We start from the raw sequence: 57,671 nt of genomic DNA on the forward strand, positions 1-57,671 counted from the left end.
AATAATCATAGAAGAAAGTTAATTCTATAATTATTAAATTAAAAAGCCAATGACCTCTCTAATTAAATTTTAGAAAGCAAAATAAGTTAGAGAGTGAGGCTTTCTTTTGTCTCGTAATTTTTAAAACCATAAATATGAAATTCGAAAAAACCATATTATATATCATTTTAGGAATCGTTTTAATGAATTTTTTTAACCGACAGTGTAGTACTGCACCACAAAAGGAATCACCTAAAATATCCATCGTTAAAGACACGGTTTGGCAAACTAAAACAGACACGTTTAAAATTCAGATCACGAGCTATAAAACAGTTTATGTAGATACCACAGATGTTTCTAAAATTTTCAAAAACACAAACAAGAACATTATTCAAAACCGTTACACCGAAGCAAAAGCGTATAGAGATACCTTAAGTAATGATGATATCGATGTGTTTAGTTATAGTTTGGTTAAGGGTAAGCTTTTAGACAGTGAAATCTCATACAAGCTCAAAGTCCCTCGAGAGATTACAACAACCAAAACCATTGAACACCCAAAAACCTATCGAAGTGGTCTATACCTATTCTCTGAAGTAGGAGGAAACATAACCCAGTTTAACAATATTAGTCTTGGTCTTCAGTACAATCAAAAAAGTAAGTGGTTTGTGAGCTATAGATTAAATCTCAACACCATACAGCAGCCAACACACAATGTAGGTGTGGGCTATAGGCTATTCAAGTGACAAAAATCATATTTTAACCTTTTTATTTAGAGTATCTTACAAAGACTAACCAAATTTCAGATTTGTAATTATGGGACGTTTAGATATAAGACAACTTAAAAGCCCTAAAGAAAAAGCATTATACATTCATCATCTTATAAAAGATCTTGAGACCTTAGATATAATGCTTAAAGAGGATTTGATTGAAAAAGAGCCCATAAGAATTGGCGCAGAACAAGAGTTTTGTGTAACAACCAATCAGTTTTTTCCAAATAATAATAACATTGAGGTTTTAGAAGCTATTAATGATAGTCATTTTACTACTGAAATCGGAAAATATAACTTAGAAATTAATTCAGATCCTTTAACCTTAGAAGGAGACTGTTTTTCTTTATTATATCAACAACTTAAAGAGTTATTTAAAAAAGCAGGAAAAGTAGCAAAAACAAAGGATTCTAAAGTTGTATTAACAGGAATTTTACCAACCTTAAGGCTAAAGCATATTGCAGAAAATTATTTAACAGATAGATCTAGATATCATGTCTTAAATAATTCTTTAAAATCATCGCGTAGAGAACATTTTAATATTCACATAAAAGGAGTAGATGAACTAAACTTAATTCACGATTGTGTAATGCTAGAGGCTTGTAATACTAGCTTTCAAATGCATTTGCAGATACATCCAAATGAATTTGTAGATAAGTATAATTGGGCACAAGCAATTTCGGGTCCTGTATTAAGCGTATGTGCTAATTCACCAATTTTATTTGGTAGAGAGTTATGGGCAGAAACAAGAATTGCAGTATTTACGCAAAGTATAGATACGAGAAGAAATTCATTTATTCATAAAGAAAAACAATCGCGAGTAAGCTTTGGAGCAGATTGGGAAAAAGGAACTGTAACAGATATTTTTAGAGATCATATTTCTAGGTTTAGAAGCTTGTTAACCTCTACTGAACATGATGATAGTTTAGAAAAATTAAACAAAGGAGAAATTCCAAAACTTAGAGCATTACAATTACATAATGGTACTGTTTATAAATGGAATCGTGTATGTTATGGTGTTGGAGGAGGAAAGCCACATTTAAGGATAGAATGTCGTTACATTCCTGCAGGACCAACATTAACCGATGAGATTGCTAATATGGTATTTTGGGTAGGTTTAATGTTAGGTCAGCCAGAATATTATAAAAACATTCATGATAAAATGGACTTTAAGGATATTAAAAAAAATTTCTTTAAAGCAGCACGTTATGGTATGGAAACCCAGTTTAGGTGGAATAATGAATTACTATCTGCTAAGGATTTAATTTTAAATGAATTTATACCAATAGCAAGAGAGGGTCTAAAAAAAGCTAACATTAGCACTAAGGATATTACAAAGTATTTAACCATTATTAAAAAACGAGTTCTATCTAATAATGGGTCGCAATGGATGGTGAATAATTATAGAAATCTTCAAAAGACCAAAACAAATTTTGAAGCGCTTCAAAACATAACAGCTTACATGTATAAGCATCAATTAGAAGAAAAAACCGTTGATGAATGGGATATTTTTAATCCAGACGATAATTTAAAGATAGATGTTAGTCGTATTGTAAAACATAATATGAACACCAAAATATTATTGGTAAATCAAAGTGACAGTTTAGAATTGGTAAGCAGTATAATGAAATGGAAAAATATACATCACCTACCAGTTATAAATAACAAAAAAGAGCTTACAGGTTTATTAACCTGGACAGATCTTATAAAACTTGGTAATAAAGATCTTCACCTTTGTGTTAAAGATGTTATGACCAAAGACTTAATTACAACATCTCAAGAAACACCTTTAAAAGAAGCTAAAAGTCTTATGGAATTAAACAACATAAATTGTCTACCTGTGGTTAGAAATAAAGAATTGTTGGGTATTTTAACTTCAAGTGATTTTTAAACTATGAAGATGAATTTACAAGAACATATAAAAACCTTAGAAGCCACAAATAGAATTTTTCACCATATAAAAGGAAAACATAATGGAGCAACAGTTGTTTTCTTTGCTGGTATACATGGCAATGAATTTGCTGGTGTAAAAGCCTTAAATACTATTTTACCTCAACTCAGTAAAGATGATATTAATGGAGAAGTTTTTGGCGTATATGGCAATATTAATGCACTTAAAGAAAATAAGCGCTATATAGATACAGATTTAAATCGTTTATGGACTTCACAACAATTAGAAGAATTACAAAAGGATAAAAGTTTTAATAACGAAGAGTTAGAGCAAAAAGAGTTGTTTAGCTTTATAAAAGGCCTATTAGTCTCTACAGACAACCCAATCTATTTTATAGATCTACACACTACATCGAGTAAAACACTGCCTTTTATCACCATTAATGATGCAATGATTAACCGTAAGTTTTCGGCTTGTTTTAATATTCCTGTGATTTTAGGTATTGAAGAATATTTAGAAGGCCCTCTTTTAAGCTATTTAAACACCTTGGGTTATGTGTCTCTTGGTTTTGAATCTGGCCAGCATACAGATCCTCAAGCCGTCAAAAGTTGTGAGGCTTTCGTTTATTTAGCTCTAAATCACACAAGAAATTTAAAAAATCCAAATTATGAAGTATCTGAACGTTATAATAATGAATTAACAACCGCTTCAAAATCTGTGAATTCAATTTTTGAAGTTGTATACAAGCATCATATAAAACCTAATGAAGATTTTAAAATGTCTGAAGGTTTTGTAAGTTTTCAATCTATAGAAAAAGGTACTTTACTTGCTCATTCTAACGGAAATCCAATTTATTCAAAATATGCTGCAAAATTGTTTATGCCGCTGTATCAAAAATCTGGTAGAGATGGATATTTTATTATAAAACACATTCCAAGATTCTTTTTAAAGCTTTCAGAACTACTAAGAAAAGCAAAGGCAGATCATTTATTAACTTTTTTACCAGGTATTACATGGCATAATAAAGCAGAAGGTATTTTAAAAGCCAACTTAACCGTAGCCCGATTTTTAACAAAGTCTATATTTCATTTATTTGGCTACAGAAATAAGCAAATAGACCAAACACATTTATTGCTTTATAATAGAGAACGTGTAGCTAAAAAAACGATGTATAAGAACGAAAAATGGTATTAAAACCCTATATTCTAATATTCTACCCAATAAATATCATAAAGGTGAATTAAGGTTTTTACAAAATAAAAAAATAGCCATATTGAAAGAACAAGTGTTTACACTTAACCCTATATTTGTTCATTATAAATCTTAAAGATGAGTTTAGAAAAATCACTTCAACAAAGAAGTAATAATACTTGTGAATTATGTGGAAATGAAGATAACCTTTCCATTTACAAAGTCCCAGAGGTAAAAGATTTAGCACTATATGCTTGTAATGTTTGTACAACGCAAATGGAAGATAGCGATAGCATTGATATAAATCACTGGAGATGCCTTAATGATAGTATGTGGAGTGAGCATAATGCTGTAAAAATAATGGCGTGGAGAATGTTACACAGGATTGATGCAGACTGGACACAAGATTTATTAGGTATGATGTATATTGAAGATGATGTGTTAGAACTTGCAAAAGTTTCAGGAGATGGTGATGACGATGAGAATAAGATTATACATCGTGATGTTAATGGAGTAATATTAGAACATGGTGATGCTGTTGTACTTATTAAAGATTTAAAAGTAAAAGGATCTAGTATGGTAGCAAAGCAAGGTACAGCAGTAAGAAATATACGATTAGACCATGAAAATGCAGAATATATTGAAGGTAAGGTAGATGGTCAACAAATTGTAATTATAACACAGTATGTAAAGAAAATATAGCTTGCTATAAATTAATTAAAAAAATATCGAGGACTTAAATCCTCGATATTTTTTTAATTAATTTTAAATTTCAATCACAATACATAAGTAAGCTATATTGAGTTTTTATTTGAATTCTTTTTATTAAAGATATTAATCATAAAATTCTTTTAAGAGCTCAGATGTTTTAGCAGTACTGTCTTTAACCATTCCTTTTGGTGTTTTTTGCATCTTTAACTCATCTTCATCGTACACGCCTATATAACGTTTATAGTTGTCGTTTTTTAATATGTCATCTAAACAAATATCAATTTTGGAATAAACCTTATTTTTTTCTTTATCACTTAGCTTTCTTAGGTTCCAAGCTTCAAGAAGGATAAGTATTTTATCACCTTTTATTCTATAAAAATAGCCTACATCTTCTTTACCTAATTTTAATGTTTCAGGATCTAAACATTGATACAAAGCATAACTTATAGGCTCATTCTCTTCAGTAGGATATAATTCAGAATTTAGAAGATCTTTTTTAAGTGCTTTAACCCATCTTGGTTTTGGTATTTCGGGTTCGTAATAATAATCACTATTACTATCTTCACTAGATTCTCCCATAGTTTCATCTTGTTGATAATCATAATCGTTATAGGAATCCTCATATGTTTTAGCATAGATAATACCATAGATTGTAAGACAAACAAATAAAATTGTTACAGCAACTAAAACAAAACAGCCTAGGTTTAGCCATCTGGCTTTTTTAGGAGGATTTTCTACAAAAACGTTTTGAATAGCCATTTGGTTTTCAGAGGATAGATCTTGTAAGTGATACGTTTTTTTACAATGAGCACACTCTACAACAATGGCTTTTCCTGTTGAAACAATAGGAATCCAAAACACATGAAAATAGTTACCGTATAGACTAGCAATAAATGTGTTTTCATTATTGCAATGCTCGCAAGTTGTATTAGCATTTACTTTACGAGATTCTATACGAGCAGATCTTAACCCGAAAAAAACAATCATAAGTTTATTCTACAGTATAAATATTATTTTCTCGTTTTACATCTGCCATCTTTTTTGAAGCATCAATTTCTACAGATTTTACGTCTTTTTTAGTATTAAAAGTATAAGTTGGCATTGCCCAAGCCCAATCTCCAATAATAGTAGCTGAGGTTGGCTTTTCGCCACGCATCATTTGTAGTGGAATATAAAACGCTTCTGTAGTTCCGTCGGTATAAGTAACTGAAAGATCTATAGGCATTGGCATTAATCCTACACGCTCTAAGGTTATAGTTTTACCTTCAACAGATTTAACACCATAATCAATAGTATTTGTAGTTTGTGCAAAGTCTATAAAATACCAATCGAGTTCAAAATCTGTAATTCGTTCAGCAGTTCTAATAATATCCATAGGCTTAGGATGTTTAAATGCAAAATCTTCAAAATATTTTTTAATAGTTTTTTTAAGATTTTCTTCACCAATAACATAGCTTAATTGCGCTATAAAAACAGCACCTTTATTATAAGCTGCTGCTCCGTAAACTTGATTGTATGTGTAACGATCTGCATGCGTTGTTAATGGTTGCTCGTAACCAGAATTAGCTAAACCAATGTAGCCTTTGTAGAGATAAGAAAGTGGATTATCATTTTTACTGCTACCAAACTCATTTTCAGCTAATGTAGAGATGTAAGTTGTAAATCCTTCATCTACCCATTCGTGTTTAGCTTCATTTGTTGCTAATAAAAACTGAAACCAAGTGTGAGCCAATTCGTGTGCAGTTACACCTAATAGGCTTCCGTATTTGCGTTGTCCTGTAATTAAAGTACACATGGCATATTCCATACCGCCATCACCACCTTGTATTACAGAGTATTGGTCGTATGGATACTCACCAATATTTTCATTAAAATAAGTGATTAATTTTGCAGTATCTGGTTGCAATTTCTTCCAGTTTTCTAGGTATTTAGGTTCTAGATCTTTTTTGTAATAGAAATGTAGGGTTGGTCCATTAGGCATTTCTAAAGTATCATGAATAAAGTCTGGATCAGCTGCCCAAGTAAAGTCATGTACATTTGGTGCTTTAAAGTGTAGGGTTTTCTTCCCTTTTTTTGCTTTAGTTTCACTTTGCACATAACCAGTACCACCAACAACATAATCTTTATCTATAGTTAGTTTTACATCAAAATCTCCCCAAACACCATGAAATTCTCTAGCAATATATGGGTCTGCATGCCAACCTTCATCATCGTATTCGGCTAATTTAGGATACCATTGTGTCATAGATAGCGCAACACCTTCTTTATTATTTCTACCAGATCTACGAATTTGAACTGGAACCTGAGCATCAAAATCCATATCAAAAGTGACACTTTCACCTGGTTGAATAGGACTATCTAGCTTTACTTCTAAAACAGTACCAACAGTCTCATGAGAAATAGTTGTGCCATTTTGTTTTAAAGAATTCACCTTTATATAACCAATTTCATTAGGTTGAAGCTTGCTAATGCGATCACCAATTTTAGGACTTGGATCTGCTATGGTTCTAGAACGTACATCCATTTCACTTCCAGGTTGAAAAGCATTAAAATACAAATGATAATAAACTCGATTAAGGACATCTGGTGAGTTGTTGGTATATATCAATTTCTGTTTTCCTTTGTACTGAAATGTATTAACATCCATGTCAATCTCCATAGTATAATTAACATGTTGCTGCCAATAACCTGATGTGTGTGTGTATTGAGGATTTGTTTTGTTTTCTGATGGTTTTTCAGTTGCCTTACACGATAGGGTAATAATAAAAACCGTAAGGTAAAAAAGTGTTTTTTTCATTTAAGAATGTATTTTAAAAGTAAAAAGGTAACTATTCTGTATGAAATAATGAATAGTTACCTTATGATAATAAAAAACCGTTAAGGCTTATTTTATTTTTGAAGCCATGATTAATGCATTGAAAGCATTGACAATTTTTCCAGATTTAGATAAATCTGAAAAAGGCTTTACGTTGTTAGCATCTCCACCTACAACTACTTTAGTAGTTAAAGGTAAACCAGATTCAACGATAACTTGCTTAACTTGAGCAGCTGTTAATTTAGGGTATTGTGAACGCACTAAAGCAGCAACACCAGCAACACCAGGAGCAGCCATAGAGGTACCACTAATCGCTTGGTATTCATTTTCTGGGAATGTAGAGTATATCTGAGATCCAGGTGCAAAAACATCAACGTTTTTATTTCCGTAGTTAGAAAAACCAGACACCATTTTAGAGCCGTATTTAGAGGTTAAAGAACCTACTCTGATGTAAGTATTAGAAACTTCAACAAAATTTACATTATCATCTGGGAAATTTGGTTCAACATCAATATTGTTGCTATCGTTTCCTGCTGCATGTACAAATACCACATCGTTATCTGAAGCGTATTTTATAGCATCTCTTACCCAATCAGAATGTGGTGAAAATGATTTACCAAAACTTCCATTAATAACTTTTGCTCCATTATCTACTGCATAACGAATAGATAGTGCCACATCTTTATCGTACTCATCTCCATTAGGTACTACACGTATTGCCATAATCTCTACATTATTAGCAACACCATTTGCACCTAAACCATTATTACGTTCTGCTGCAATAATACCAGCAACGTGTGTACCATGAGATTCAGATTTTTTAACGTGTTTTACATTACCATTTCCGTAGCCAGTATCAGATAAGTCATTGATATCATCCTTAGTAGTTCTACCAGAAAAATTAATATTGTAATAATAGTTTAAACGTTCGTTGATAGACTCTAAAGCATTATTGATTTCTTTTTTCGCTTCTGTCATAGATGTAATGCCATTACCATACATATATTGAGCTACTCCAACAGCTTCTTTTACGGCTTCGTCTTCAGATTTTATAGCATTAACATCTTCTTTTGTGTAATCTTTTTTACCTGTAGCCTTTGCTAAGGTTTCATCAGCTGAAACAACACGTTGATAAATTTGATCGTATTGTGTTTTACGACCCATCCATTTTTTGTGTTCCTCTGCTTGTAAATCTACTGCTTCTTGATATCTAGGGTTTGAGGTATCTTTTGCAGCAATCATACGTACATATTCTAACTGCTCATCGTAAGCATCGCCTAAGAAATTCCAACCATGAATATCATCTATGTAACCATTTTTATCATCATCTATACCATTGTTTGGTATTTCGTCTTTATTGGTCCAGATGACGTCGTCTAAATCTTCGTGGTCAATATCAATACCACTATCAATAACGGCAACAATTACTTTGGTTCCTTTTTTTCCTTTAATAATTTCAGAATAAGCTCTATCTACTGCCATTCCTGGAATTGTATCTCTTTCTAAATCTAAATGACCCCAATTTTTCTTCTCTGCCTCCGTCAATTCAGAAACTTTTAAAGGTGAGGTGTCAATATTTTCTGCAGGAGTAGATATAATATCTGCAGTACTTCCACAGCCTACAAATAAGCTAGCTGTTAGTCCTAAATAAACAAGGGGTTTATAATTCATTTTCATCATATAAAGTATTCAATAGTTTTTAATTAAATATATCGTTACACGAAAAGGTTTCATTTAAACGAACACCTTTTTCGGTATGTTTTACGGTTATAATCTCATTATGCGCATCGTGCTCTAAAAAGAGATAAAAGTTATTGTCTGCTGCCATATTTAAAAACAATTCTTTCTCGTCTAAGGTTAATAAAGGTCTTGTATCATAACCCATAACAAAAGGTAATGGTAAATGGCCAGCTGTTGGTAATAAATCTGCCATAAAACAAATGGTTTTACCATTATAATTTATCATTGGAACCATTTGTTTGTCGGTGTGTCCATCAGCATAAAATATATCAAATCCTAACTTAGAGTTTTTTAAAATTTTATTTTCTGGAAGTGCTGTAAACTTTAAATGTCCACTTTCTTCCATAGGTAAAATGTTTTCTTTTAAAAACGAAGCTTTCTCTCTTCGGTTTGGCTCTGTTGCCCATTTCCAATGCGCTTCATTACTCCAAAAGTTAGCATTCTTAAAAGCAGGCTCGTAACCTGTTTTGTCTTTATTCCATTGAATGCTACCACCACAATGATCAAAATGTAAATGTGTCATAAACACATCGGTTATATCATCTCTATAAAAGCCATGCATCGCTAGTGATTTATCTATAGTATCATCTCCCCAAAGAAAATAATAGCCATAAAATTTATCACTTTGTTTATCTCCCATTCCTGTATCGACTAAAATTAATCGATTACCATCTTCAATAAGCAAACAACGTGCCGCAATATCAATCATATTATTGTTGTCTGCAGGATTAGTGCGTTGCCACAATGATTTTGGTACAACACCAAACATTGCTCCACCATCTAGCTTAAAGTTTCCAGCATTTATAGGATATAATTTCACACGTTTAAATTTAGGTTAACTACTCTTGATATTTAATCATTTTATTTCTTGTAGGTGATTATATTGGTCTTACCAAACCTTTAATAAGAGGTTCACCTATTTAATTTTTGCAAGATATGATAATTTAATAGATATAGACTATTGTTCACCTAACCTGTTTCTTTATAAAGAAGTATTTATTAGTTTTTTATGCCATAATACTTACAGTAGAAAATTGAGAAATAACATTCTTTAAGCGTTTGCCAAAATCTAAAAGAACTTTAATTTCTTTAGTACTAGCCAAACGTTCTTTACTAAACACAATAAGAGAAGTTCCATTAGATTCTATGTGATAGTATGGGTTGCTTTCTAAAAAGTGAATAATATCACTGTTAAAAAAAGCACTTATCTCAGCTTCATTTTCTCCTAATAAATAAAAGCGTTTATTAAAATCTGAATGTTCTTGTAAAGGAATGTCCTTAAAACCAGCAAAAGCATACATTTTTTCTAAAAACCCTTCTTTGTCTAATGTAAATTCTGGAATTTGATCTTGAAGCGTTATATGCATCATCGTATTTCTTACGGTTTCTTTTGCAATAAACTCACCTTCAGAAAACTCAATATCAAAAATTGAAAGGGTATTGTTTTTTGAAGATAATTTGTTATAAATATGATGAATAGATTTGGTTCTAAAGAAATGAAACTTATCTAAAAAATGAGTTTCTTTTTCTTTTTTAAAATCATAATTTAAATCATAATTTCTAGCTAATTCTTCAATGTTATTTTGGCGTTTTGTGAGTCCGTTTTTAATGATATTTGGAACAGGAAGCATACGTCTTAAAGCAAAAGGATGCTCAGATTTAGTATCGTGTAAATCTAAACCTACCACATCAAAATGGCCATCTCTTTTAGTAAAAAGCTCTGTGTAATTGTTTAGATTTTCCATTACAGTATGATCTACAAATTCGCACATTGAAAAATCAACAACAACATCACTGTTTTCTGGAATTGCATTAAGCTTCTCTTTAAGTTTATAGTAGTTTAAAAAGCTACAAAAATGTTTTACACTTACATAGTAAACTCCATTATCTTGCTCTCTAAACATAAGCACATTAGGCTTTAGTACATTTCTTAAAAATAGAGCTGCATTTTTAGTAATAATGATGTGCAATAAAAAGGTAGTTAAAACACCCGAAACAATACCTGTTATTAACCCAACTTTGAGTGTTACAAAAAGCGTTACAAAAAAGATAATTATCTGTTCTTTACCTATGGATAATATTTTCTTTATAGTTACAGGCGATGCAAGTCTGTATCCTGTAAATACTAAAATAGCCATTAAGGCTGGCAACGGAATTCTGGTTAGTTGCGAGCTAAAAAGCACAATAAAAATTACCAAAAAAGTAGCATGAAAAAAATTAGAAGATCTGTTACTACCATTGTTATTAACATTTACAGAGCTTCTGGCAATTACAGTAACTACATTCAGACCTCCTAAGAAACCACTTCCTACGGTTGCTAAACCAAGTGCCTTTAAATCTAAATTTACGTTAGATCGTCTTTTTTTTGGATCTAATTTATCTACTGCTTTAATGCTTAACAACGATTCTATACTGGCAATTAAAGTTAACGCTAATACACTAGACCAAAACGGAAACGAGCCTGTTTTACTAAAATCTACAGTTGGTAATTGCGCAATGATATCATTAAACTCTGGAATACCAGAAATCATGTATAGCTTATCTATAGGATTAGCTTCATGAGCCACTAACTCAAAATAATAACTAAAAGCTATCGATAGAATTACAATCCACATAGGTGCTGGTATAAACTGTAAATATTTATTCCTGATTTTTGGATAAAATATCATAATTGCTAAGCTTAAAACACCTGCGCCAGCAGCATAAATTAACCCTTCGTTGTTGTAATGAATAGCATCATTAATAGTGTATGGAATTTCTATAAGGTAATCTAAGGTGTCTTCGCGTTTTATCTTATGAGCCAACATAATATGAAACTGTTTTCCGAGTATTATAAGCCCAATAGCAGCTAACATACCTTGTATAGCCGAAGATGGAAAAAAGTCTGCTAATTTTCCTAATCGTAAAAACCCTAAAATAGCTAATAAAACACCAGAGCATATAATTGCTGCATATGCACTTTCTAAACCTAGTGTGGTAATGGCAACTAATAACACGCCAACCAATCCGTTTCCAGGTCCTGCTATAGTTACATGGCTACCTCCAAAAATAGAAACAACAATACCACCAACAACAGCAGCAATAATTCCAGCAATTGGAGGAGCTTCACTTGCCATAGCAAGCCCTAATCCTAAAGGCAAAGCAATAAGACTTACTACAAAACCAGAAAATATATTTTGTGGTAAAGCTTTAAAAAAGGTTTTTATGTTGCTATTTGTAGAACTCATTGAATAATTAAAACATCGGTTGGTAATTCTGTAAGTATATGTTCAATATCATGAGGAAAAAGGCGATCCCAAAATGTCATTTTGCTTGGCGCATTCATTACCAAAAGGTCTGCTCTTACAATTTGTGCATAATGCCCAATAGAATACCCTTTTTTACCAAAAATAGCCTGAGATTTAATGGCGACATCATTAGTGTATTGTTTCGGAATATTTTCTATAATATTTTTTACTCTCGAGTTTTCTCGTAAACGAATACGCTCTTTAGCAATATTAGCCTTTCTTAAAGATTTATCATCATCAATTTTTACAGCAAGTTCTTCTTGTGTAATTTCTTCTACTATAGTTATTTTATCAGAGCTTATGGCTTTGGCTACATAAAATGCTGAAGCAATTGTTTGTTCAGTTTTAGGATCTTTTAAGCCATTTACAACAATATGCTCACATGGTACTTGGTCTACAGATGGCTTAATGAGAAGCAGAACAGAACATTCAGCTTTACGAGTAATTTTTCGAGCAATAGACCCAACATAGTATTTTACAAAGTTTTCTCTTTGAAGTGCACCTAGTATTAAAAGATCTATTTGTTTTTCTTTTGAAATAGAAAGAATAACATCTACCGGATTTCCAGATTTAAATACAATTTCAAAATCCAGATTATCATTTATAAATGGTTCTAGAATAGTGTGAAATTTATCTTGTTTTTCTACAGAATTTTCACCTACATGTATTAAAACTAATTTTGCCTTAAAAGCAATAGATAATCTTGCAGCTTCATAGATATTAGCTCGTAGATTTGGAGAAAAAGTAACACCAATTCCTATGGTGCTGAAAGGCTTCAAAGACAATTTGTATGCTATTAGTTTAATTGTGAGCCGCGAAAGATAGTACTTTTTTAAAAATTTGATGTGTAATAAAGTTAAGACACGTTTAAAATCCTTAATATTTAGTATTTTCACAAAAAAAGAGAGCCAATGTTAGAGTTGTCAGGTATTATTATACTCGGAATATTAGCGCAATGGGTTGCTTGGAAATTTAAGATTCCAGCAATTTTACCATTAATACTTATAGGATTATTAGTTGGGCCAATTGCTGCAGAATTTTTAAGCGAAGATGGTACTAAGTGGATAGAACCCGTTTGGAACGAAGCACAAGGTAAAGGACTTTTTCCAGGAGAAGGTTTGTACTATTTTGTTTCACTTGCTATAAGTATCATTCTTTTTGAAGGTGGATTAACACTTAAAATGAGTGAAATAAAGAATGTAGGACCTGTGATTACAAAGTTAATTACACTTGGTTCTTTAGTTACTTTTTTTGCTGCAGCATTTGCTGTAAACTATTGTTTTGGTTTAGAGTGGGAATTAGCATTTTTGTTTTCTGCGCTTATCATTGTTACAGGACCTACTGTAATTACGCCAATTTTAAGAAATATTCCATTGAAACGCGATGTGTCGGCAGTTTTAAAATGGGAAGGGATTCTTATAGATCCTATAGGTGCTTTAGTGGCTGTATTGGTATTTGAATTTATTTTTGTTGGAGGTGGAGGCGGATTTACCAAAACCGCTTTAGTAGAGTTTGGTAAAATTATTCTTTTCGGTTCAACTTTTGGATTTGCATTTGCACATGCTTTAGATTTTTTGATTAACAAAAAATTGATTCCTCATTATTTAATGAATGTTTTTGCACTTGCTGCTGTACTTGGTGTTTTTGTACTATCAGATAGTTTTGCTCACGAATCGGGTTTGTTATCTGTAGTAATTATGGGTATGGTATTAGGTAATAAAAATGCGCCTTACCTTAAAGAGTTGCTTTATTTTAAAGAGTCTCTAAGCGTTTTACTAATCTCTGTACTGTTCATTTTGTTGTCAGCTAACATAGATATGGATAATTTAATGCTTCTGGCAAATTGGAAAACTTTGGCTTTATTTTCAATAGTTGTATTTATTATTAGACCATTGGGTGTTTTTTTAAGTACCTATAAGTCTTCTTTAAAACTTAATGAAAAATTATTTATTAGTTGGGTAGGACCAAGAGGTATTGTAGCTGCAGGTATTGCTTCATTATTTGGAAGTAAACTAATGGCTGAAAATGTGGTTGGTGCTGAGTACATAACACCATTAGTGTTTATGATTGTATTAGGTACAGTATTGCTTAATGCAACTACAGCAAGATTGTTTGCAAAAATTTCAGGTGTATTTTTAACAAAGTCAGAAGGTATTTTAATTATTGGAGCATCTAAAGTATCTCGTTTGGTTGCGCAATACCTTATAGATAATGGTAGGCATGTAGTTTTGGTAGACAGTAACCCAGATAATGTTAAAGCAGCGCAACTAGAGGGTATAGAGGCGCATACAGAAAATATATATTCTGATACACTTAAAGATAATGTTGAGTTTAACGACATAGGTTATTTAATAGCACTTACAGGAAATGCCGAAATTAATCGTTATGCTGTAGAAAAATTTAGTACTCAATTTGGTGAAAACGGATCGTTTAGATTGGCGTCTAAGTCTGAATTAGAAAATGGAGCATTATCTAACGAAAACGGCTTTTTTACCATGTCAGACGATTTTAATAACCTTATGGATGTTATAGAGGATTATCCTGATATACAAGAGATTTCCGTAAAAGATTTAGAATCTTATAATACCGCATTAGATAACATAAAAGCTAATAAAGCACAGGTTCCATTGTTTTTAAAAACAAGTAAAAATGTTATACATGTTATTCCTTCTTTAGATGACGATGTAGAAAAGGAAATTGATGCTAAGAGTAAATTGGTGTATTTAGGGCAGAAACTAGAAGTTGTTAACTAGTTGTATTTTTTTTGTTACAGCATTTGTAAATAGCTATGTTAGAAAACCTAAATTTAGACAAGGAAGCAAAGTCTCTAGAAAGTAAGCGCAAAAGACTTTACATTTTACACAAAGCCTATAAGATTTTTATTTTGCCTATTTTTCATATAGCAAAAGCATCTAGTGTTGTAATGCTTTTTGTGATATTAATTTTCCCTCCACTTTTAGTCTATCTTATCGTTTCGGGATCAGTCTGTATTTTAACAGGTATTATTCCGGCACCAAAGAAAATATATAGAAGTAATGTGAAGCAAAATGTTATGCAAAGCATTTTTGAATCCATAAACTCAAACTTAAAATATAGCCTCTACGATTTAAATATTGAAACGATAAAACAAAGTGGTTTATTTAATAAAAAGTTTATAAGAGATGCTAAATACATTGTGGGTGAAGATACCGTTTCGGGTTCAATAGATGATATTTCAATAACATTTACCGAAATAAAATTTTACAAAGATGTAATTAATTACTCAAAAACTGTGGGAGGTTGTTTGTTATCTATACTATTACTACCATTATTTATAATAAGAGGAATAATGACGACAACACAAGAGGATGATGACCTTCCTATTTTTGGCATTATAAGAGACGAAATTATTTTTTACAAAGGGCTTTTTATGTGTGCTGAATTTAAAAGTGAATTTAAAGGAAATTTTCTAATAATTCCTAATGAATACCTGAGTAAAATTAATAGATTTTCAAAAGAATCATTTGGCAATCCAATAAGTGAAGTTAAAGCAGCAAAAGCAGGATTAGCAAACAATTATAAGCTTTTTTGCACGGATGAAAGGCTTGAAAAGCAATTGTTAGATTCATCTATTATTTCAACATTAAACTCTATATACTTAAAAGGAAACATGAAGTCAGTGGTATCATTTATTGATGGAAAAATGCACATTACAGTTCCTAACAAAACAACCAATTTAAGTTTTACAATTGATAATAAAGTTACCGATTCTCGTTTTTTTATGCCTTACTTAAAAGCCTTTAATGCATTTGAAAACACTATAAAAGCAATTCAACAGCAAATTTAATAATGAATCACAGAATAGCTTAATCGTTTAGCTTTAAAACAGCCATAAATGCCTGTTGTGGAATTTCTACATTACCAACTTGGCGCATACGTTTTTTACCTTTTTTCTGCTTTTCAAGAAGTTTACGTTTACGCGAAATATCACCACCATAACACTTGGCTGTAACATCTTTACGAAGCGCTTTAATGGTTTCTCTAGCAATAATCTTTGCTCCAATAGCAGCTTGTACAGGAATATCAAACTGTTGTCTTGGTATAAGCTCTTTTAATTTTTCGGTCATCTTTTTACCAATAGTATAAGCATTATCTGTATGTACTAAAGCAGAAAGCGCATCTACAGTTTGAGCATTCAGTAAAATATCAACACGAACTAATTTAGAAGCTCGCATACCAATTGGCGAATAATCAAACGATGCATAACCTTTAGAAACGGTCTTTAATCTGTCATAAAAATCAAATACTATTTCAGCAAGAGGCATATCAAAACTAAGCTCAACACGTTCTGTGGTTAAATAGGTTTGATTGGTAATTTGACCACGTTTTTCTATACAAAGACTCATTACTGGTCCAACAAAATCAGATTTTGTAATGATTGTGGCTTTAATGTAAGGTTCTTCAACTCGGTTTAAAGTGGATGGCTCTGGTAAATCTGATGGATTGTTTACGATAACAATTTCATCTGGATTTTTATTGGTAAAGGCATGATAGCTAACGTTAGGTACTGTTGTAATAACAGTCATATCAAACTCACGTTCTAATCGCTCCTGAATAATTTCTAAATGTAACATTCCTAAGAATCCACAACGGAAACCAAATCCTAAAGCAGCAGAGCTCTCTGGTGCAAAAACTAATGATGCATCATTAAGTTGAAGCTTTTCCATAGAAGCACGAAGCTCTTCGTAATCTTCAGTATCAACAGGGTAAATACCAGCAAATACCATAGGTTTTACGTCTTCAAAACCATCGATTGCATTTGTAGTTGGTGTTTTAGCATCTGTAATGGTGTCACCAACTTTTACTTCGCGAGCGTCTTTAATTCCTGTAATTAAATAACCCACATCACCAGCTTTAATTTCTTGCTTTTTTACTTGAGTAAGTTTTAAAGTACCTACTTCATCAGCAAAATAGGTTTTACCAGTAGCAATAAACTTAATGTTTTGCCCTTTTTTAATAGAGCCATTGATTACTCTAAAGTAAGTTTCAACACCTCTAAAAGGATTGTAAACAGAGTCGAAAATTAAGGCTTGTAAAGGCTCGTCTAGATTACCTTCTGGCGCAGGAACACGTTCTATAATTGCAGATAAAATATCTTCAACACCTAAACCAGTTTTTCCACTGGCAGGAATAACTTCAGAAGGATCACACCCTAACAAGTCAACAATATCGTCTGTAACTTCTTCTGGATTAGCACTTGGTAAATCAATTTTGTTTAACACAGGAATTATTTCCAAGTCATTATCTAATGCCAGATATAGATTTGAAATAGTTTGTGCTTGTATACTTTGCGCAGCATCAACAATTAATAAAGCACCTTCACAAGCTGCAATAGAGCGAGAAACCTCATAAGAAAAATCTACGTGACCAGGAGTATCAATAAGGTTTAGAATATATTGTTCACCTTTATAGGTATATTCCATCTGTATAGCATGAGATTTAATGGTAATACCACGCTCACGCTCCAAATCCATATTGTCTAGAAGCTGGTCTTGTTTTTCTCTATCAGTAACAGAACCTGTAAAATCTAACAATCGGTCAGCGAGTGTACTCTTTCCGTGATCTATATGTGCAATAATGCAAAAATTGCGAATGTTCTTCATCTCTCTTTTTCTAAGGCAACATTAAGTATGCAAAAGTACATGAATTTTTAAGTTAATAAAACCATGTTATTTACACGCTGTTAGAAGATAGGTAATTGCTATTTGTTTTATTTGATCTTAAACGAGATTACTTAAAATATAGGTGTTAATTGTGATGTATAGAGTTAAGGAATATTTTTCTTTTTTTGATTTTGCAATTTATTTAATAAAAAAGGGTTGATTTATAGTGCTTTAACTTTTAATAAACTGTGGAAAAACCGCAACATAAATTAAAAAACTATTTTTATATTGCCGATTAAACCAAGCTTAAATGACTATTAACTTACGTTCTTGTATGAGCGCAATTCTTTTTGTGCTATCTCTAAATGCTTTTGCTCAGAATTTTTCCATTTTAGGTAAAGTGGTAGATGCTGGAAACACTCCTATAGAATTAGCCAATGTAATTCTTTTACAAGGTGAAGAAAAAAACTTTTTAATAGGAACTTCTACAGATGATAACGGATATTTTAACTTGGTTAATTTACCTGAAGACACGTATTTTATTAAAATAAGCTTTGTAGGCTTAGAAGACTTTGAACAGAAAATTATCCTTAACGGAAATCTAGATTTAAAAACCATAATATTAAAAGAAACATCAGAAAATTTAGATGAAGTTACTGTTGTTGCCAAAAAACCGACAATAACTCGTAAGCCAGACCGATTGGTGTTTAATGTTGAAAATACCGCTTTAGTAGAAGGTAGTACACTTGGAGTTTTAAAAAGCACACCAGGAGTTATAGTGAGCGAAGGCGCAATTAATATTAAAAGTGCACCGGCAGCAGTTTATATTAATAACCGCAAAGTTCAGTTAACATCAGAAGAGCTAATGCAACTTTTAGAAAGTGCGCCAGCCAATAGTATAAAATCTGTTGAGGTAATTACTAATCCACCAGCAAGTTTTGATGCAGATAGTGGTTCTGTTATTAATATTATAATGAGTAAAAACATTATAACAGGTTACAGAGGCACAGTATTTACAAATTACACGCAAGGCGTGTTTCCTAGATATAATGCAGGAACAAGTCATTATTTTAAAAATGATAAAATCAATATAAACTTAAATTATAGTTACACAAATAAGAAGATTAATAGAGACCAAGATGATGTGGTTAATTTTTTAGACAGTAATAATGAAATAGATCAAATATGGAAATCTAATGTTAACAGAAACACATGGTCTACTACGCACAACCTTAATCTTAATTTTGATTATTATATTGATGATAAAACTACATTAAGCTTTACCAGTACAGGCTTATTAATGCCTTATTTTAAATACAAAATAAAAAACCAAACAGATATTTTTGATGCTAATCAAAATTATGATTCAAGCTTTACTGCTGATAATTTATCTAGAGATGATAAGTTTAATCTTGGTACAGATATATTATTAAGACACGAATTTAGAAATAAGTCTAGCCTTACATTTAACACGCATTATACAGTTTACGACTATAAGCGCGACCAAAGTGTGTTTCAGGACGAGGTGTTAGATGCTGATGATTCAGAGTTTAATACTTTAGCTAATCAAGATACAAGAATCATTACAAGCAAAATTGATTACAGTATGCCAATTGATGATTATTCTGGCTTTGATGCAGGTATAAAATACTCTAATGTAAATACCGAAAGCGATATTACACGAGTAGATATTATAAATGATGAAGAAATCATAAATAGTGATAACTCAGATGCCTTTAATTATGATGAAAACGTATTAGCTGCTTATGCAAACTATAATTTGTCTTTGGGTAATTGGGATTTTAATTTAGGTGTAAGAGCCGAACAAACTAATATAAAAGGGGAATCTATCTCGCTAAATGAAGTAAATAAGCAAGATTATTTAAAATGGTTTCCTAACGCAAGTTTGTCTCATGAAATTTCTGATGATTTAGATGTTTATGGAAGTTATAAAAGAAGTATTGCTAGGCCAAGCTATACAGATTTAAATCCTTTTACATTTTTTCTAAATGAGAATACTCAAGTGCTTGGTAACCCTAACTTGGTTCCAACTTACAGAGACCATTACAAAATAGGTGTTAGTTTTTTAAAGCATTTTACAATAGAAGCTTATTATATAAATTATGATGGTGATATCGTAGAATTGCCAAGGCAAGATAATGAAACAAACATTATCGCTTTTACACCAACTAACTTAGATAAAAAAGTAGATTATGGCTTTGATTTTACTTTTGATTATTACCCTCTAGATAATTGGAATCTTAATTTCATTACTTCATTTTATAACTTTAAAGAGGAGGTTAATTTTGGAAACGATTTTGTAGAGTTAAACCAATGGTCTAACTATAGTGTTTTACAAAATAATGTTTCGTTCCTTGAAGATAAAAGTTTAAATGTAAACCTAACGCTTACTTGGGTTGGTAAAAACATACAGCAATTACAAACTGTAGAAAATCGATTGTTTTCAGAGTTAAGTATTACTAAATCTATTTTAAATAAAAGAGGAGTTATCTCTTTAGCAATAGATGATATATTTAATTTCCAAGATACAGATTCTTCTCTTAGATATTTAAATCAGTCAAGTTCTAGTTTTGTAGATAGTGATAACCGTTTTGTTAAAATAGGTTTCCGTTACAAATTTGGAAACACTAGGCTAAATACTAACGAACGCACAACAAGCGAAGAAAGTAGAGATAGATTAAAAGATTTAGATTAGATTTTAAATATGCTGAATATCTTTCTATATAAGGCGTTCAGCATATTAAATTATTAATCTTGCCATTCTGCAATAAATAAATTGGTGTCTCTTGTACCTCCATTATGTCGATTAGATGAAAAAATCAAGTGTTTACCATCATTAGAAAATACAGGGAAAGCTTCAAAAGTATTACCATGTGTTACTCGTTTCACATTTTTACCATCGATATCAATCATATAAAGGTTAAAAGGGAAGCCAATTTCACTTTCAAAATTTGAAGAAAATAAGACCTTTTCACCACTTGGGTGAAAAAACGGACTCCAATTGGCCTTACCTAAATGTGTTAACTGTCTCATATCGCTACCATCCGCATTACAAATAAATAATTCCATATCACTAGGTTCTACCAAACCTCGCGCTAATAAATCTTTGTATTCTTTTATTTCTTTTTCTGTTTTTGGACGAGAAGATCTAAAAATTAACTTAGTTCCATCTGGCGAAAAGAATGCTCCACCATCATAACCTAATTCATCAGTAATTTGTTTTACGTCAGTACCATCAAGATTCATGGTGTAAAGCTCTAGGTCACCACTTCTGGTAGAGGTAAAGACTATTTTATCACCTTTAGGAGAAACTGTAGGTTCTGCATCGTAACCATCCTCATGTGTTAATTGCTTTACAATATTACCTTCTAAATCAGCTATAAAAATGTCATAACTATCATAAATAGGCCAAATGTATTTTCCGTTTTCTTTAAGAGGAACTTCAGGGCATTTGTCATCGCTTAAATGTGTAGAGGCATAAATAACATGCTTATTGTCTGGTAGAAAATAAGAGCAGGTTGTACGTCCTTTCCCTGTACTTACCATAGGTGGTGCAATACTATCATTTAGTGTTTCATCAGCATTCATTAAAAACATCTGATCACAATTTACTCCCCATTTTTTGTTGTTAGATTGAAAAACAAGTTGTTTATCATCAAAACTCCAATATGCTTCAGCATTATCGCCACCAAAAGTAACTTGTCGTAAAGATTTAAAATTGGTTTCTTCAGGATAGATTAAAGAATCTGACATTTTTGTTGCACCTGAATATGCATCTGTGGTTGTAGAATCATTCTTTTCATTTTTACATGAAAAAATTGTAAGACAAATAGTAAAGATAACTGCTAATCTGTTCATAATAAATGGTTATTAATACCTAATTTTGCAAAAATAGTATTTAGTAATGAAAAAATTAGCGTTTTTATCTCTTTTAGTAAGTGTATTAGCTTGCAAAAATGAACCTACAAAATCAGGAAGCATAACAAAGGAAGATGCTACTTATAAAAATCAACCTACAACGACCATAAATAAAATAAAGGAAGATGTTGCTTATTTAGCAGATGATAAATTAGAAGGTCGCCAAACCGGAACTGATGGTGAAAAAAAAGCTTCAGAATATTTAGTAAAACGATTTAAAGAAATGGGCATTGAGCCAAAAGGAACAGAAGGCTATTTACAACCGTTTTCATTTAAACCCAAAACAGATCCGCATAAAGAAGTAGAGTTTACTACCAATGCAGATAGTACAATTACTGGAAATAACGTTATTGGATATATAAATAATAATGCCAAAACAACGATTGTAATTGGTGCACATTACGACCACTTAGGTTATGGAGGCGAAGGTTCTTTATACCGAGGAGAAGAAAAAGCAATTCACAATGGTGCAGATGATAATGCAAGTGGAGTTGCTATTATGCTTAACCTTGCTAGTCGTCTTAAAGTGAGAAATAATAATGCTGAAGTAAAAGACAAAAACAACTATTTGTTTATGTCTTTTTCTGGTGAAGAAATGGGCTTGTTAGGGTCTAATTACTTCTCAAAGAACCCAACGATAGACGCTGAATCTATTAATTATATGATTAATATGGACATGGTAGGTAGAATGAAGGCTGACAGTACACTTGCGGTTTATGGTGTTGGTACTTCACCTTTATTTAAGCAAACTATTAAGTCTAATAATGAAAAATTTAAACTTATAGAAAATGAAAGTGGAGTGGGACCAAGCGACCATACTTCTTTTTACCTTATTGATGTTCCGGTTTTACACTTTTTTACAGGGCAACACGAAGATTATCATAAGCCAAGCGATGATTTTGAAAAGTTGAATTATGAAGGTATGGATTTAATCTCTGATTACATTTATAATATTATCACAGACTTAGATGATAATGGTGAATTAGCTTTTAGAAAAACAAAAAACGAAAGTGAGGAAACACCACGTTTTAAAGTAGGTTTAGGAGTAGTACCAGATTATTTATATGATGGAAAGGGTATGCGAATAGATGGTACTAGAGAAGAAACACCAGCTTTTAATGCAGGATTACAAAAAGGGGATGTTGTTGTAAAATTAGGAGATAGTACCGTTACGGATATGATGAGTTACATGCGTGCTTTGTCTGTATTTAACAAAGGAGATAAAGCAGATATTACTGTAAAACGTGGAGAGGAAACTATTGAAACTAAAGTAAAGTTTTAGTGAGGATACAATATTTTCTAGTAGTTGTTTTAAGTTTTATTACAAACTATACTATTTCGCAATCTAGTATTGGGCACACAACGCTTAATATTGTAGACAGTTCTCGAAGCCGAACCATTATTACAGAAGTGTATTATCCTTCAGAAACTGTTGGCGATGATGTAGCAGTAGCAATTGGAAGTTATCCTGTTTTGGTTTTTGGACATGGTTTTGCGATGACTTGGCAAGCTTACGATAATTTTATCAATCAATTAGTGCCACAAGGTTATATTATTTGCTTCCCTATAACAGAAATGTCATTATCACCCAATCATCAAGATTTTGGTTTAGATTTAAAATTCGTCGCTACAGAAATGCAAGCTTTAAATTTAAATAATAACTCAATCTTTTATAATGCAATTGCACCAAAAACAGCATTAATGGGGCATTCTATGGGAGGTGGCGCAAGTTTTTTGGCTGCTGAAAATAATACTAACATACAAGCTGTTGTAAATTTTGCAGCTGCAGAAACTAATCCTTCAGCAATAGCAGCAGCTATAAATGTAACTGTACCAACATTGTTGTTTTCGGGTAGTGACGATTGTGTAACTCCACAAGATCAGAATCAGAATCTTATGTTTAGTAATGCTGCATCAGTATGTAAAACACTAATTAGCATTAATGAAGGAATACACTGTTATTTTGCTAATAATAATTTTAATTGTGAGTTTGGTGAAGGGTTTTGTAATTCATCAATAAATATTGATAGAGAAACCCAACAAAGTATTACATTTAGTTTTCTAACACCTTGGCTTAACTATATTTTAAAAGATAACGAAACGGATGGAGAAACCTTTACAAATGCTTTAGAAACTTCAGCAAGTGTAAACTATACTCAAACCTGTGAAGAGTTATCTGTAGAGAATATTGCATTTAATGTTGGAATAGAAATTTTTCCAAATCCAACACAAGGTTTTTTGAATTATAATATAGCTTCAAATATTTCTGATGGTATAATTAAAATATACAATGTTAGAGGAGAGCTTCTTAATCAGTATTCTATTAATCAAACAAGAGGAGTGTTAGATTTGAAGCAATACGATAAAGGTATTTATGTACTCACTTATACAAATAGATTTACTACATACAATTCTAAAATAGTTAAGTATTAATGCTTTAGATTGTCAGGTGTTTTATACTTATATTCGTTTTTAGTGTATATGTGTCTAATTTAATCTAGGGAATAAAAAAATGAAAATCTCGTCAGTAGCAACCATAACCAAGATACACCTTATCATTTCGGTTGTAGTTGTTTTTCCTGCTGCTTTTATTTATGGTTTTAATCTAGGTGAGTTTTTAAATCTTAACCTTAATACTATTGATGAGTATAATTTTAATAAAGCCATAATGGGCTTATACATTGCTTTTTCAATGTTATGGGTTTCAGGAATTTTAAGAAGAAACCATCTAAAAGCAGCTCTTATTTCTAATATGCTATTTATGCTAGGTTTAGGATTTGGAAGAATTATTAGCATAACATTAGATGGCGTGCCTTCTGTGGCATATGTGGTAGCTACAGTTGGCGAATTGTGTTTAGGATTATATGGCTTATGGGTATTAAATAGTAAATACCTTAAAAAGTCTTAGCTTTGCTCCAAAATTAAAGACTTGGTTAAAATAGGCGATATAGAATTAGGAGAGTTTCCTTTGCTTTTAGCACCAATGGAAGATGTTAGCGATCCTCCTTTCCGTGCATTATGTAAAGAGCAAGGTGCAGATGTGGTTTATACAGAGTTTGTTTCAAGTGAAGGGCTGATTCGTAATGCTGCAAAAAGCGTTATGAAACTAGATATCTATGAAAAAGAGCGACCTGTTGGTATTCAAATTTTTGGTGCCAATATGGAAAGTATGCTTCAAACTATTGATATTGTAGAAAAATCCAATCCAGATATTATTGATATTAATTTTGGTTGCCCTGTAAAGAAAGTGGTATCTAAAGGAGCAGGAGCAGGAATCTTAAAAGATGTCTGTCTCATGGAAAAATTGACTGCTGAAATGGTAAAACGCACCAAGCTTCCTGTTACTGTAAAAACCCGATTGGGTTGGGATCATGATTCTATAAAAATTGTAGAAGTTGCTGAGCGTCTTCAAGATGTAGGTATAAAATCTATAGCTATACATGGAAGAACCAGAGCCCAAATGTATAAAGGTAATGCAGATTGGAAACCGATAGCAGAAGTGAAAAACAATCCACGAATGCATATTCCTGTGTTTGGCAATGGAGATGTTAATACACCAGAGCGTGCTGCCGAAATGCGAGACAATTATGGGCTAGATGGTGCTATGATTGGTAGAGCTACTATTGGTAATCCTTGGTTCTTTAAACAGATAAAACATTATTTTAAAACAGGAAAACATTTAGATCCAATAACGATGCCAGAACGCGTTGAAGCAGCGAGACGACACTTACAAATGGCTATAGACTGGAAAGGTGAAAAACTAGGTGTTTTTGAAACTAGAAGGCATTATACTAACTATTTTAAGGGAATTCCGAACTTTAAGGAATATAGAATGAGAATGGTAACCAGTGATGATTCTAAAGATGTGTTTGATACTTTTGACGAGGTTTTAGAAAAATTTTCAGATTACCAATTCGTCTAAGATTTTATCAATTTTTTTGTAATGCGTTGAGATGCAATGCGAGATGCTACAATTCCTAAAGCAAAGATGGTTGCCAATACCAAGAATACATTATAGATATTTATACGCACAGGGTAAGCCAGCTCTGGTGTAAGCATTATTAAGTTGAAAGATTGTTGTAATAAAACAACTAATAACCCAATAGTTACACCAATTAAGCCACTAACCATAGTCATTAGACTGCCTTGCCAAAAGAATATAGATTTAATGATTTTTGGCTCTGTACCTAGGTTAAATAAGGTGTTTAAGGATTTCTTTTTATCTAAAATCATCATAATGATAGCTCCAATAACATTAAATAATGCAATGACTATAACTAAAGTAAAGATGAGGTAAATAGCTAAGTTTTCTGTATTTAGCATTTTAAACAAAGCGTCGTTAAGTTGCTCTCTGTTCTTAATAAGAAATGTATTATTAAAAGTAGAATTAATAGCCTCTCTTACTAGTTCTTCATCAGCTTCAGGATTTAATTTTAATTCTAAAGCGGAAATTTGATGGTTTTTGTAATTTAATAACTGTTTGGCCAATGTAATATCCGAAAAGATATATTCATCATTAAGTTCTTCATTAATATCAAATAAACCAACATTATTTACATATACGGTATTATAAGCTCCTTTAATAGAGCTGAGTTGCCCTTTTCCAGGTTTAGGAACGTAAAGTGAAAGCGCTTTTCTAAAATCTAGAATTCCAAACGAAAGTTTATTAGAAATTCCCCAACCTGAAACAACATCATTACTTTCAGGAGAAATCCAATTTCCTTTGGTTACCATAGAGTCAATATTGGTCACTTTTAAAAAGTTGGTGTCCACACCTTTTAAAGTCGCAAGAAGATTTTTATTTTCTGATTTTATAATAATGCGCTCTTCAATAATTTTAGAAAAAGAAGCAATGCCTTGTATTGATTTTAGCTTTAATTGATCGTCATCAGAGAAAATAAATGATTTACCTTGAGCAGGTGTGAGTTCTAAATCTGGATCTACAAAGGATGAAAACTGAAGGCTATAGTCTTTTAAGCCTGCAAAAACAGAAAGCACAATAAATAATGCGGCAGAAGCAATTATAACTCCGCCAGACGCAATAAGTGTCATAATATTTATAGCATTACTGCTGCTTTTAGAAAACAGATAACGTTTTGCTATATATAAAGGAAAATTCACTTAAGACTTTTTGCGCTTACCTAATAAATCTGGGTTTTCAAGAGGGTTGTCTTCGCCTTTTAAAGAACGTTCTATCCCGTCTATATATTCTAATGAGTCATCAATAAAAAATTCTAATTGTGGCATTCGTCTTAATTGATGTCGTGTGCGCTGAGATAATTCATGTCTTATTAAAGAAGTATTTGATCGTATACCTTCAAGTAATCCTTTTGCTTCTTTATTAGGGAAAATACTAAGATAAACTTTAGCAATAGATAAATCTACCGTAACGCTAACTTTAGAAACAGAAATAATAACACCTTTTAGTCCGCCAGAAGATGCTGCATGTTGTAATACCTCTGCTAAATCTTGTTGTAAGATACCAGCTATTTTTTTTTGTCTATTACTTTCCATAATGCAAAAGTAGGGATATTTAAAGATTATGTTATTTTTATATAACAAAAATCATAGTTTGCTTTTAAAGGAATTGATTTCTTTGTGTGATTTAATAAATAATTAATTAAGTTTTTACACTAGTAGAAACTGCAATAAAAGATTCTCGCTTTCTCGAGAAATTGATATGAAAAAAATAGAACATATAGGTATTGCTGTAAAAGATATAGAACAATCTAATAATTTGTTTAAAGCATTATTTGGTAAAGCTCATTATAAAATTGAAGAGGTTGAAAGTGAAGGGGTAAAAACTTCTTTTTTTGAATGTGGACCTAATAAGATAGAGCTGCTTCAGGCAACTAATAAAAATAGTCCAATAGCTAAATTTATAGAAAAGAAAGGAGAAGGTATTCACCATATTGCTTTTGCTGTTGATGATATTGAGGAAGAAATTAAGCGATTAACAGATGAAGGGTTTGAGATGATTCACAAAGTGCCAAAGAAAGGAGCAGATAATAAATTGATAGCATTTTTACATCCAAAGTCCTCAAATAGTGTTTTAATAGAATTATGTCAAGACATTAGAGATTAAAATTCTTGTAGAGTTTTAAAATAAGTATTAATATTGCAAACTCTTTAGAAATAAAGAAATTGGTAATTACCAATAGGTCCTATAACTCAGTTGGTTAGAGTATCTGACTCATAATCAGAAAGTCCCTGGTTCGAGCCCAGGTGGGACCACAAACTAAAAAGGCTTTAGTATTTACGCTAAAGTCTTTTTTTATGCAATATAGTTTTTGTGACAATAGCAGATTTGAATTTATAGATTAATAGTCTTTATTGCTTAAGTAATCTTTTTGAGGTACTTACATACAAGCTTTTTTATCATAATTTAACATTTAAGCTTTAAAAGCTTTTTTATGAATAGGAATTAATACTATATTTGCGTTAATTGTTATGATATTTTGTGCGTATCTTCCCTAACCATAGCACATTTTATGCATTTCATCGGTAATATATACCGTTAAAAGACGTTTTTAGATTAGATTTATTTTGTTAGATAGGTTTTTTTCTTACATTTACGACCCCTCAATTGATAACATGAATAATAGAAATAATATTATCCTAGTCTTATTATTATCCGTGGGTTTTGATTCAGCTGCGCAAGGATCTGCGCCTCCTCCTCCTATGCCTCCTCCTCCTCCTGGTCTTCCTATAGATGGAGGAATAGTACTATTATTTGTAATTGCTTTAGGTATCGGAATTTATAAAGCGTATAGTATATCTAATAAAACAGCTTAATGTCTTAAGTCATTAAGGCGTTTTACGTATTTACCAATAACATCAAATTCAAGATTTACTTTATCACCAACCTTAAGTGTTTTAAATGTGGTATGTTGATAAGTATATGGTATTATAGCTACAGAAAATTGATTAGCTTTAGAATTTACCACGGTTAAGCTAACGCCATTTACAGTAATAGAACCTTTTTCAATGGTAATGTTGCTTAGTCTTTTGTCGTATTGAAAAGTAAATACCCAACTCCCGTTTTCTTCTTCAATAGAAATGCATTCAGCAGTTTGATCTACATGTCCTTGAACAATATGACCATCTAAACGGTCACCCAATTTCATTGCACGTTCTATGTTTACTATGTTTCCTTTTTTAAGTAAACCTAAATTAGATTTATCTAAAGTTTCTTTTATAGCGGTAACTATATAATTATCACTTTCAATTGCAACAACAGTTAAACAAACACCATTATGGGCTACACTTTGGTCAATTTTTAATTCAGAAGTGATAGAAGTACTAATTGTAAGATGAAGGTTATCTCCTTCGTTCTTAAGATGCTTAACTGTTCCTAATTCTTCAATAATACCTGTAAACATAGTATCCGCTTTATTTGGTTAAATTTGTATTTGCAAAGTTAAGTACACAATTTAACTCATTAGCAGATTTTAATAAAAAAAAAGGATAATAATTATATATGAAGAAAGAAGAAAAAGTTATTGTAGGTATCTCAGTAGGAGATCTTAATGGCATAGGACCAGAAATTATCATCAAAGCATACGAAGATAGTAGGTCATTAGAGTTAAGCACGCCTGTTATTTTTGCTTCTGGAAAGACAATGCAGTTTTATAAAAATCATTTTAAAAGTAAAATCAACTTTTTTAATATAGATAAACCAGAAAACTTAGCTCATGGAAAAGTTAACGTGGTAAATGTTTGGAAAGAACCTGTTAAGATTGCATTTGGCAAAGCAGATAAAAAAATAGGTGGATATGCCGTTAAATCGTTAGAAGCTGCAACAAATGCATTAAAACAAGGAACAATAGATGTTTTAGTTACTGCGCCAATTAATAAGCACAATATACAATCAGACACCTTTAAGTTTCCAGGACATACCGATTATTTAGCTAAAGCTTTAAATGGAAAAAGTTTAATGTTTATGGTAGCGGACGATTTGCGTGTGGGGCTTTTAACAGATCACGTACCACTTAAAGATGCAGCAAACCATATTACTGAAAAGTTAATAATAGAAAAAATTGAAACAGTTACTAAATCCTTAAAACAAGATTTTGGCATTCGCAAACCAAGAATAGCTGTTTTGGCAATTAACCCTCATGCTGGAGATAATGGTGTTATTGGCAAAGAAGATGATGCTGTTTTGCGACCAACGTTAGAAAAAATCAGAAAAGATGGAACCTTAGCATACGGGCCATACTCTGCTGATAGTTTTTTTGGATCTAATAATTATAAAAGTTTTGATGCAGTAATTGCGTCTTACCACGACCAAGGTTTAATACCTTTTAAAACCATTGCCTTTGGAGGTGGAGTTAACTATACGGCTGGCCTAAGCAAGGTAAGGACTTCACCAGATCATGGTACAGCATATGAAATAGCAGGTAAGGGCACTGCAGATGAGAATTCTTTTGTACAAGCAATTTATACTGCAATCAATATATATAAGAACAGATTAGAATATAATCATTACAGTAAAAACCCTTTAAAGAAAGCTTTAAAATAGATATTAACAAAATTTGTTGATATCTGGTTTTTAAATAATTAAAAATTTGTATATTTGCGGGCTCAAAATGAGTGTGGTAATGAAGGTATTAAAAGAATATACAATCCAATTCATTGGTTTAAAAGAAGGAGAACACAGTTTTGAGTATAATATTAATAATACGTTCTTTCAAATTTTTGAGTATGATGAGTTTAATGAAATTGATGTAAAAATCAATTTAAAACTCATTAAGAAATCTACTTTGCTTGAGCTTTATTTTAATGCATCTGGTTATGTTAATGTTAATTGTGACCTCACAAATGAGCCTTATAATCAGAAAATTAAAGATGAGTTTAAGTTAGTTGTAAAATTTGGTGCTGAGTATAATGATGATAATGAAGATATTTTAATTATACCACATGGCGAATATGAAATTAATATTGCTCAATACATTTATGAGCTAATCATATTGGCAGTGCCAGCAAAGCGAGTACATCCTGGAATAGAAGATGGAACTCTTAACTCTGACATACTTTCAAAATTAGAAGAATTGAGCCCAAAACAGGGTACTGATAAAAAAACATCTGAGGAAATTGATCCTCGTTGGAATAATTTAAAAAAACTATTAACGGATAAATAACATTTAAAATGGCACATCCTAAACGTAAAATATCTAGAACAAGAAGAGATAAAAGAAGAACGCATTATAAAGCTTCTGTACCTCAAATAGCTACTTGCCCAACAACAGGTGAGCCACACTTATATCATAGAGCGCACTGGCATGAAGGTAAGCTTTATTATAGAGGTCAGGTTTTAATAGATAACTCGGTAGAAGAAGAAAATTTAGCATAACTATTATGCGCGCATATAATAAAACGCTCACATGTGAGCGTTTTTTTTATTTTAATTTTCTGAATAAGTGAAAAACCACTTACTTTGCATAATTAACTGCCGAAAAATGACAAAAATCCATTAATAAGTATTGGTTTTTGTCATTTTTCAATACTTTTAATTAATATAAAAGCTAATAATGAGTAAAATCACAGCGGCAATTACGGCTGTCGGAGGTTATCTTCCTGACTTTGTACTTTCTAACAAAGTTTTAGAAACTATGGTAGATACCAATGACGAGTGGATTACAACACGAACAGGTATTAAAGAGCGTAGAATTCTTAAAGAAGAAGGTAAAGGAACATCATTTTTAGCCATCAAAGCAGCTGAAGATTTAATCCAAAAAACAGGTTTAAATCCAGAAGAAATAGATTTGGTCATTGTTTCTACAGCAACACCAGATATGAAAGCTGCTTCTACAGCAGCCTATACAGCTACTAAAATTGGTGCTATAAATGCCTTTTCTTACGATTTAGAAGCTGCTTGTTCTAGTTTCTTATTCGGAATGTCAACAGCAGCCGCTTATATTGAGTCTGGTCGTTATAAAAAAGTTCTATTAATAGGTGCAGATAAGAACTCGTCATTTATTAACTACGAGGACAGAGCAACTTGTATTATTTTTGGTGATGGAGGCGGAGCTGTGTTGTTTGAGCCTAATGAGGAAGGATTAGGATTACAAGACGAATTGTTAAGAAGCAACGGAGAAGGGAGAGAGTTTTTACGTGCTCAATACGGAGGGTCTTCATACCCAATAAATGAAAATACTTTTAATGAAGGAAATCATTATGTGTTTCAAGATGGAAGAACAGTATTTAAAAATGCTGTTTTCAATATGGCAGATGTTGCAGAACGTATATTAAAAAGAAACAATCTTACCAATGATGATATTTCTTGGCTAGTTGCCCATCAGGCAAATAAAAGAATTATAGATGCTACTGCACAGCGCATTAATTTGGAAGATGAAAAAGTGATGATGAACATACAAAAATATGGAAACACCACTTCTGCAACTTTACCGTTATTACTTAATGATTACGAATCTCAATTAAAGAAAGGAGATAATTTAATCTTTGCTGCCTTCGGAGGAGGCTTTACTTGGGGATCAATCTATTTTAAATGGGCATACAACCCTAACTAAAAATCTAACTAACAAAAATATCTAAATATTATGGATTTAAAAGAAATTCAGAACTTAATAAAGTTTGTAGCCAAGTCTGGTGCGAGTGAAGTTAAGTTAGAAATGGATGATGTTAAAATTACTATTAGAACAGGTTCTGATAGTGACACTACAATTGTTCAGCAAGTGCCTGTACAGGCTGCTCCTGTTGTACAACAAGCACCTGTTCCTGTAGCTGCACCAGCTCCAGAAGCTCCTGCTGCTGCACCAGCTCCTGCTGATGATTCTAAATACATTACTGTTAAATCTCCTATTATAGGAACATTTTATCGTAAACCATCTCCAGACAAACCTGTTTTTGTTGAAGTAGGAACAAATATTAAAGAAGGAGATGTACTTTGTGTTATTGAAGCCATGAAACTTTTTAACGAGATAGAATCTGAAGTATCAGGTAAGATTGTAAAAGTTTTAGTAGACGACGCTACTCCTGTAGAGTTTGATCAACCTTTATTTTTGGTAGATCCATCATAATATAAATCCCAATTTTCAATTTCCAAATTCCAAGCAATAGAGATTTGGAATTTAGTTTTTGAATATTGAAAATTTGAAGAATTTATGTTTAAAAAGATACTAATTGCAAATAGAGGTGAAATAGCACTACGTGTTATTAGAACCTGCAAGGAAATGGGTATTAAAACTGTTGCAGTATACTCAACTGCAGATGCAGACAGTCTTCATGTTAAATTTGCAGATGAAGCTGTTTGTATTGGTCCTGCACCCAGTAATGAATCCTATTTAAAAATATCAAATATTATAGCAGCTGCAGAAATTACTAATGCAGATGCCATACATCCTGGATATGGATTTTTATCTGAAAATGCTAAATTTTCTAAGATATGTGAAGAGCACGGAATTAAGTTTATTGGTGCTTCAGAAGAAATGATTTCCAAAATGGGTGACAAAGCTACTGCAAAAGCCACTATGAAAGCTGCAGGTGTGCCTTGTGTTCCAGGAAGTGAAGGTATTATTAAAGATTTTGAAGAGTGCGAAAAACTCGCTGAAGAAGTAGGTTATCCTGTAATGTTAAAAGCAACAGCAGGTGGTGGAGGTAAGGGAATGCGTGCTGTATGGAAAAAAGAAGATTTAAAAGCAGCTTGGGATTCTGCAAGACAAGAGTCTAAAGCAGCCTTCGGAAATAATGATATGTATATGGAGAAACTCATAGAAGAGCCAAGACATATTGAAATTCAGATAGTAGGTGATTCTCATGGTAAAGCTTGTCATTTATCAGAAAGAGATTGTTCTGTACAGCGTAGACATCAAAAGCTTACCGAAGAGGTTCCTTCTCCTTTTATGACCAATAGTTTGAGAAATAAAATGGGGAAAGCTGCAGTAAAAGCTGCAGAATATATTAAATATGAAGGAGCTGGTACTGTAGAGTTTCTAGTAGATAAACATAGAAATTTCTACTTTATGGAGATGAATACTCGTATTCAAGTAGAACACCCAATTACAGAGCAAGTTATAGATTTTGATTTAATAAGAGAACAAATCTTAGTTGCTGCAGGTGTGCCTATTTCTGGTAAGCATTACACACCAAATTTACATTCTATTGAGTGTAGAATAAATGCAGAAGATCCGTTTAATGATTTTAGACCTTCACCTGGAAAAATAACTACACTTCATGCTCCTGGAGGTCATGGAGTACGCTTAGATACTCATGTTTATGCTGGTTACAGTATTCCGCCAAATTACGATTCTATGATTGCGAAGTTAATTACAACTGCGCAAACACGAGAAGAAGCTATAAATAAAATGAAACGAGCTTTAGATGAGTTTGTAATAGAAGGTATAAAAACCACAATTCCTTTCCATAGACAATTAATGGAACATCCAGATTATTTAGCTGGTAATTATACCACTAAATTTATGGAGGATTTTAAGATAAAAGCTGAAAATGAAGATTAAAAAAAAGCAACCTATTTGGGTTGCTTTTTTTTTAATATATCTTTAAAAACTTTTTTAAAATGATGTAGAATATATTAAAGAAATTGTTGTTTTTTGTAAAATATTAATATAACCACTACCTTTATTGAAAAATTAAATATGTGATGAAAAATAATTACCAAAATCTTTTATTAAGCGTTTTAGCAGCTTTGTTTTTTGTATCGTTAGCTAATGCGCAGAAAACAAAAAATCCATGGTCAATAAATCATGGAGACCAAATTAAAAATGAAGATGTCATTTTTTATAAGTCAATACCTAAAAAATCTATTTTAATAGATATTAACATTGATGTTTTAAAACAACAGCTGGCCAATGTTCCGCAACGTGATTTTTCGTCTAAAGATCAAGGTGTTGTTATGCAATTACCTAATCAAAATGGAAAACCAGAATCTTTTTTAGTTCAAGAAGCTTCTGTAATGGAATATGAACTTCAAGTACAATATCCAGAGATAAGATCTTTTGTTGGTAAGGGAATTGATAATCCATCTGCTCTTTTGAGATTCAGTATTTCCCCACAGAAAGGTTTTAGTGGTATGGTATTATCTGATGGAAAAACGGTTTTTATTGAGCCTTATACATCAGATTTAAGAACATATATTTCCTTTATCAATTCAAATGAAGACGAGTCAATAGGAAATTTTGTTTGTGAAACAGAATATGATCCAGAAGATTTTAAAAAGTCTAGTGAAGACATTACTGCGCTAAGGAACGCTAATGATGGAACTTTAAGGACTTATCGCTTAGCCCTTGCTTGTACAGGAGAATATGCACAATATCATGGCGGTACAGTTGCAGGAGCACTAGCAGCAATGAATGTTACAATGGCGAGAGTAAATGGTGTTTTTGAAAGAGATTTAGGGTTAACTATGGTTATAGTAGGTAATAATTCTAATGTTATATTTTTAAATGCAGCAACTGATCCATACACTAATAATAATGGTGGAGTAATGCTTGGTCAAAATCAAACGGCATGCGATGCTAATATTGGACCAGCAAATTATGATATAGGTCATGTGTTTAGCACAGGAGGTGGAGGTATAGCAGCCTTAAGGTCTCCATGTACATCTAATAAAGCGCAAGGAGTTACAGGTTCGCCTGCACCAACTGGTGATGCTTTTGATATTGATTACGTTGCTCATGAGATGGGTCATCAGTATGGAGGTAATCATACACAAAACAATAATTGTCAAAGATCGAGTGTGTCTGTAGAACCAGGAAGTGCTTCTTCAATTATGGGTTATGCAGGTATTTGTGCACCTAATGTGCAAAATAACAGTGATGATTACTTTAATGGACAAAACATTCTGGAAATGTGGAATAATATTTCTACAGGTAATAGTAGTTCTTGTTTTGTAGGAACTGTAACCAATAATGTAGCACCTGTTGCAAATGCAGGGGCAAATTATAGTATTCCTAGATCAACAGCATTTGTTTTAAGAGGTTCTGCAACTGATGCTGATACAGCAACAGGATTAACATACTGTTGGGAACAAATTGATGCAGATCCAGCGACAATGCCTCCAGTAGCAACAAGTAATCTAGGACCTCTTTTTAGATCATTAGACCCTACAGCATCTCCTAATCGTTACATGCCACCGTTAAGTACAGTAATGTCAGGTTCTTTAGCTACTACATGGCAAGTTGTACCATCTGTAGCTAGAACCATGAATTTTTCTTTAACAGTAAGAGATAATGAAACAGGTGGGGCAGCTACAGATTCTGATAATATGGTTGTTGATGTACAAGGAGGGACACCTTTTACAGTTAATACTCCTCCTACATGGGCTGGAGGTTCTAGCCAACAAGTAACATGGGTTGTAGGTCAAACTAATTCAAGTCCTATAAATTGTCAAGCAGTTAATATTCTTTTCACTAATAATAATGGTGGATCTTTTACAACATTAGCAACTGGTGTTCCTAATACTGGTTCTGCTACAATTACAGTTCCTGGAGGTAATACTAATAACGCAAAAATTCTTGTAGAAGCTGCTGATAACATTTTTTATGCAGTATCTAATACATTTTCTATTTCTAGTGCGCAAGATTTTAGTATAAACTCTACAACTGGAGATGTAAATGTTTGTAATCAAGACACAGCTACAATGGAATTTAGTTATGTTACATCTAACGGCTTTTCTGAGACAACATCGTTTAGTGTTTCTGGCATACCTGCAGGTGCAGGATCTAGTTTAAGTCCTATGTCTTTAAGTGCAGATGGTACTGTAACTTTAAGTTTAACAGGCTTAAATGCCGTTGCAAGTAATACTTATACAATTACACTTACAGCAAGTTCTCCATCAATAAACAAGCAAACCACAGCAAATTTAACTATTACTGATGGTGCATGCCCTTCAAACGGTAGTCTTCAATATCAGACTAGAACAACAGGTGTAATTTTTAATACTATAAATAACCTTGATGCTGGTCCTAAAACATCTCCTTACTCTGATTTTACAGCAATTTCTACAGATGTTGAAGCAGGGATGAATTATGATTTATCTGTAAGAGCAAATTCTGATGGAAATTTTCAAATAATAACAAGAGTTTGGATAGATTGGAATCAAAATTGTTCTTTTGATGATGCTGGCGAAGAATATGATTTAGGTCTTTCTGCAAATATTGCAGATGCATTAACTGCAAATTCACCATTAAGTATTACTGTACCAAATGATGCCGTTGCAGGTAGCACTACAATGAGAGTTAGTACAAAGTATACTAATCCTGGTGCAAATGATGTTCCTACATCATGTGAGACTGGTTTTGATGGTGAAGTAGAAGATTATTCTCTTAACGTTATTAATAACTTAAGTATTGAGGATAATGAATTAGAAAATCTATCTATCTATCCTAATCCAAATAACGGTACATTTAATATTGGTTTTAATCCAAAATCGGGCGAAAATATTTATATTGAAGTTTATGACATAAGAGGAAGAGCAATTTTCACAAACTCTTATAATAGTGTTAGTAGATTTGATGAAGTCATTAGCTTAGATAATGCACAGTCTGGTGTATATTTATTAAATATTTCAGACGGTTCTAATAAAATAACTAAGAAAATTATAGTTGACTAATTTTTAATACATAATATAAAAGCTCCTAAATTTAGGAGCTTTTTTTTGCTATGAATTTATCTTATTGGGAAATAAAAACTTGGCTATCTAACGTTGATTTTACAATAGTTGGAAGCGGAATAGTCGGTCTTAATTGTGCACTGCAACTAAGAAAAAGGTTTCCTAAATCTAAGATCCTTATATTAGAAAAAGGATTTTTACCGCAAGGAGCAAGCACTAAAAATGCCGGATTTGCTTGTTTTGGTAGTTTAAGTGAAATCATAGATGATTTAAAATCACATTCTGAACAAGAAATCGTAAACCTTGTAAAAAAAAGGGTAGATGGACTACAATTACTTCGTAATACACTAGGAGATAAGGCAATTGACTACCAAAATTTTGGTGGTTATGAACTATTCACTAATGATAATGAAGCGCTTTATAATTCTTGTGCTGAAAAGCAGCAATTCATTAACGAACTTTTAGAACCGCTTTTTAACGACAAGGTTTTTACATTTTGTGATAATCGTTTCAGTTTTCAACATATAAAGCCGAATTATAGCTTTAATAAATTTGAAGGGCAGATAGATACCGGAAAAATGATGGAAGCCTTACTTTTCAAGGTTAAATCATTTGGAATACAAATATTAAATAACTGTACTGTTGAAAGCTTTTCAGGTGAATTAAATAAAGTAAAAATCAAAACCAATTCTTTTGAGTTTTCAACTTCAAAACTATGTATTGCAACAAATGGTTTTGCGTCTCAACTTATAGACCAAGAAGTTAAACCAGCTAGAGCACAAGTTTTAATTACAAAACCCATTGAAAACCTTCATATTAAAGGAACATTTCACTTAGATAGAGGATATTATTACTTCAGGAATATTGATAATAGAATCTTATTTGGTGGAGGTAGAAATTTAGATTTTAAAACAGAAGAGACTGATGAATTTGGCGAAACTAAGATCATTCAAAACAAGCTTGAAGAGTTGCTAAAAACAACAATATTACCAAACATTAATTTTGAAATAGATTATCGCTGGTCTGGAATTATGGGTGTTGGCGAACAAAAAAAAGCCATAGTTAAACAATTGAGTAACAATATATATTGTGGAGTGCGCTTAGGAGGAATGGGAGTTGCCATTGGCAGTACAGTGGGTTTAGAACTAGCAGATTTAATATAAATGGATATCAAGGAACAGCTTTATAACGAGTGCAAAGAGAATTTAGAGAATCGCTTACAGGTTATTCAAAACAATATTTTAGATATAGAAACTGCACTACAATCCGAGACTAAAAGTAGTGCTGGTGATAAGCACGAAACAGGTCGAGCTATGCTGCAGTTAGAGCGCGAAAAGTTAGGGCAACGTTTAGCAGAAATTCAAAAATTGCAAGATTTACTTCAAAAAACAGATTATAAAGCAACGCATACTAAAGTAGCTCTCGGAAGTATTGTGTTTACCTCAAATTTAAATTATTACATAGCCATTAGTACTGGTGAACTTAAAATTAACGAAACCTGTTTTTATGCTATTTCACCAGCAACACCAATAGCTCAAGTGTTGTTGGGTAAAGAAGAGGGAGATGTTGTTAGCTTTAGAAATAGTACATTTACAGTATTAAAAGTGATGTAAATATTCTATCGTGTTTTTCAATATTTTCTATTAATGAAAAATCTTAAGACAATTGTTAAAACCATAATTAAGTTTAGAGTTGTTATTATAATACTTCTAACGGTTTTAATGGCCTTGGCGAACTACCAAACTATCAATAAGCTTAAGATTGATAATTCGTTAACGATATGGTTTTTAGAAGATGATCCCAGTTATAAAGCATATATAGATTTTCAGGAAAAATTTGGTTCAGATGAAATATACATTGCTATGTTTCCTTTGGAAAATGCACTATCAAAAGATAAAATCAACAAACTAAAAGAACTTACTAATGCAGTTGAAGCTTTTCCATATGTAAAGACATCGTATAGTTTAGCAAAGGCTAAATACCCTTTATATACCAATAATAGTGTTCGTTTTCTTGATTTGTATAACTCTGAACGAAGTGAAAAAGGATTAAAGAGTTTATTTTCTAAGCTTCCTAATGTTACTACTCAATTAGTTTCGGAAGATTACAAAAACTTATTTTTTTACATTCAGCTAAATCCTACACCTACTATTGAAGCACAACGAAAAGATATTTTAGGTGAAATAACTAAAACAATAGCGCATTATTTTGAAGAATATCATTTAACAGGACCACCAGTTTTAAATGAGGCCTACAGCAAAGGTATTTATAAGGAAAGCTTAATGTTTGGCATACTAACGGTTTTGGTAATAACTGTAATGCTTTTGTTCTTGTTGCCAAGCAAGCGTTATCTTATTGTGGCACTATTATCAGTAGCTGTACCTGTGAGTTTGCTATTTGGTATTATTACTGCTATGGGATTTTCGTTGAATATGATTTCTATGCTTATTCCAACCATATTAATGGTTTATAGTGTTAGTGATGCTGTACACATTATTAATATTTACCATAAAGAAGGTCTTAAAAACCAGTCGCTTTCAAAAGTCGATTTATTAGCAATTGCCATTAGAAAAAGCTTCACACCTTGTTTCTATACTACATTAACCACCTTTGTGGGCTACTTTGCGTTGTACTTATCACCTTTGCCAGCGTTTAAAAATATGGGTGTTTTTACCTGTATAGGCTTATTGTTGAGTTTTACATTAGTTTATGTAATTACTATAATAGGCTTTAGTTTTATGACGCTTAATTTTAAGAAAGCACAACCTATTTTATCATTTAAAGAATTAAGCCAAACACAATTTATAGATTGGTTAAATGGATTTACAACTCAATATAAAACAAGCATTATTGTAGGTTTTACTGCATTGTTAATCTTTGGTTTATATGCAGTAACACAGGTTAAAATAGACACACGCTCTATAGATTTATTGGCAGAAGGTGAAGCCAAAGAAGATTTAAGAATTGTAGAAGAACAACTAAAAGGGAGTTCTAGATTACAACTTAATGTTTCTACCATAAGTGGTAATGCCATTTTGAATAGAGAAGCAATGAAACAGCTAGAGGTGTTTCAAAACAAGTTAGAGGACAATCCATTGATTATTGCACCAGTTTCTGTGGTTAATATTAAATCATTTTTAGAAAAACGTTCACCAGTTTTATTTCAGAGTAATGTTTCTGAAGAGCGAGTTAAAAAGATTTTATCTACTGTAGATAATACCGATAACAATTTCTTTAAATTATTTTCTGAAGATTTTTCTACCGCAGGAATTACCTTGAGTTTGCCAGAAATGACAACTTCGGAATTAGAACAAATCCTTGTAGACATTGAGCAGAACTTTCAAGAAACATTTAATAACAATGCGTTTAAGCTTAAAATAAACGGTTTTGCTGTTGTTTTTGCACAGCTTAATAACTTTATACTAGAGACACAGTTTAAGTCGTTTTTTGCTGCGTTTTTTGTAGCATTCTTGTGTCTTTTAATTTTTATAAAAAGTATTAGAACTACATTATTGGTTTTAATTCCTAATGTTTTACCATTAGCTATTTTAGCAATTGTAATGAGTTTATTAGACATTCCGTTAGATGTGTCAACAGCAATGATAACACCTATAATGCTAGGCATAGCTATGGATGATACCATTCACTTAGTTTATAAATACCGAAAAAGTAAAACCATTTCTGGTTCACCAAATGAACGTATGGATAGTGCTATGCATTATACAGGAAGTGCTTTGTTTTCAACCACAATTGCCTTGGTAGGTGGTTTTTTAATAATAGCGTCTAGTGCTACACCATCGGTTAGTGATTTCGGAATTTTATGTGCTGTAACCGTTGCTATTGCTTTAATTACAGATATTTTTTATTTACCAGCTTTATTAAAAAAGTTTGATAAATAACTGAAATTATTTTGAAATTTTAAATGAAATAAGAGTGTCTGTACTTAACGATTCTCTATGAGAAATATATATGAGTTTCTTATTAAATTCAGCTTCGATTAGCCAATTTTGCCCATTAAAATAAGATTGTTTAACTCTAGCTTTTAGGTCTGAACTTTCAACAATTCTTAATTGATGCGCGTAATATATTTTATCATTTATGATATTGAATTCCTCAAAGAAGGAAGCAATTAATGGGAGCTTCGGGTTTTTATAAAGGTTTTGAGGTGTGTCTTCAGCTATGATTTTCTTATCATCGAGCACAATCATTTTATCAGCAAAGCCCAACACATCATTTTTATCGTGAGTAGCAACAATACAAGATATATTTTGTTGCTTTAGATACTTAAAAACATTCCTCCGTAGAGACTGTTTTTTAAAATTATCGATATGGCTAAAAGGCTCGTCTAACAATAAAATTTCAGGTTCTTTAGCTAAAGCTCTTGCAATGGCTACACGTTGTTTCTGTCCACCACTTAGGTTTTTAACTTTAGTTTTAGCAAATGGTTCTAATTCAACAATTTTGATAAGCTCTTGGGTTCGTTTTTCTTTTTCCTTAGGATAAAAACGCGATAGATGCTTACCTATATTATCTTCAACTGAAGTAAAAGGCATTAAATCAAATTCTTGAGAAACATATTTTATAAAATCATAACCAACAACTAAGTTGAACTTAGGACCAAGAATTTCGGTATCCTTCCATAAAATTTGCCCTTGGTCTAAATCATATTCTCCAAAAATTAAATTAAGAAGTGTACTCTTGCCAGAACCACTTTCACCTATAATTGCTAGATTTTCTCCACTATTTACTATAAAATCAATGTGACTTAACACATTGGTTTTTGTATAGCCGAAAGAGATATGTTTTACTTGAAGCATGCACAAAAATACCATAAAAAAGCCGCTTGAATTTTCAAGCGGCTTTTTAGTTTTAAACTAAATATGCATTACTTTTTTATAAACTTTTTTCTAATGCTTTTTCCATTAGATTCAATTCTTAAAAAGTATACACCTCCTTGAAGGCTTGAAACATTAATTTCATTATTAGTTAACTTTTGATTATAAACTTTTTTACCAGTAACATCAAAAACTGTAGCAATTTTTTCTGTTAAAGTAGCTGGTGTTTTAATTTTTAATACATCATTAACTGGGTTTGGATAAATAGAAATATCTACAAGTGTTTCATCTTCTATACTTAAAGGATGGGTTCCTTCTACTATTGTATGTGTACTGTTGATGCTTGGGTTAGGTACAACATCGATAACACCAGATGGCCAATACACTCTTATTTCGGTAATTGCAGTACTAGAACCAATACCAAAATGAGTATTTAGAGAGCTCATAAACTCAAACCCTTCTCCACTTCTTACATCTCTGATTTGTGTGCCAAAATCGGTAACCAATTCTACACGTGCTCCAATTCCGTTTCTGTTACTGTAATTTGGTGTAACGTGAGCCATACCCACAGTATTTATTTTCACCCAATTATTACTATTACCTAAGTTATAATATCTCATGCCACTGTAATAAAGATCAATAAATCCGTCATTATTTAAATCTCCAAAACTTCCGTTTTTATAATTAATTTGTTGGTCATCAGCATCTTCAAAAGTCATGTCGCCTTTTCCATACATTATAGAACCATTACTAACGATATCTAAATATCCATCATTATCTATATCATAAACAGAACTCTCCCAGCCTGTAGGTGCAGAAATTCCAGCACCAGCAGTAACATCAGTAAAAATATAGTCGTTATTTGGGTTTCCATCGTCTGAGAAACCACTATTTTCCATTAATTTATGAGTGCCAGAACTTGCACCAACAAACACATCCATGTCTCCGTCGTTATCAAAATCTCCCCAAGCAGAAGACCAAGTTTGCATTGGGTCATTTAGCCCTATAGCAGCAGCATTTTCTGTAAAAGTGCCATCTCCATTATTAGTGTACATAATATTGGTTCTTCTAGCCTCTGCACCACCACATTTAGCAACAAATAGATCTATATTTCTATCGTTGTTATAATCTATCCAAATAGATCCATAATCACCACCTGAAGGGTAATTACCAAGTTCGTAAGGTGCGCCAGGAGTAACATCAGACTGGTAGTATGTTAGATTACCTGTGCCATCATTTATAAAATATACATTTGGTTGAACATCATGGCAAACAAAAGCATCGAGGTTACCATCGTTATCTATATCTACAAAGTTAGAACGTTGAGAGAATACATACTCTGTTGTGGATTGTTCTGTAAAACTAGTACCATCATTACTGGCTTGCATAAAAGTTACACCACTTCCTGCTCCGTATAATAAATCTGTTTTTCCGTTAGCATCAAAATCAGCAGCAGCAATACTCCAACTTGGCAAATAGTCTGCACTAGGTGTTGTAATATTAATGCTTGTAAATGAACCATCTGCATTTTGTTGTTGAATATTTACGTTAGTAGCAGAAACACCTACAATATCATCTAAAAAGTCACCATTCATATCAACCACAGCTAAATCCTGACCACTTACACTTATTGGTACTTGATTAAAGTTAATTCTAGAAGGAACTTGTGTAGTAAATGTATAAGGACCTGAATAACTTGAAGTTTCTCCTGTACATATAGATTGAACATAAAAATCGTAACTAGTACCAGGTGTTAAATTACTTAAATTGTAAGTGGTGCTTGTAACACCATTAACAGCATTTCCTGATCCTAAAGAAAACCCAGAAGGCCCCCATTCTATATTCCATTGTGTTGCAATACCATTTTCAGTCCATGTTAAATTAGCAGCATTTATGATAATACCTGTAGCGTCTAAATTAATTGGATCAGGACAGCTTGCTCCTTCTTCAATACACACATCTGCCATTCCATTTTGTTGATCTCTCCAAAGAACTGCATAATAAGTAGCGCCAGGTGTTAAACCATTAATTAGCTCCGAGGAATCACCAGCGTCAAACCCATTATTGTTACATGAAGAAACTGCAGTGCCATCACAAGCATCATAAACTTCTAATCCGATACTATCAGCAGCTCCACTAAAGTTAAAAGTTACTGATCCAATTGCAGGAGCAGTAAAACTAACAAAATAACCATAGTTACCTACAGCATCACAATTTGGATTTTCATCAGAGTTGTCAATGTCTATTGCTGTACTAAAGTCAAAAACTGTTGGTGTTGCTGTACTGCAATCTTGTTCTACATTCATACTAATAGCAGACGCACATGCAGAAGGAGAAGGAATTCCAAAACCTATTGGGCCAATAAAACTAGACAGGTTTCCACCACCACAATCAGATTGTATGTAAAATTCATAGTCTGTTCCAGGTGTTAAACCAACAAGAGTGTAAGGGTTTGATGCGCTTGAGACAAAATTTCCAGTTCCAGGTGTAAACCCAACAGGACCCCATTCAATATTCCATGTTGTTGCAACACCTATTTCTGTCCAGATTAAATCGGCAGTTGTTTCACTTATATTTACTACATCTAGATTAATAGGGTCTAAACATGTAGTAGAAGGATCTAAAGATGTAATTGTTGGCGATTGAAAACAAAATCCATAACCCCAAGAACCATTGTCTTGGTAGGAAATTCTATATCTAAATCCAGATAATTGATTGCTAGAAAAACCAGAAATATTTAATAAAGGTTGACTTAAACTATAAAACGTAGCATTACAATAATTAGAAGTTGGAGCTCCGGTTGTGTCAGTATCATATGAACTTCCCCAAACGACCCATTGAGAGTTATCAGCATCCCAATATTCAATTGTAATGGTTTCAGTTTGGTATACGTTAAAAACATAATTTGCTTGTAAAGAAATATATGTTTCACCAGCATTGAATGCTGTAGATAAATCTATTACAGGTGATTCTGCGGCTAAATTACTATCAGTTCCACTTCCAGCGTCGTCATCGTCATAAGAGAAATTAGCTGAGGTAGAGGTGGGGTTTTCATAGAGGTATGTTACATCGTAAGTTCCAGTAATTGTCCAGTTGTTATTTGGCCAATTAGCATTTTGGTTTAGGATTTGGGCATTACCTAAACAAAATGCAAAAACGGCAACAAGTAATAATGTAATTTTTTTCATGTTTTTTGGTTTTAATCGCAGTTAGTTAAAGAGTTTATCCATTCTTCAATAAGTTGAATTCCTTCTTCGTGGTTAATAGTTCTTCCTAATAAAGGCATTCTAAAAGATTCATCAGTGGTGCTTAATCTATAGTAAAGAATCGATAAATCAGTATCATTTGGCTTTACAATATATGAATTTGGAATGAATTGAGTTTCAGGCTCTACGCATACGCCAATATTTTCAGAATTTTCGGTTAAAGGATAGGCAAATCGCATAGGTCTATAATTACAATGGCCTAAGTCAGAGTGGCAATGAGCACAATTAATGTCTAAATAAGATCGTACTCTAGCTTCAAGGGGTTGAGTATTATCATTCCAATCCACAACCGTATTTATATTATTAGGTAAATCAGCATTTAAATAACCTAACTCGCTAAGTTTGCGTAATTGATTTGCAGCACCTTCTGTATAATTGTATTCTTTATTTAAATTTTGAGGTCTTAAACCAATAGGAGTTGGATCATCTAGTTGGTTATGACAAGTAAAACATTCTGCTCTAGACGGAATTCTATAATCTGTGGTTTTAATAGTTTCCCCTTCTATCCAAGTTAAATTAACAGTACTACCAGAATTAGTGAAAAAAGCTTCGGTTTGTTCTTCATTCCAAACATAATTAGCGAAATCCCATTCTGTCTCTTTTTTGTACATAATTCTAGTTTCAATAATTTTTGTAGAATTATCTGGTTGTACATTGTAGTAAAAGAAATTTTTAATAACGACACTACCTGTAGGGAAATCTATTGGTGAATAATCATCTACATAATTAGCATTAACACCATTTGGCATCCAAATAAAACGTTTTTTCTTAGCGTAATCTGTAAACAATGGTGTTATTAATTCATAAGGAATAACACCAAAAGTAGGACTTAGATTATTTAAATCTTCTTCAAAAAAATTATAGGCTGATAATGTTTGGTGTGGAGTGTTACCTTCAAACATATTTACTACAGATAAAGAGTTTATTGAGATTGAAATATTTTCTGTTGAACAATTATTAGAATCATCACAGATAGTATATTGAAACGAATCTTCACCTACAGTATTTGGGTTAGCGTAGTAAACTATATAGTCATCGCTTATGTTTTCTGGAGTAGCATTATCTTGTATTTCTACAGAACCTAATGTTGGCGCGTTTAGTGTTAGGTTTCCGCTTATTGGAATGTTTAAGTCGTTATTAAATATATAGATTTCAACTTCGGAGTTTTGATCTAATTGTGCTTCGTCGGGATTAGTTTCAATAGATAAAGGAGTTGTATTATCATCTGAGCCACTACAAGAAAATAATGACAAAAGAAATAGTAAAAACAAGTTAAAAATGAACTTTTTTTTCATGTAATTATAAATCCACATTTATAGAACAATTTAATATGAAAAACCCCTACCTTTTGTTAAGGTAGGGGTGAATATAATATTTTTTTATTAAATCGTTTATTATCAATAAAGAAGGATGAAGTCACTTCTTTAGAGAAAGAATTTATAAAATAGAGTTTATCCTTTTACTTTCTCTTTGGTCTTGCTTGGCAATACATCAAATCCCATATTATATAGTGTAAAGCCATAGATGTCTGCATATTGTTCTATGGTCTTACTTACAGGTGTACCAGCACCATGTCCAGCATCTGTTTCTATTCTTATTAAGGTTGGATTATCTCCTGTTTGTTTGCTTTGTAATTCGGCAGCAAACTTAAAACTATGTGCTGGCACAACTCTATCATCATGATCTCCAGTTGTTACCATAGTTGCAGGATATTCAACACCTGCTTTTACATTATGTACAGGAGAATATCCTTTTAGGTACTCAAACATTTCTTTATTATCTTCTGCCGTACCATAATCATAAGCCCAACCTGCTCCAGCAGTAAATGTATGATAACGTAACATATCTAAAACACCAACAGCTGGTAAAGCAACTTTTATTAAATCTGGTCTTTGTGTCATGGTAGCACCAACTAATAAACCACCATTAGACCCTCCTCTAATAGCCAAATAATCTGATGATGTATACTTATTATTAATTAAGTATTCGCCAGCGGCAATAAAGTCATCAAAAACATTTTGCTTTTTCATTTTAGTGCCAGCATCGTGCCAAGCTTTTCCGTATTCTCCACCACCTCTAAGGTTGGCAACAGCATAAATTCCGCCTTGCTCCATCCATACAGCATTAGCAATACTAAAGCTAGGAGTAAGAGGAATGTTAAACCCTCCATAGCCATAGAGTATGGTTGGATTTTTACCATTTAGTTTTAATCCTTTTTTGTGCGTTATAATCATTGGTACTTTTGTACCGTCTTTTGAAGTATAAAATATTTGCTTGCTTTCGTAATCATCTGTATTGAAATCGATATTAGGCTTTCTGTATAGCTCGGATGTGCCTTTTTCTATATCGTATTTGTAGATGCTTCCTGGAGTAATATAATTTGTAAAAGAATAGTAAAGTTCTTTTTCTTCTTTTTTAGCACCAAAACCATTAGCACTACCAACACCTGGTAGTTTTACTTCTCTAACTAATTTACCATCATAATCATACTGTAAAACTTTTGAAACAGCATCTACCATATATTCTGCAAAGAAATAACCTCCACCAGTTGATGGACTTAGAACATTCTCTGTTTCTGGTATAAAATCTTCCCAATTTTCAGGTGCAGGATTAGAAGCGTCAACAGTAACAACTCTTCGGTTTGGAGCACCTAGATTTGTCATTATATATAACTTAGAACCTACATTTTCTATAATGTTAGAGTCTGAATCTGTGTGGTCTAAAATTTCAACTAAAGGAGAGTTAGGTACAGATAAATCTTTAATGTATAATTTGTTTCCAGATGTAGATACTCTAGGTGTTATAATTAAATAACGATCATCTTCTGTAACACCTCCATAGATGTAGCGATGCTTTTCGTCTGCTGTACCTCCGTAAATCAATTCATCATCAGATTGTTTAGTGCCTAATTTATGATAGTACACTTTATGCTGATCTGTTTTTGCAGATAACTCGCTTCCTTTTGGTTTGTCGTAACTTGAATAGTAAAATCCTTCGTTTTTGTACCAAGACATTCCACTAAACTTAATGTCTACCAAAGTGTCTTCAATGATTTCTTTGGTTTCAACATTCATAATTAGGATTTTTCTCCAATCACTTCCTCCTTCAGAAATAGAATATGCTAATGTTTTCCCATCTTTAGAGAAACTTGTACCACCTAATGAAATTGTACCATCTTCTTTAAATGTATTAGGATCTAAAAACACTTCTGCAGTTTTTGGATCTGCATCATTTTTATATCTATAGATAACATACTGATTTTGAAGGCCATCATTTTTATAAAAATAGGTGTAATCGCCTTCTTTAAAAGGAGATCCTATTTTCTCGTAATTCCAAAGTTTGGTAAGTCTGTCTTTTAATTCTTCTCTATATGGTATGTTATCTAGGTAACCAAAGGTAGTTTCGTTTTGAGATTTTACCCAAGCTTCAGTTTCGCTACTTCGGTCATCTTCTAACCAACGATAAGGATCTTTAACGTTTTCACCGAAATAAGTATCTACGGTATCTACTTTTTTTGTTTCGGGATATTTTACAGTAATTGATTTCACGCTTTCACTTTCGTTTTTACAAGAAGCAAAAATACTCAGAAGTAAAGCAATGAGAAGTATTTTTTTCATAATAGGTTTTAGTGTTAAACATTGTTTAACTCAAAAATACGTGAATTTTTTCACTTAAAAGTGCAGTTTTACCTTGATGAAAAATACGATGCTTTAAACCAAATTGTTTTGTACAAGGTATTCAGCAATTTGAATGGTGTTTGTTGCAGCTCCTTTTCTAAGGTTATCACTAACAATCCACATATTTAGTGTGTTTGGTTGCGATTCATCTCTTCGTATTCTTCCAACAAAAACATCGTCTTTACCATTGGCATACATGGGCATAGGATATACATTAACGTCTAAATTATCTTGAACCGTAACACCATCTGTTTTGCTTAAAAGTTTACGAACTTCAGATAAATCAAAATCATTTTCAAATTCTACATTTACAGCTTCACTATGTCCTCCTGCAGTTGGTATTCTTACTGCTGTTGCTGTAACTGCGATAGTTCTGTCATCGAGGATTTTTTGTGTTTCTCTAACGAGTTTCATTTCCTCTTTAGTGTACCCATTTTCTTCAAAAATATCGCAATGTGGAATCGCGTTTTTATGAATAGGATAGTGATAAGCCATGTCTCCTTTTTTACCAGCAATCTCATTCTCTAATTGCTCAACAGCTTTTACTCCTGTACCAGAAACGGATTGATACGTAGAGACAACAATGCGCTTTATTTTATATTTTTTATGAAGTGGAGCTAAAGCCATTACCATTTGTATGGTTGAGCAGTTTGGATTAGCTATAATTTTGTCTTCTTTAGAAAGTTGCGAAGCATTAATTTCTGGGACAACAAGTTTTTTAGATAAATCCATTCGCCAAGCAGAAGAATTATCAATAACTGTAGTGCCAACTTCAGCAAATTTAGGTGCCCATTCTAATGAGGTGCTACCACCTGCTGAAAAAAGTGCAATATCTGGTCGTTTTTCAATAGCGGTAGTGATACTAATAACTTCAATGTCATTTCCTTTGAAGTTCATTTTTTTACCAACAGATCTTTCTGAAGCTACTAATAATAATTCGTCAGCTGGGAAATTACGATCTTCTAATAATTTGAGCATTACATTTCCTACTAAACCTGTTGCACCAACTATTGCTACTTTCATTTTTAACTTAATTAGATATAACAAAAGTAGTCAATTCTAAGAGCTAAATATTAAATTATATCATAAAAAGAACCGCTTCAATATTGAAGCGGTTTAGTTAATAAATATGTAGTATAGCGGTAGCTATATGTTTAATTTATTTTTTTAAAGAATCTCTGATTTCGGTTAATAAATCAATCTCAGATGGACCAGCTGGTGCTTCAGGTGCAGGCTCTTCTTTTTTCTTCATTTTATTAACGCCTTTTACTACCATAAACATTACAAATGCAACAATAATAAAGTCAATAACATTAGTTAAAAATGTTCCATATTCTAACCAAACTTCTCCTACCATTTCATTAGCATCATTTAAAGTGCCATCTTTTAACTTAAGTCTAAGAGCTTTAAAATCAGAGTCAAATATCATACCGATTAGCGGTGAAACAATTCCTCCTGTAAATGCAGTTACTACTTCTTTAAAAGCAGCACCCATTACAAAACCAACTGCAATGTCAACAAGATTGCCTTTCATTGCAAATTCCTTAAATTCTTTTAACATAGTTTAGTGTTTTAATAGTTTAGTATGTGTTAGATAAGATACTAAAATAGTTAAAAAGTCACAATTATGTTGAATAGTACAATTATTTTATAAAAACACGTTTTACACGTTGAGAAATTGAAGTAATAATCTCGTAAGAAATTGTGCCTGAGTCTTCTGCAAGCATTGAGGCTTTGTTGTAAGCATTAAAAATAATAACCTCATCTCCTTCATTACAGTCAATATTAGTGATATTCACCATAATCATGTCCATACAGACGTTACCTACAATAGGTGCTTTTTTACCATTAATGAAAACATAACCTTTTCCGTTACCATATAATCTACTAATACCATCGGCATGACCAATGGGAATAGTTGCTGTTTTTTCAAATCCATTGGCTTTGTAAGCTCTATTATAGCCAACAGTTTCTCCTTTTTCAATTTTATGAATTTGGGATATTACAGATTTTAAACTTGCAATTGGTTTTAGGCTTTTATCTTCTTTTGCAGAGTTTCCAAAACCATAAAGTCCAATGCCACTACGAATCATATTAAAATGAGCTTGAGGATAATTAAGTACACCAGAAGTATTACATAAGTGCAATAAAGGTTTGTGTCTTAAATTTGATTCAAATTCCTCTGAAATAGTTTTAAATATAGCTATTTGCTTTTCTGTAAATACTCTTTCATTAGGATCTTCACTAGCTGCTAGATGAGAAAAAATAGATTTTACCTTTACTGAAGATGTGTCTTTAAGTTTTGAAACAATATCATTTACATCACTTTCCCAAAAACCTAAACGATTTAAGCCTGTATTAAATTTAATATGAACAGGGTAGTGTTTTTGGGATAGAGTTTCAGTAACTTTAACAAATTCATTCAAAATTCTATCATTGTAGATACTAGGCTCTAAACAACGTTCAATAATCGTTTTAAAATTTATGGGTTGTGGATGTAAAACCAGAATTGGAGTTGTTACACCAGCATCTCTTAAGGCAACACCTTCATTGGTATAAGCAACTGCAAAATAATCGACTTTTAATTCTTCTAAATGTTTTGCAATTTCTACAGAATCACTTCCGTAGGCAAAAGCTTTAACAACAGCCAAAAATTTAGTGTTTGGTTGTAATTTAGATTTTAAATAATTGAAGTTGTGGGTTAAGGCACTTAAATCAATCTCAAGAACAGTTTCATTCGCTTTTGGCATCCGACTTTTTTTCTTTAGCATTTAATTCTTCAGCATCATTTACCTTCATTTGCCTAACTTTGTCTCGCAGCATACACTTGTAATAAGCAGCTCTACTTAAAGGCTCGTATTCATCAACCTCTCCAAGTAAAACCAAATCATCGCTTTTAGCCTTTCTATAACTGTATTGTGCTAAATTGCCAGTTTTTGTGCATATGGCATGTACTTTAGTAACATACTCAGCAGTGGCCATAAGATAAGGCATTGGGCCAAAAGGATTGCCTTTAAAATCCATATCTAAACCAGCTACAATAACTCTAATGCCTTTATTGGCTAAGTCATTGCAAACTCGTACAATCTCATCATCAAAAAATTGAGCTTCATCAATACCAACAACATCGCAATCATCTGCTAAAATTGGGATATTAGCAGCAGCAGGCACTGGTGTAGAGCGAATTTCATTAGAGTCGTGCGAGACTACCATTTCATCATCGTAGCGTACATCAACAGCAGGTTTGAAAATTTCAACTTTTTGTCTGGCAAATTGGGCGCGTTTTAATCTGCGAATGAGTTCTTCGGTTTTCCCAGAGAACATCGACCCACAAATCACTTCAATCCATCCAAATTGTTCTTTATGATTTACCGTATTTTCAAGAAACATTTCGTAATTTTAGCACTAAAACGTAGTAATAATTCGTTTGATAAAGGTCAATCAAATTTATTAAAAATCAAAAGTAAAAATGAAAAAGAAATTAGAATCAGAATTAATTAGCATAGCGCATAGGATTCTAAAACTAAAAGGCAGAGAAGATGTTGATAGAATGCACGCAGAAGTTGCTCAATTATACGAGAAATTAACGGTTTTAAAGTTTGCACATGAAAATTTTGAAGATGATATGCCTACCATTGGTAACGATTCTTCATTCTTTGGTATGTTAGATGCTGCATTTAATAATACTGTAAGTGATAATATTGAAATTGGGAATAAAACTTATATTAATGTAGATGAGATTGAAGACGAAGGTATCATGGAACCAGTAATGGAAACCATTAAAGATATGGTTGCCCAAATGCCAGAAGAAAGTCAACAAGTAGATGTTTTGGTTGAAGAGGTTGTTACTAATGAAAAGCCAACAACTATTGAGTTTGAAAATATAAGCTCTGATTTTGCTGATATTCCAGAATTTGAACCTATCGAAGATGCTAAAAAGCGTGAAGCAGAGAAAGTAAAATCGTTAAATGATAAATTCCTAAAAGGAAAAGGACTTCAAATAGGTTTAAATGATAAATTAGCCTTTATAAAACATTTATTTGAGGGCAAGAATGAAGATTACGATAGAGTTATATCTCAAATTAACACTACAGATTCTTTAGTAGAAGCCAGAAATTTGATCTACAATATGGTAAAGCCAGACTACAATAATTGGGAAGGTAAAGAAGACTACGAAGATCGTTTTATAGAAATTATTGAAGGAAAATTTAATTAATAATTTAAATACACATAACCTTGTAAAGGTTTTGATAAGCCATTAATTTCTAAGATGTAGAAATAAGTACCAACTGGTAGTAGCTTAGAGGATTTTGGGTATCCCATATTAGCTCTGCCATCCCAAGTGTTGGTGTAGTTTTTAGCTTCATAAATTTGCGTACCATAACGGTTGAAAATCTTAAGCGTATTGTTAGGAAAACGCTCTATGCATGGTATTATTAAAAAGTCATTATCAGTATCGTCGTTTGGTGAAATACCTTCAGGGATTTGCAAACAATTAGAAATTACAACACTAGCATTATCTTCATTATTAGAATCATCTCTATCAATTTCATTCAAGCTGTTTAAAGAGGCAATGTTTAATAAATCGGTAGAAGAAACAACGAGAACAGTAATATTTAAGGTTTCTGATTGATTAGGATCTAAAACAGGTATAATCCATGATAAATTAGTATCATCAAAAACACCAGAACTTACAGAAGCTGAAATAAATTCATATCCAATAGGCAGTGTATCTAAAACTTCAATAGTAGTCCCTTGTGTTGTGCCAACATTAGTTGCAGTTATGGTAAAGGTAACTTCTTGCCCAACTATGGCCTCAACGGGTTCTACGGATTTAATAATTTCAATATCAACATTAGAAGTATCAACAATAACATTTAAGGTTGCACTTGTCTGCGAAGCATCTAAATTGTTAGTGTCAGTAATATTCTGAAAATTATTAAGATATGCGCCAGCAACATCTGAAGTTACCATAACAGAGAACGTACAGCTTTCAATTCCACTAGGAAAAGCTAAGTCAGATATACCAACAAAATCATCACCAATACTACCAATAAAATTAGCAGTACAGCCATTGGCTTCTACCCAAATAGGTGATGAGGTTAAAGTAATTCCAGCAGGTAAATTATCTAAAAATGAAATTCCATTTTGAGTTGGGCTATTCGCGATGTTATAAACCGTGAAAATCAATTCGCTTTCTTCTCCTTCCAGAATAATATCTGGAACAAACATTTTTTCTAGAGTAGGAGAAACCACCTGAATACTATTAATAGAAATGTTAGTTTCTGGAGTCAACTCTTCGTTATCTGCGGCATTAGGAAAAGCTTCGGCAATATTGTTAAAAGCACCGCCAAAGCTTGGAGCTGTAACAGGAATTGTAATTCTTAACGTAGATCCTGCTTCCATACTAGGAATAATTCCTGTAATAAGATTACCGTTAGTTGTAAATGTTGGCATACAAGATGCATTGCCAGAAATAACATTACATGTTGGCGAACCGTTAAGTGTAAAAACTGAGTTTAAAGTATTTTCAAAAAGTACATCTATAGCGCTAGAGCTCGTTGTACTATTACTAATATCTACAATCCAATTAAAAGATTGCCCAGTATCTACTTGAGTAAATTCTGGGTAAGTTTGCACTACTAAATCAATACATGGAGCAAAATAAGTGTTTGCAGTAGCAACATTATTAGAATCATTAGTTTCTGGTACATTGTTTACATAATCTACTCTAACAATATTAGTGCCGATCATTGGAGTAGTAGAACATTCTGGTTGCCAATCTACAGTTACGGTAAAGGAAACCGAACTATTAGCTGGTAGTACCCAATTATCTTCTGGTAAAATTTCCCAAAACGTATCAAAACTTCCATCTTCTGTAATGCCATCATGTGTAATACCAATGTTTGTGTTTTCAATAGAAAAACACGAAGCAGAACCAGTGGTGTCTGTACACTCTACACTAATTAATGTTCCTGTAATGGCTGCATCACCAGGATTAGGCACTGGCATATGATCTTGAAGCTCTATAGGTTCATCTGAGTTTCCAACATTTGTTACTGTAATGCCGTAAGTGATTTCTCCCCATTCAGCAGTGTTTGCTTGAGAATTTCCAACAGGCAACTCAGGAAATATTTGTGTTTTAGTAACTTGTAAATCTGAGATTTCCTCAACATCGCAAGGTTCTTCGGTAGGAAGGGTTATGTAATTGTAAAAAAAGTTATTATCTGGATTTGTGTCTACTAATTGTGTGGGTTGAAACACCATTTGACTTTTAATAGTAGCTTCAACCTGATCTGGAAATGGATTACAAGGTGGTTCTATAAACACAACAACGGTTTCTATAGTAATTGTTGTGTTAGGTTGAAGGGTAAATTCACTACTAACCCATAATTGTCCATTATTTAAAATGGTAAAATCCTCGCAAGCTACAGGTCCTGTTGTTCCTGTGCAGTTAATTGAAATGATACTCCAATCTACATTTGATGATAAATTTTGTAAAAAGAAAAAAATAGGTGCTTCTAATGGGCCATTATTACAAACTGTAGTTTCAAAAGTTACTTCTTCATCGTATTCTATATCAGTAGTGTCAGATGGGTTTACTAATTCAGTTTCTATGCATACATCTGTTACGGGACACATTTCAGCATTTGGTAAGATAGTTTCAACAAAATTTGAAGTGTTTGAAGATACATTTGCATGGTCAAGACTAATTTCAATAAAACTCTCTACACTAATTGGCATTGGATCTGGTGAACAAGAATAATTGTCGTAGCGATATACCATTTCAAAAGTAATACTACCACCAGCTGTGACTTCAAAATTATTATTGAAAACGAAGATTGAAGGAGCATTAGAAGTATTGGAAGTGTTTATGGTTGAAGGATAATCATCAATATTAGTTAACTCTGGACAAGATGTTCCGTTAGTACTATTAATACAATTTAAAGAAACAAACTCAACAAAGGGTTGTCCATTATCAAAAAGTGAAGTAAGTATTAACCGACCTCTAATTAATTCAATAGGAAAATTTATAGTGCTATTATTGGTAATTGTAAACTGGTATGTAGCCTCATCTCCCCAAGAATTAATGGGAGTGCCTTCGGTAGGTTGTGTTTGAGAATGTGTTACAGAAAAGTCAATAACAATATCTAAAACATCTATAGAAATAATAGATTGGTTGTTATTGGTATTAGTATCTGTAGTTCCAGAAGGAGGGTTTATAGTTCCGTTTACAGCAATACCTCCTAAGTTCGTAGGAGCGGAGACCAAAACCAAAAGTTCAACACTAGAGTTATTAGGCATATTGGCAATAGAAGCCGTGAGTATATTATCAACAATATTGATGTTAGTTACATTAGATGCTCCGTTATTGTTGTTTTGTGAGTTAGATGATAGTAGGGTTAAATCATCATCAAAATCTATAGAAATAGTAGCGTTGTTAACCGCATTGCCAGAATTAGAAAGTGTAATTAAATACTGAAAGTCTTCATAAATATCTACTTGAGATATGGCTGTTCCATTTAGGTTTTGAGCTTCAATATTAATTGATAAATCTGTGTTTTGACTATATGCTTGCAGGCAGAATAGCAACAAAAACAATAAGCGGAATAGTTTTAGCATATTATGAGTTATGGACTAATTTATATAGAAAATTAACATTATCAATAGTATAACAGTTAAAAGTTGAATTTTCCTATATGTAATATCTAATTTTATTAGATAGATACAAAATACTAAAAAGGTTGCGTTGATATAATGATAAACATTGTAAATTTGAAAATAAGCAACTTACAATGAGTAAACTTTATATTGTACCTACACCAATAGGAAATTTAAAAGACATAACATTTAGGGCTATTGAAGTTCTAAAAGATGCAGATTTAATACTTGCTGAAGACACCAGAACGTCAGGAAAACTTTTAAAGCATTTTGAAATTACTACTGCAATGCAAAGCCATCATATGCATAATGAACATAAAACAGTTGATGGTTTAATTGAAAAACTTAAAACAGGATTAACTATTGCAGTAATTAGTGATGCAGGTACACCAGCTATTTCAGATCCTGGATTTTTACTTACAAGAGCTTGTGTTGAAAACAATATTGATGTAGAGTGCCTGCCAGGTGCAACGGCTTTTGTTCCTGCTTTGGTGAATAGCGGATTGCCAAACGATAAATTTGTGTTTGAAGGTTTTTTACCTGTAAAGAAAGGTCGCCAAACACGACTCTTATTATTAGCAGAAGAAACCAGAACCATGATTTTTTACGAAAGTCCTCATAAGCTGGTAAAAACCTTAGGACATTTTTGCGAATATTTTGGAGAAGATAGGTTAGTCTCT

Annotated in this window: 45 protein-coding genes and 1 tRNA gene (1 of these 46 running past the window's edge); 26 read left to right on the forward strand and 20 right to left on the reverse strand. The window is 32.3% G+C overall.

What is annotated here, in order from left to right; genetic code table 11:
* Positions 1-134: 134 nt before the first annotated feature.
* The 4 genes from N4A42_RS05595 to N4A42_RS05610 all read left to right on the forward strand — a co-directional run bounded on the left by N4A42_RS05595 (position 135) and on the right by N4A42_RS05610 (position 4,530).
* The gene (locus N4A42_RS05595) at positions 135-722 is read left to right on the forward strand and encodes a hypothetical protein (RefSeq protein WP_294071117.1); all 588 of its coding nucleotides are present in this window, start codon (positions 135-137) and stop codon (positions 720-722) included.
* Between the two features lie 70 nt (positions 723-792).
* Positions 793-2,637: a CBS domain-containing protein gene (locus tag N4A42_RS05600; protein ID WP_294071119.1), complete on the forward strand. Its 1,845-nt coding sequence runs from the start codon at positions 793-795 to the stop codon at positions 2,635-2,637.
* Positions 2,638-2,640: 3 nt separating this feature from the next.
* Complete coding sequence (locus N4A42_RS05605) at positions 2,641-3,831, forward strand: succinylglutamate desuccinylase/aspartoacylase family protein (RefSeq protein WP_294071121.1); 1,191 nt, start codon at positions 2,641-2,643, stop codon at positions 3,829-3,831.
* A gap of 135 nt (positions 3,832-3,966) precedes the next feature.
* Positions 3,967-4,530, forward strand: coding sequence for an alkylphosphonate utilization protein (locus N4A42_RS05610; RefSeq protein WP_294071124.1), 564 nt, complete (start codon positions 3,967-3,969; stop codon positions 4,528-4,530).
* Between the two features lie 132 nt (positions 4,531-4,662).
* Here N4A42_RS05610 and N4A42_RS05615 read toward each other — a convergent pair whose 3' ends face one another.
* The 6 genes from N4A42_RS05615 to N4A42_RS05640 all read right to left on the reverse strand — a co-directional run bounded on the left by N4A42_RS05615 (position 4,663) and on the right by N4A42_RS05640 (position 13,166).
* On the reverse strand, positions 4,663-5,526 hold the full coding sequence (locus N4A42_RS05615; RefSeq protein WP_294071126.1) for a hypothetical protein: 864 nt from the start codon (positions 5,524-5,526) through the stop codon (positions 4,663-4,665).
* A gap of 4 nt (positions 5,527-5,530) precedes the next feature.
* The gene (locus N4A42_RS05620; protein ID WP_294071128.1) at positions 5,531-7,336 is read right to left on the reverse strand and encodes a M1 family metallopeptidase; all 1,806 of its coding nucleotides are present in this window, start codon (positions 7,334-7,336) and stop codon (positions 5,531-5,533) included.
* 87 nt (positions 7,337-7,423) lie between these two features.
* Entirely contained in the window at positions 7,424-9,031 is a 1,608-nt protein-coding gene (locus tag N4A42_RS05625) for a S8 family peptidase (RefSeq protein ID WP_294071258.1), read from the reverse strand.
* A gap of 22 nt (positions 9,032-9,053) precedes the next feature.
* Positions 9,054-9,914, reverse strand: coding sequence for an MBL fold metallo-hydrolase (locus N4A42_RS05630; protein ID WP_294071131.1), 861 nt, complete (start codon positions 9,912-9,914; stop codon positions 9,054-9,056).
* Positions 9,915-10,101: 187 nt separating this feature from the next.
* A complete protein-coding gene (locus N4A42_RS05635; protein WP_294071133.1) occupies positions 10,102-12,321 on the reverse strand; it encodes a SulP family inorganic anion transporter in 2,220 nt (739 codons plus the stop codon).
* Positions 12,318-13,166 carry a universal stress protein gene (locus N4A42_RS05640; RefSeq protein WP_294071135.1) on the reverse strand — a complete coding sequence of 283 codons (849 nt, stop codon included), beginning with the start codon at positions 13,164-13,166 and terminating at the stop codon, positions 12,318-12,320. The genes N4A42_RS05635 and N4A42_RS05640 overlap by 4 nt, the downstream gene beginning before the upstream one ends.
* Before the next feature lie 126 nt (positions 13,167-13,292).
* Here N4A42_RS05640 and N4A42_RS05645 point away from each other — a divergent pair, with 126 nt between their 5' ends.
* A complete protein-coding gene (locus N4A42_RS05645; protein WP_294071138.1) occupies positions 13,293-15,134 on the forward strand; it encodes a sodium:proton antiporter in 1,842 nt (613 codons plus the stop codon).
* A gap of 35 nt (positions 15,135-15,169) precedes the next feature.
* Positions 15,170-16,207 carry a DUF3137 domain-containing protein gene (locus N4A42_RS05650; RefSeq protein WP_294071140.1) on the forward strand — a complete coding sequence of 346 codons (1,038 nt, stop codon included), beginning with the start codon at positions 15,170-15,172 and terminating at the stop codon, positions 16,205-16,207.
* Between the two features lie 19 nt (positions 16,208-16,226).
* Here N4A42_RS05650 and lepA read toward each other — a convergent pair whose 3' ends face one another.
* Positions 16,227-18,023, reverse strand: a complete 1,797-nt coding sequence (lepA, locus tag N4A42_RS05655; RefSeq protein WP_294071142.1) for a translation elongation factor 4 — start codon at positions 18,021-18,023, stop codon at positions 16,227-16,229.
* A 310-nt stretch (positions 18,024-18,333) separates the two neighbouring features.
* On the opposite strand from lepA, the gene N4A42_RS05660 reads away from it, so the two are divergent.
* The gene (locus N4A42_RS05660) at positions 18,334-20,739 is read left to right on the forward strand and encodes an outer membrane beta-barrel family protein (RefSeq protein WP_294071145.1); all 2,406 of its coding nucleotides are present in this window, start codon (positions 18,334-18,336) and stop codon (positions 20,737-20,739) included.
* A gap of 53 nt (positions 20,740-20,792) precedes the next feature.
* On the opposite strand, the gene N4A42_RS05665 is transcribed toward N4A42_RS05660, so the two are convergent.
* Positions 20,793-21,902, reverse strand: coding sequence for a hypothetical protein (locus N4A42_RS05665; protein ID WP_294071148.1), 1,110 nt, complete (start codon positions 21,900-21,902; stop codon positions 20,793-20,795).
* A gap of 46 nt (positions 21,903-21,948) precedes the next feature.
* Between N4A42_RS05665 and N4A42_RS05670 the strand changes: the two genes are divergently transcribed.
* From N4A42_RS05670 to dusB, 4 genes are all read left to right on the forward strand, one after another.
* Positions 21,949-23,244, forward strand: coding sequence for a M28 family peptidase (locus N4A42_RS05670; protein WP_294071151.1), 1,296 nt, complete (start codon positions 21,949-21,951; stop codon positions 23,242-23,244).
* The gene (locus N4A42_RS05675; RefSeq protein ID WP_294071154.1) at positions 23,244-24,395 is read left to right on the forward strand and encodes a T9SS type A sorting domain-containing protein; all 1,152 of its coding nucleotides are present in this window, start codon (positions 23,244-23,246) and stop codon (positions 24,393-24,395) included. The genes N4A42_RS05670 and N4A42_RS05675 overlap by 1 nt, the downstream gene beginning before the upstream one ends.
* A 79-nt stretch (positions 24,396-24,474) precedes the next feature.
* The gene (locus N4A42_RS05680; RefSeq protein WP_294071157.1) at positions 24,475-24,870 is read left to right on the forward strand and encodes a DUF4345 domain-containing protein; all 396 of its coding nucleotides are present in this window, start codon (positions 24,475-24,477) and stop codon (positions 24,868-24,870) included.
* A 21-nt stretch (positions 24,871-24,891) separates the two neighbouring features.
* Positions 24,892-25,884 carry a tRNA dihydrouridine synthase DusB gene (gene dusB / locus N4A42_RS05685; RefSeq protein ID WP_294071160.1) on the forward strand — a complete coding sequence of 331 codons (993 nt, stop codon included), beginning with the start codon at positions 24,892-24,894 and terminating at the stop codon, positions 25,882-25,884.
* Here dusB and N4A42_RS05690 read toward each other — a convergent pair.
* Entirely contained in the window at positions 25,881-27,083 is a 1,203-nt protein-coding gene (locus tag N4A42_RS05690; RefSeq protein WP_294071163.1) for an ABC transporter permease, read from the reverse strand. The two genes, dusB and N4A42_RS05690, sit on opposite strands and share 4 nt — an antisense overlap.
* Entirely contained in the window at positions 27,084-27,476 is a 393-nt protein-coding gene (gene rbfA / locus N4A42_RS05695) for a 30S ribosome-binding factor RbfA (RefSeq protein WP_294071166.1), read from the reverse strand.
* Positions 27,477-27,642: 166 nt separating this feature from the next.
* On the opposite strand from rbfA, the gene mce reads away from it, so the two are divergent.
* The 3 genes from mce (at position 27,643) to N4A42_RS05710 (ending at position 28,757) form a co-directional block, all read left to right on the forward strand.
* The gene (gene mce, locus N4A42_RS05700; RefSeq protein ID WP_294071169.1) at positions 27,643-28,047 is read left to right on the forward strand and encodes a methylmalonyl-CoA epimerase; all 405 of its coding nucleotides are present in this window, start codon (positions 27,643-27,645) and stop codon (positions 28,045-28,047) included.
* A 75-nt stretch (positions 28,048-28,122) separates the two neighbouring features.
* Positions 28,123-28,196 (forward strand) — tRNA-Ile (locus tag N4A42_RS05705).
* 402 nt (positions 28,197-28,598) lie between these two features.
* Positions 28,599-28,757: a hypothetical protein gene (locus N4A42_RS05710; RefSeq protein ID WP_294071172.1), complete on the forward strand. Its 159-nt coding sequence runs from the start codon at positions 28,599-28,601 to the stop codon at positions 28,755-28,757.
* Here the strand turns inward: N4A42_RS05710 and N4A42_RS05715 are convergent.
* Positions 28,754-29,344, reverse strand: coding sequence for a riboflavin synthase (locus tag N4A42_RS05715; RefSeq protein WP_294071175.1), 591 nt, complete (start codon positions 29,342-29,344; stop codon positions 28,754-28,756). The two genes, N4A42_RS05710 and N4A42_RS05715, sit on opposite strands and share 4 nt — an antisense overlap.
* Before the next feature lie 98 nt (positions 29,345-29,442).
* On the opposite strand from N4A42_RS05715, the gene pdxA reads away from it, so the two are divergent.
* The 10 genes from pdxA to N4A42_RS05765 all read left to right on the forward strand — a co-directional run bounded on the left by pdxA (position 29,443) and on the right by N4A42_RS05765 (position 41,450).
* On the forward strand, positions 29,443-30,483 hold the full coding sequence (pdxA, locus tag N4A42_RS05720) for a 4-hydroxythreonine-4-phosphate dehydrogenase PdxA (protein WP_294071178.1): 1,041 nt from the start codon (positions 29,443-29,445) through the stop codon (positions 30,481-30,483).
* Positions 30,484-30,562: 79 nt separating this feature from the next.
* Positions 30,563-31,102: a DUF177 domain-containing protein gene (locus tag N4A42_RS05725; RefSeq protein WP_294071181.1), complete on the forward strand. Its 540-nt coding sequence runs from the start codon at positions 30,563-30,565 to the stop codon at positions 31,100-31,102.
* An 8-nt stretch (positions 31,103-31,110) separates the two neighbouring features.
* Positions 31,111-31,314, forward strand: a complete 204-nt coding sequence (gene rpmF / locus N4A42_RS05730) for a 50S ribosomal protein L32 (protein ID WP_294071184.1) — start codon at positions 31,111-31,113, stop codon at positions 31,312-31,314.
* Positions 31,315-31,492: 178 nt separating this feature from the next.
* Entirely contained in the window at positions 31,493-32,491 is a 999-nt protein-coding gene (locus N4A42_RS05735) for a beta-ketoacyl-ACP synthase III (RefSeq protein ID WP_294071186.1), read from the forward strand.
* Between the two features lie 30 nt (positions 32,492-32,521).
* A complete protein-coding gene (gene accB, locus N4A42_RS05740) occupies positions 32,522-33,001 on the forward strand; it encodes an acetyl-CoA carboxylase biotin carboxyl carrier protein (RefSeq protein WP_294071189.1) in 480 nt (159 codons plus the stop codon).
* Between the two features lie 84 nt (positions 33,002-33,085).
* Complete coding sequence (accC, locus tag N4A42_RS05745) at positions 33,086-34,438, forward strand: acetyl-CoA carboxylase biotin carboxylase subunit (RefSeq protein ID WP_294071192.1); 1,353 nt, start codon at positions 33,086-33,088, stop codon at positions 34,436-34,438.
* 143 nt (positions 34,439-34,581) lie between these two features.
* Positions 34,582-37,551: a reprolysin-like metallopeptidase gene (locus N4A42_RS05750; protein WP_294071195.1), complete on the forward strand. Its 2,970-nt coding sequence runs from the start codon at positions 34,582-34,584 to the stop codon at positions 37,549-37,551.
* Positions 37,552-37,601: 50 nt separating this feature from the next.
* Complete coding sequence (locus N4A42_RS05755; protein ID WP_294071198.1) at positions 37,602-38,714, forward strand: FAD-binding oxidoreductase; 1,113 nt, start codon at positions 37,602-37,604, stop codon at positions 38,712-38,714.
* The gene (locus N4A42_RS05760; RefSeq protein WP_294071201.1) at positions 38,715-39,164 is read left to right on the forward strand and encodes a 3-oxoacyl-ACP synthase; all 450 of its coding nucleotides are present in this window, start codon (positions 38,715-38,717) and stop codon (positions 39,162-39,164) included. It begins immediately after the preceding gene.
* 33 nt (positions 39,165-39,197) lie between these two features.
* Positions 39,198-41,450, forward strand: a complete 2,253-nt coding sequence (locus tag N4A42_RS05765) for an MMPL family transporter (protein ID WP_294071204.1) — start codon at positions 39,198-39,200, stop codon at positions 41,448-41,450.
* A 6-nt stretch (positions 41,451-41,456) separates the two neighbouring features.
* On the opposite strand, the gene N4A42_RS05770 is transcribed toward N4A42_RS05765, so the two are convergent.
* The 8 genes from N4A42_RS05770 to N4A42_RS05805 all read right to left on the reverse strand — a co-directional run bounded on the left by N4A42_RS05770 (position 41,457) and on the right by N4A42_RS05805 (position 52,719).
* Positions 41,457-42,368 (reverse strand): ABC transporter ATP-binding protein, encoded by a 912-nt coding sequence (locus N4A42_RS05770; RefSeq protein WP_294071207.1) that lies wholly within the window; start codon positions 42,366-42,368, stop codon positions 41,457-41,459.
* A 68-nt stretch (positions 42,369-42,436) separates the two neighbouring features.
* Positions 42,437-45,574, reverse strand: coding sequence for an FG-GAP-like repeat-containing protein (locus N4A42_RS05775; RefSeq protein WP_294071210.1), 3,138 nt, complete (start codon positions 45,572-45,574; stop codon positions 42,437-42,439).
* Positions 45,575-45,585: 11 nt separating this feature from the next.
* The gene (locus tag N4A42_RS05780) at positions 45,586-46,947 is read right to left on the reverse strand and encodes a hypothetical protein (protein ID WP_294071213.1); all 1,362 of its coding nucleotides are present in this window, start codon (positions 46,945-46,947) and stop codon (positions 45,586-45,588) included.
* Positions 46,948-47,103: 156 nt separating this feature from the next.
* Positions 47,104-49,269 carry a prolyl oligopeptidase family serine peptidase gene (locus N4A42_RS05785; RefSeq protein WP_294071216.1) on the reverse strand — a complete coding sequence of 722 codons (2,166 nt, stop codon included), beginning with the start codon at positions 49,267-49,269 and terminating at the stop codon, positions 47,104-47,106.
* Between the two features lie 93 nt (positions 49,270-49,362).
* Positions 49,363-50,352 carry an aspartate-semialdehyde dehydrogenase gene (locus N4A42_RS05790; protein WP_294071219.1) on the reverse strand — a complete coding sequence of 330 codons (990 nt, stop codon included), beginning with the start codon at positions 50,350-50,352 and terminating at the stop codon, positions 49,363-49,365.
* Between the two features lie 136 nt (positions 50,353-50,488).
* Positions 50,489-50,890, reverse strand: coding sequence for a large conductance mechanosensitive channel protein MscL (mscL, locus tag N4A42_RS05795; RefSeq protein WP_294071222.1), 402 nt, complete (start codon positions 50,888-50,890; stop codon positions 50,489-50,491).
* An 82-nt stretch (positions 50,891-50,972) separates the two neighbouring features.
* Entirely contained in the window at positions 50,973-52,079 is a 1,107-nt protein-coding gene (gene alr, locus N4A42_RS05800; protein ID WP_294071226.1) for an alanine racemase, read from the reverse strand.
* Entirely contained in the window at positions 52,063-52,719 is a 657-nt protein-coding gene (locus N4A42_RS05805) for a thymidine kinase (protein WP_294071229.1), read from the reverse strand. Before N4A42_RS05805 ends, alr begins: the two co-directional genes overlap by 17 nt.
* Before the next feature lie 79 nt (positions 52,720-52,798).
* Here N4A42_RS05805 and N4A42_RS05810 point away from each other — a divergent pair, with 79 nt between their 5' ends.
* The gene (locus tag N4A42_RS05810) at positions 52,799-53,545 is read left to right on the forward strand and encodes a hypothetical protein (protein ID WP_294071232.1); all 747 of its coding nucleotides are present in this window, start codon (positions 52,799-52,801) and stop codon (positions 53,543-53,545) included.
* On the opposite strand, the gene N4A42_RS05815 is transcribed toward N4A42_RS05810, so the two are convergent.
* Positions 53,542-56,952 carry a gliding motility-associated C-terminal domain-containing protein gene (locus N4A42_RS05815; protein WP_294071235.1) on the reverse strand — a complete coding sequence of 1,137 codons (3,411 nt, stop codon included), beginning with the start codon at positions 56,950-56,952 and terminating at the stop codon, positions 53,542-53,544. The two genes, N4A42_RS05810 and N4A42_RS05815, sit on opposite strands and share 4 nt — an antisense overlap.
* Before the next feature lie 173 nt (positions 56,953-57,125).
* Between N4A42_RS05815 and rsmI the strand changes: the two genes are divergently transcribed.
* Positions 57,126-57,671, forward strand: the 5' portion of a protein-coding gene (rsmI, locus tag N4A42_RS05820) for a 16S rRNA (cytidine(1402)-2'-O)-methyltransferase (RefSeq protein WP_294071238.1). 126 nt of this gene lie beyond the right edge of the window; the window shows 546 of its 672 coding nt (coding positions 1-546); the start codon lies at positions 57,126-57,128; its stop codon lies off the right edge, out of view.

The organism is Winogradskyella sp., assembly GCF_025210595.1.
In the GTDB taxonomy this organism is placed as follows: Bacteria; Bacteroidota; Bacteroidia; order Flavobacteriales; family Flavobacteriaceae; genus Winogradskyella.

Excerpts from the sequence above, each read along its gene's own strand:
- N4A42_RS05755 (WP_294071198.1), top strand. The coding sequence starts at position 37,602 with ATGAATTTATCTTATTGGGAAATAAAAACTTGGCTATCTAACGTTGAT.
- N4A42_RS05785 (WP_294071216.1), bottom strand. The coding sequence starts at position 49,269 with ATGAAAAAAATACTTCTCATTGCTTTACTTCTGAGTATTTTTGCTTCT.
- rpmF (WP_294071184.1), top strand. The coding sequence starts at position 31,111 with ATGGCACATCCTAAACGTAAAATATCTAGAACAAGAAGAGATAAAAGA.
- N4A42_RS05605 (WP_294071121.1), top strand. The coding sequence starts at position 2,641 with ATGAAGATGAATTTACAAGAACATATAAAAACCTTAGAAGCCACAAAT.
- N4A42_RS05600 (WP_294071119.1), top strand. The coding sequence starts at position 793 with ATGGGACGTTTAGATATAAGACAACTTAAAAGCCCTAAAGAAAAAGCA.
- pdxA (WP_294071178.1), top strand. The coding sequence starts at position 29,443 with ATGAAGAAAGAAGAAAAAGTTATTGTAGGTATCTCAGTAGGAGATCTT.
- N4A42_RS05775 (WP_294071210.1), bottom strand. The coding sequence starts at position 45,574 with ATGAAAAAAATTACATTATTACTTGTTGCCGTTTTTGCATTTTGTTTA.
- N4A42_RS05595 (WP_294071117.1), top strand. The coding sequence starts at position 135 with ATGAAATTCGAAAAAACCATATTATATATCATTTTAGGAATCGTTTTA.
- N4A42_RS05765 (WP_294071204.1), top strand. The coding sequence starts at position 39,198 with ATGAAAAATCTTAAGACAATTGTTAAAACCATAATTAAGTTTAGAGTT.
- N4A42_RS05670 (WP_294071151.1), top strand. The coding sequence starts at position 21,949 with ATGAAAAAATTAGCGTTTTTATCTCTTTTAGTAAGTGTATTAGCTTGC.
- N4A42_RS05810 (WP_294071232.1), top strand. The coding sequence starts at position 52,799 with ATGAAAAAGAAATTAGAATCAGAATTAATTAGCATAGCGCATAGGATT.
- alr (WP_294071226.1), bottom strand. The coding sequence starts at position 52,079 with ATGCCAAAAGCGAATGAAACTGTTCTTGAGATTGATTTAAGTGCCTTA.
- N4A42_RS05790 (WP_294071219.1), bottom strand. The coding sequence starts at position 50,352 with ATGAAAGTAGCAATAGTTGGTGCAACAGGTTTAGTAGGAAATGTAATG.
- N4A42_RS05805 (WP_294071229.1), bottom strand. The coding sequence starts at position 52,719 with ATGTTTCTTGAAAATACGGTAAATCATAAAGAACAATTTGGATGGATT.
- N4A42_RS05635 (WP_294071133.1), bottom strand. The coding sequence starts at position 12,321 with ATGAGTTCTACAAATAGCAACATAAAAACCTTTTTTAAAGCTTTACCA.
- N4A42_RS05665 (WP_294071148.1), bottom strand. The coding sequence starts at position 21,902 with ATGAACAGATTAGCAGTTATCTTTACTATTTGTCTTACAATTTTTTCA.
- N4A42_RS05735 (WP_294071186.1), top strand. The coding sequence starts at position 31,493 with ATGAGTAAAATCACAGCGGCAATTACGGCTGTCGGAGGTTATCTTCCT.
- N4A42_RS05615 (WP_294071126.1), bottom strand. The coding sequence starts at position 5,526 with ATGATTGTTTTTTTCGGGTTAAGATCTGCTCGTATAGAATCTCGTAAA.
- N4A42_RS05780 (WP_294071213.1), bottom strand. The coding sequence starts at position 46,947 with ATGAAAAAAAAGTTCATTTTTAACTTGTTTTTACTATTTCTTTTGTCA.
- mscL (WP_294071222.1), bottom strand. The coding sequence starts at position 50,890 with ATGTTAAAAGAATTTAAGGAATTTGCAATGAAAGGCAATCTTGTTGAC.
- N4A42_RS05750 (WP_294071195.1), top strand. The coding sequence starts at position 34,582 with ATGAAAAATAATTACCAAAATCTTTTATTAAGCGTTTTAGCAGCTTTG.
- rbfA (WP_294071166.1), bottom strand. The coding sequence starts at position 27,476 with ATGGAAAGTAATAGACAAAAAAAAATAGCTGGTATCTTACAACAAGAT.
- N4A42_RS05680 (WP_294071157.1), top strand. The coding sequence starts at position 24,475 with ATGAAAATCTCGTCAGTAGCAACCATAACCAAGATACACCTTATCATT.
- N4A42_RS05815 (WP_294071235.1), bottom strand. The coding sequence starts at position 56,952 with ATGCTAAAACTATTCCGCTTATTGTTTTTGTTGCTATTCTGCCTGCAA.
- accC (WP_294071192.1), top strand. The coding sequence starts at position 33,086 with ATGTTTAAAAAGATACTAATTGCAAATAGAGGTGAAATAGCACTACGT.
- N4A42_RS05715 (WP_294071175.1), bottom strand. The coding sequence starts at position 29,344 with ATGTTTACAGGTATTATTGAAGAATTAGGAACAGTTAAGCATCTTAAG.
- mce (WP_294071169.1), top strand. The coding sequence starts at position 27,643 with ATGAAAAAAATAGAACATATAGGTATTGCTGTAAAAGATATAGAACAA.
- N4A42_RS05725 (WP_294071181.1), top strand. The coding sequence starts at position 30,563 with ATGAAGGTATTAAAAGAATATACAATCCAATTCATTGGTTTAAAAGAA.
- N4A42_RS05645 (WP_294071138.1), top strand. The coding sequence starts at position 13,293 with ATGTTAGAGTTGTCAGGTATTATTATACTCGGAATATTAGCGCAATGG.
- N4A42_RS05650 (WP_294071140.1), top strand. The coding sequence starts at position 15,170 with ATGTTAGAAAACCTAAATTTAGACAAGGAAGCAAAGTCTCTAGAAAGT.
- N4A42_RS05770 (WP_294071207.1), bottom strand. The coding sequence starts at position 42,368 with ATGCTTCAAGTAAAACATATCTCTTTCGGCTATACAAAAACCAATGTG.
- N4A42_RS05660 (WP_294071145.1), top strand. The coding sequence starts at position 18,334 with ATGACTATTAACTTACGTTCTTGTATGAGCGCAATTCTTTTTGTGCTA.
- N4A42_RS05620 (WP_294071128.1), bottom strand. The coding sequence starts at position 7,336 with ATGAAAAAAACACTTTTTTACCTTACGGTTTTTATTATTACCCTATCG.
- N4A42_RS05610 (WP_294071124.1), top strand. The coding sequence starts at position 3,967 with ATGAGTTTAGAAAAATCACTTCAACAAAGAAGTAATAATACTTGTGAA.
- N4A42_RS05625 (WP_294071258.1), bottom strand. The coding sequence starts at position 9,031 with ATGAAAATGAATTATAAACCCCTTGTTTATTTAGGACTAACAGCTAGC.
- lepA (WP_294071142.1), bottom strand. The coding sequence starts at position 18,023 with ATGAAGAACATTCGCAATTTTTGCATTATTGCACATATAGATCACGGA.
- N4A42_RS05760 (WP_294071201.1), top strand. The coding sequence starts at position 38,715 with ATGGATATCAAGGAACAGCTTTATAACGAGTGCAAAGAGAATTTAGAG.
- accB (WP_294071189.1), top strand. The coding sequence starts at position 32,522 with ATGGATTTAAAAGAAATTCAGAACTTAATAAAGTTTGTAGCCAAGTCT.